The sequence below is a fragment of the Streptomyces ruber genome, assembly GCF_014648075.1.
GTDB classification, from domain to species: Bacteria; Actinomycetota; Actinomycetes; order Streptomycetales; family Streptomycetaceae; genus Streptomyces; species Streptomyces ruber.
This window is the reverse complement of the sequence record NZ_BMQK01000009.1, coordinates 171,548-229,218: the sequence shown is the minus strand read 5'-3', so window position 1 is coordinate 229,218 and position 57,671 is coordinate 171,548. Positions and strand designations below refer to the sequence as shown.

At 71.7% G+C, this 57,671-nt stretch carries 44 protein-coding genes and 1 tRNA gene (2 of these 45 running past the window's edge); 21 read left to right on the top strand and 24 right to left on the bottom strand.

Features of this window, described 5'->3' with window-relative positions; genetic code table 11:
* On the top strand, nucleotides 1–109 hold the 3' end of the coding sequence (locus tag IEZ04_RS20750; protein WP_189218419.1) for an RNA-binding S4 domain-containing protein. 350 nt of this gene lie to the left of the window's left edge; only the last 109 of its 459 coding nucleotides appear in the window; its start codon lies off the left edge, out of view; its stop codon occupies nucleotides 107–109.
* Nucleotides 110–228: 119 nt separating this feature from the next.
* Here IEZ04_RS20750 and IEZ04_RS20745 read toward each other — a convergent pair whose 3' ends face one another.
* From IEZ04_RS20745 to rpsA, 4 genes are all read right to left on the bottom strand, one after another.
* Nucleotides 229–609, bottom strand: a complete 381-nt coding sequence (locus IEZ04_RS20745; RefSeq protein ID WP_189218418.1) for a tetratricopeptide repeat protein — start codon at nucleotides 607–609, stop codon at nucleotides 229–231.
* Nucleotides 610–659: 50 nt separating this feature from the next.
* On the bottom strand, nucleotides 660–1,268 hold the full coding sequence (coaE, locus tag IEZ04_RS20740; protein WP_189218417.1) for a dephospho-CoA kinase: 609 nt from the start codon (nucleotides 1,266–1,268) through the stop codon (nucleotides 660–662).
* 90 nt (nucleotides 1,269–1,358) lie between these two features.
* Nucleotides 1,359–2,297, bottom strand: a complete 939-nt coding sequence (locus IEZ04_RS20735) for a PAC2 family protein (RefSeq protein ID WP_189218416.1) — start codon at nucleotides 2,295–2,297, stop codon at nucleotides 1,359–1,361.
* 202 nt (nucleotides 2,298–2,499) lie between these two features.
* Nucleotides 2,500–3,993, bottom strand: a complete 1,494-nt coding sequence (gene rpsA, locus IEZ04_RS20730; protein ID WP_189218415.1) for a 30S ribosomal protein S1 — start codon at nucleotides 3,991–3,993, stop codon at nucleotides 2,500–2,502.
* Between the two features lie 398 nt (nucleotides 3,994–4,391).
* Between rpsA and IEZ04_RS20725 the strand changes: the two genes are divergently transcribed.
* Together IEZ04_RS20725 and hrpB are read left to right on the top strand one after the other, a co-directional pair.
* Nucleotides 4,392–5,231 (top strand): class I SAM-dependent methyltransferase, encoded by an 840-nt coding sequence (locus tag IEZ04_RS20725; protein ID WP_189218480.1) that lies wholly within the window; start codon nucleotides 4,392–4,394, stop codon nucleotides 5,229–5,231.
* Nucleotides 5,232–5,265: 34 nt separating this feature from the next.
* Nucleotides 5,266–7,794: an ATP-dependent helicase HrpB gene (gene hrpB / locus IEZ04_RS20720; protein ID WP_189218414.1), complete on the top strand. Its 2,529-nt coding sequence runs from the start codon at nucleotides 5,266–5,268 to the stop codon at nucleotides 7,792–7,794.
* Between the two features lie 39 nt (nucleotides 7,795–7,833).
* Here hrpB and IEZ04_RS20715 read toward each other — a convergent pair whose 3' ends face one another.
* Nucleotides 7,834–9,642, bottom strand: a complete 1,809-nt coding sequence (locus IEZ04_RS20715) for a lytic transglycosylase domain-containing protein (protein WP_189218413.1) — start codon at nucleotides 9,640–9,642, stop codon at nucleotides 7,834–7,836.
* A gap of 230 nt (nucleotides 9,643–9,872) precedes the next feature.
* Here IEZ04_RS20715 and IEZ04_RS20710 point away from each other — a divergent pair, with 230 nt between their 5' ends.
* A complete protein-coding gene (locus IEZ04_RS20710) occupies nucleotides 9,873–10,730 on the top strand; it encodes a DUF4184 family protein (RefSeq protein WP_189218412.1) in 858 nt (285 codons plus the stop codon).
* Between the two features lie 113 nt (nucleotides 10,731–10,843).
* Here the strand turns inward: IEZ04_RS20710 and IEZ04_RS20705 are convergent, their stop codons facing one another.
* Together IEZ04_RS20705 and polA are read right to left on the bottom strand one after the other, a co-directional pair.
* Nucleotides 10,844–11,053: a hypothetical protein gene (locus tag IEZ04_RS20705; protein WP_189218411.1), complete on the bottom strand. Its 210-nt coding sequence runs from the start codon at nucleotides 11,051–11,053 to the stop codon at nucleotides 10,844–10,846.
* 162 nt (nucleotides 11,054–11,215) lie between these two features.
* Nucleotides 11,216–13,945: a DNA polymerase I gene (polA, locus tag IEZ04_RS20700; RefSeq protein ID WP_189218410.1), complete on the bottom strand. Its 2,730-nt coding sequence runs from the start codon at nucleotides 13,943–13,945 to the stop codon at nucleotides 11,216–11,218.
* Between the two features lie 184 nt (nucleotides 13,946–14,129).
* Between polA and IEZ04_RS20695 the strand changes: the two genes are divergently transcribed.
* The 7 genes from IEZ04_RS20695 to IEZ04_RS20665 all read left to right on the top strand — a co-directional run bounded on the left by IEZ04_RS20695 (nucleotide 14,130) and on the right by IEZ04_RS20665 (nucleotide 23,954).
* Entirely contained in the window at nucleotides 14,130–16,409 is a 2,280-nt protein-coding gene (locus tag IEZ04_RS20695) for an FdhF/YdeP family oxidoreductase (protein ID WP_189218409.1), read from the top strand.
* 57 nt (nucleotides 16,410–16,466) lie between these two features.
* Nucleotides 16,467–16,931, top strand: coding sequence for a PaaI family thioesterase (locus IEZ04_RS20690; RefSeq protein ID WP_189218408.1), 465 nt, complete (start codon nucleotides 16,467–16,469; stop codon nucleotides 16,929–16,931).
* Nucleotides 16,932–18,202: 1,271 nt separating this feature from the next.
* The gene (locus IEZ04_RS20685; protein ID WP_189218407.1) at nucleotides 18,203–19,432 is read left to right on the top strand and encodes a branched-chain amino acid ABC transporter substrate-binding protein; all 1,230 of its coding nucleotides are present in this window, start codon (nucleotides 18,203–18,205) and stop codon (nucleotides 19,430–19,432) included.
* Nucleotides 19,433–19,574: 142 nt separating this feature from the next.
* Complete coding sequence (locus IEZ04_RS20680; RefSeq protein WP_189218406.1) at nucleotides 19,575–20,507, top strand: branched-chain amino acid ABC transporter permease; 933 nt, start codon at nucleotides 19,575–19,577, stop codon at nucleotides 20,505–20,507.
* Nucleotides 20,508–20,512: 5 nt separating this feature from the next.
* The gene (locus IEZ04_RS20675; RefSeq protein ID WP_189218405.1) at nucleotides 20,513–22,345 is read left to right on the top strand and encodes a branched-chain amino acid ABC transporter permease; all 1,833 of its coding nucleotides are present in this window, start codon (nucleotides 20,513–20,515) and stop codon (nucleotides 22,343–22,345) included.
* A 5-nt stretch (nucleotides 22,346–22,350) separates the two neighbouring features.
* Nucleotides 22,351–23,241, top strand: a complete 891-nt coding sequence (locus IEZ04_RS20670) for an ABC transporter ATP-binding protein (protein ID WP_189218404.1) — start codon at nucleotides 22,351–22,353, stop codon at nucleotides 23,239–23,241.
* The gene (locus IEZ04_RS20665) at nucleotides 23,238–23,954 is read left to right on the top strand and encodes an ABC transporter ATP-binding protein (protein WP_189218403.1); all 717 of its coding nucleotides are present in this window, start codon (nucleotides 23,238–23,240) and stop codon (nucleotides 23,952–23,954) included. Before IEZ04_RS20670 ends, IEZ04_RS20665 begins: the two co-directional genes overlap by 4 nt.
* A gap of 77 nt (nucleotides 23,955–24,031) precedes the next feature.
* On the opposite strand, the gene IEZ04_RS20660 is transcribed toward IEZ04_RS20665, so the two are convergent.
* A complete protein-coding gene (locus IEZ04_RS20660; protein WP_189218402.1) occupies nucleotides 24,032–24,697 on the bottom strand; it encodes an ANTAR domain-containing response regulator in 666 nt (221 codons plus the stop codon).
* 101 nt (nucleotides 24,698–24,798) lie between these two features.
* On the opposite strand from IEZ04_RS20660, the gene IEZ04_RS20655 reads away from it, so the two are divergent.
* Together IEZ04_RS20655 and IEZ04_RS20650 are read left to right on the top strand one after the other, a co-directional pair.
* Nucleotides 24,799–24,871: transfer RNA gene (locus IEZ04_RS20655), tRNA-Leu, on the top strand.
* A gap of 108 nt (nucleotides 24,872–24,979) precedes the next feature.
* Nucleotides 24,980–25,756, top strand: coding sequence for a helix-turn-helix domain-containing protein (locus tag IEZ04_RS20650; protein WP_189218401.1), 777 nt, complete (start codon nucleotides 24,980–24,982; stop codon nucleotides 25,754–25,756).
* Here the strand turns inward: IEZ04_RS20650 and IEZ04_RS20645 are convergent.
* The 6 genes from IEZ04_RS20645 to IEZ04_RS20620 form a co-directional block, all read right to left on the bottom strand.
* Complete coding sequence (locus IEZ04_RS20645; RefSeq protein ID WP_189218400.1) at nucleotides 25,746–26,336, bottom strand: class F sortase; 591 nt, start codon at nucleotides 26,334–26,336, stop codon at nucleotides 25,746–25,748. The two genes, IEZ04_RS20650 and IEZ04_RS20645, sit on opposite strands and share 11 nt — an antisense overlap.
* Nucleotides 26,337–26,399: 63 nt before the next feature.
* On the bottom strand, nucleotides 26,400–26,840 hold the full coding sequence (locus IEZ04_RS20640) for a hypothetical protein (protein WP_428838047.1): 441 nt from the start codon (nucleotides 26,838–26,840) through the stop codon (nucleotides 26,400–26,402).
* Nucleotides 26,841–26,951: 111 nt separating this feature from the next.
* On the bottom strand, nucleotides 26,952–28,961 hold the full coding sequence (locus tag IEZ04_RS20635) for a sensor histidine kinase (protein ID WP_428838046.1): 2,010 nt from the start codon (nucleotides 28,959–28,961) through the stop codon (nucleotides 26,952–26,954).
* A complete protein-coding gene (locus IEZ04_RS20630) occupies nucleotides 28,948–29,673 on the bottom strand; it encodes a response regulator transcription factor (protein ID WP_189218399.1) in 726 nt (241 codons plus the stop codon). The genes IEZ04_RS20635 and IEZ04_RS20630 overlap by 14 nt, the downstream gene beginning before the upstream one ends.
* A gap of 79 nt (nucleotides 29,674–29,752) precedes the next feature.
* The gene (pyk, locus tag IEZ04_RS20625; protein WP_189218398.1) at nucleotides 29,753–31,189 is read right to left on the bottom strand and encodes a pyruvate kinase; all 1,437 of its coding nucleotides are present in this window, start codon (nucleotides 31,187–31,189) and stop codon (nucleotides 29,753–29,755) included.
* A 143-nt stretch (nucleotides 31,190–31,332) separates the two neighbouring features.
* Nucleotides 31,333–32,073, bottom strand: a complete 741-nt coding sequence (locus IEZ04_RS20620) for an SIMPL domain-containing protein (RefSeq protein ID WP_189218397.1) — start codon at nucleotides 32,071–32,073, stop codon at nucleotides 31,333–31,335.
* 148 nt (nucleotides 32,074–32,221) lie between these two features.
* Between IEZ04_RS20620 and IEZ04_RS20615 the strand changes: the two genes are divergently transcribed.
* Nucleotides 32,222–34,030 (top strand): bifunctional metallophosphatase/5'-nucleotidase, encoded by a 1,809-nt coding sequence (locus tag IEZ04_RS20615; RefSeq protein ID WP_189218396.1) that lies wholly within the window; start codon nucleotides 32,222–32,224, stop codon nucleotides 34,028–34,030.
* Between the two features lie 158 nt (nucleotides 34,031–34,188).
* On the opposite strand, the gene IEZ04_RS20610 is transcribed toward IEZ04_RS20615, so the two are convergent.
* The 5 genes from IEZ04_RS20610 to IEZ04_RS20590 all read right to left on the bottom strand — a co-directional run bounded on the left by IEZ04_RS20610 (nucleotide 34,189) and on the right by IEZ04_RS20590 (nucleotide 40,077).
* Nucleotides 34,189–35,601 carry a lysine N(6)-hydroxylase/L-ornithine N(5)-oxygenase family protein gene (locus tag IEZ04_RS20610; protein ID WP_189218395.1) on the bottom strand — a complete coding sequence of 471 codons (1,413 nt, stop codon included), beginning with the start codon at nucleotides 35,599–35,601 and terminating at the stop codon, nucleotides 34,189–34,191.
* A 257-nt stretch (nucleotides 35,602–35,858) separates the two neighbouring features.
* Nucleotides 35,859–38,378 carry an aminopeptidase N gene (pepN, locus tag IEZ04_RS20605; RefSeq protein ID WP_189218394.1) on the bottom strand — a complete coding sequence of 840 codons (2,520 nt, stop codon included), beginning with the start codon at nucleotides 38,376–38,378 and terminating at the stop codon, nucleotides 35,859–35,861.
* Nucleotides 38,379–38,520: 142 nt separating this feature from the next.
* Nucleotides 38,521–39,075 (bottom strand): response regulator, encoded by a 555-nt coding sequence (locus IEZ04_RS20600; RefSeq protein WP_189218393.1) that lies wholly within the window; start codon nucleotides 39,073–39,075, stop codon nucleotides 38,521–38,523.
* A 108-nt stretch (nucleotides 39,076–39,183) separates the two neighbouring features.
* Nucleotides 39,184–39,540 (bottom strand): chorismate mutase, encoded by a 357-nt coding sequence (locus IEZ04_RS20595; protein ID WP_189218392.1) that lies wholly within the window; start codon nucleotides 39,538–39,540, stop codon nucleotides 39,184–39,186.
* 87 nt (nucleotides 39,541–39,627) lie between these two features.
* A complete protein-coding gene (locus IEZ04_RS20590) occupies nucleotides 39,628–40,077 on the bottom strand; it encodes a GNAT family N-acetyltransferase (RefSeq protein WP_189218391.1) in 450 nt (149 codons plus the stop codon).
* Nucleotides 40,078–40,213: 136 nt separating this feature from the next.
* On the opposite strand from IEZ04_RS20590, the gene IEZ04_RS20585 reads away from it, so the two are divergent.
* Nucleotides 40,214–41,116: a hypothetical protein gene (locus tag IEZ04_RS20585; protein WP_189218390.1), complete on the top strand. Its 903-nt coding sequence runs from the start codon at nucleotides 40,214–40,216 to the stop codon at nucleotides 41,114–41,116.
* Between the two features lie 22 nt (nucleotides 41,117–41,138).
* On the opposite strand, the gene qcrB is transcribed toward IEZ04_RS20585, so the two are convergent.
* Both qcrB and IEZ04_RS20575 read right to left on the bottom strand, forming a co-directional pair.
* Entirely contained in the window at nucleotides 41,139–42,857 is a 1,719-nt protein-coding gene (gene qcrB, locus IEZ04_RS20580) for a cytochrome bc1 complex cytochrome b subunit (protein WP_189218389.1), read from the bottom strand.
* A 74-nt stretch (nucleotides 42,858–42,931) separates the two neighbouring features.
* Nucleotides 42,932–43,651: a vWA domain-containing protein gene (locus tag IEZ04_RS20575; protein ID WP_189218388.1), complete on the bottom strand. Its 720-nt coding sequence runs from the start codon at nucleotides 43,649–43,651 to the stop codon at nucleotides 42,932–42,934.
* 156 nt (nucleotides 43,652–43,807) lie between these two features.
* Between IEZ04_RS20575 and IEZ04_RS20570 the strand changes: the two genes are divergently transcribed.
* Nucleotides 43,808–44,719 (top strand): chitosanase, encoded by a 912-nt coding sequence (locus IEZ04_RS20570; RefSeq protein WP_189218387.1) that lies wholly within the window; start codon nucleotides 43,808–43,810, stop codon nucleotides 44,717–44,719.
* A 115-nt stretch (nucleotides 44,720–44,834) separates the two neighbouring features.
* Here the strand turns inward: IEZ04_RS20570 and IEZ04_RS20565 are convergent, their stop codons facing one another.
* The 3 genes from IEZ04_RS20565 to IEZ04_RS20555 all read right to left on the bottom strand — a co-directional run bounded on the left by IEZ04_RS20565 (nucleotide 44,835) and on the right by IEZ04_RS20555 (nucleotide 52,027).
* On the bottom strand, nucleotides 44,835–46,295 hold the full coding sequence (locus tag IEZ04_RS20565) for a glutamate synthase subunit beta (protein WP_189218386.1): 1,461 nt from the start codon (nucleotides 46,293–46,295) through the stop codon (nucleotides 44,835–44,837).
* Nucleotides 46,288–50,883: a glutamate synthase large subunit gene (gltB, locus tag IEZ04_RS20560; protein WP_189218385.1), complete on the bottom strand. Its 4,596-nt coding sequence runs from the start codon at nucleotides 50,881–50,883 to the stop codon at nucleotides 46,288–46,290. Before gltB ends, IEZ04_RS20565 begins: the two co-directional genes overlap by 8 nt.
* A 415-nt stretch (nucleotides 50,884–51,298) precedes the next feature.
* Nucleotides 51,299–52,027: a VIT1/CCC1 transporter family protein gene (locus tag IEZ04_RS20555; RefSeq protein ID WP_189218384.1), complete on the bottom strand. Its 729-nt coding sequence runs from the start codon at nucleotides 52,025–52,027 to the stop codon at nucleotides 51,299–51,301.
* Nucleotides 52,028–52,400: 373 nt separating this feature from the next.
* Between IEZ04_RS20555 and IEZ04_RS20550 the strand changes: the two genes are divergently transcribed.
* The 5 genes in view from IEZ04_RS20550 to IEZ04_RS20530 are tightly spaced (at most 31 nt apart) and all read left to right on the top strand, a layout consistent with a single transcriptional unit that may run on beyond the window.
* Nucleotides 52,401–53,567 carry an ADP-ribosylglycohydrolase family protein gene (locus IEZ04_RS20550; RefSeq protein WP_229821142.1) on the top strand — a complete coding sequence of 389 codons (1,167 nt, stop codon included), beginning with the start codon at nucleotides 52,401–52,403 and terminating at the stop codon, nucleotides 53,565–53,567.
* Nucleotides 53,564–54,796 (top strand): ADP-ribosylglycohydrolase family protein, encoded by a 1,233-nt coding sequence (locus IEZ04_RS20545; RefSeq protein WP_189218383.1) that lies wholly within the window; start codon nucleotides 53,564–53,566, stop codon nucleotides 54,794–54,796. The genes IEZ04_RS20550 and IEZ04_RS20545 overlap by 4 nt, the downstream gene beginning before the upstream one ends.
* Before the next feature lie 31 nt (nucleotides 54,797–54,827).
* Nucleotides 54,828–56,069 (top strand): ADP-ribosylglycohydrolase family protein, encoded by a 1,242-nt coding sequence (locus IEZ04_RS20540; RefSeq protein WP_189218382.1) that lies wholly within the window; start codon nucleotides 54,828–54,830, stop codon nucleotides 56,067–56,069.
* Entirely contained in the window at nucleotides 56,066–57,445 is a 1,380-nt protein-coding gene (locus IEZ04_RS20535) for an ADP-ribosylglycohydrolase family protein (RefSeq protein ID WP_189218381.1), read from the top strand. Before IEZ04_RS20540 ends, IEZ04_RS20535 begins: the two co-directional genes overlap by 4 nt.
* Nucleotides 57,442–57,671, top strand: partial view of a CaiB/BaiF CoA transferase family protein gene (locus IEZ04_RS20530; RefSeq protein WP_189218380.1) — the beginning only. 976 nt of this gene lie beyond the right edge of the window; only the first 230 of its 1,206 coding nucleotides appear in the window; its start codon is at nucleotides 57,442–57,444; the stop codon falls past the right edge of the window. Before IEZ04_RS20535 ends, IEZ04_RS20530 begins: the two co-directional genes overlap by 4 nt.

The following is a 57,671-nucleotide window of genomic DNA, read 5'->3' as shown; positions in this document are numbered from 1 at the left end:
CCGCGACCGCGGCGCGGGCCGCCCCACCAAGCGCGACCGCCGTGAGATGGAACGCCTGCGGGGCCTCGCCGCCTCCGCGGCCGAGGCCCGGGACGCCCGCGAACGCTGAGGCGACAAGGACGGAGGAGCGCCCGGGCGAGATCCCGTCCGGGTCCATGCGGCCACCAAGACGCCCCGGGTCGACGACCGACCCGGGGCGGACGGCCCCGCGGCACCGTCACACGTCGGTCACCCGTCGAAACGCGCCGCTTCCAGGTACTCCGGGTTCGGATCGAGCGCGGCCGCGAGGCGGAAGTGCCGCTTGGCCTGGTCGGGGCGGTTCTGCCGCTGGTAGGTGCGCGCCAGCGCGAAGTGCGCGTACGCGTTGTCGGGCTCACGCTCCAGGACGATCGTGAACTCCAGTTCGGCGGGCCGCAGTTGCGCCGCCGCGAAAAAGGCCCGGGCGCGCAGCAGCCGGGCGGCCGTGTTCTCGGGGTGCGCGGCGATGACCGGGTCGAGCAGCTTCACCGCGCCACGCGGGTCCTTCGCCGCCAGCAGTTGTTCGGCCGCGCGGTAGTCGATGACGTTCGTCTCCGGCGTACGTCCGCTGGTTCCGCTGTGTTCGGGCACGGCTGAGTCCTTCCCTTGCTGCACCGCTTCAACGCCGCCGCGTCGGAACGCTATTCCTGGGACTGGCGTGCCCTGCGTTCCAGCTCGGTCCACACCTCCCGTACCCGCCGCTCGAGGTCCTCCAGCGGGACGTCGTTGTCGATCACGATGTCGGCGATCTCCCGCCGCTGCTCGCGGGTGGCCTGGGCGGCCATCCGCGCACGGGCGTCCTCCGGGGTCATACCGCGCAGCCGTACCAGGCGGTCGAGCTGGGTCTCGGGCGCCACGTCCACGACGACCACGAGGTCGTGGAGGGGGGCGAGCCCGTTCTCCGTCAGAAGGGGGACGTCGTGGACGACGACGGCGTCCGCGGCGGCCGCGCTCTCCAGTTCCTGGGAGCGGGAGCGCACCAGGGGGTGCACGATCGCGTTCAGCGTGGCGAGCTTCTCGGGGTCGGCGAACACCACCGCGCCCAGCTTCGGCCGGTCGAGGCTGCCGTCCTCGGCGAGGATCTCCTCGCCGAAGGCGTCGACGACCGCCGCGAGTCCGGGGGTGCCGGGCTCGACGACCTCCCGCGCGATGCGGTCCGCGTCCACCAGTACGGCCCCGCACTCGACGAGCAGCCGCGACACCTCGCTCTTGCCGGCTCCGATACCCCCGGTCAGGCCCACTCTCAGCATGGCCGGAAGCTTAGGGCCTGCCACTGACGTCGCCGGGAAGGGGGCGGGGGGATTCCCCCCGGGCCCCACCGCGGGCCTGGACGCCCCGGTTCAGCCCTCGCCCTCCCGCTCCGCCAGGAACTTCTCGAACTCGCGCCCGATCTCGTCCGCGGACGGGATGTCGACGGGCTCGGCCAGCATGTTGCCGCGCGTCTCGGCGCCGGCCGCGGCGTCGTACTGGTGCTCCAGGCCCTGGACGAGGGCGACGAGCTCCTCGTCGCCCTCCTGGATCTGCCGGTCGATCTCGGTCTGGGTGCGGTACGCCTGCGTGCGGAGCGCGTGGGCGACGCCGGGGAGCACCAGTCCGGTCGCGCCCGTGATCGCCTCCAGCACGGTCAGGGCGGCGTCCGGGTACGCGGAGCGGGCGATGTAGTGCGGCACGTGCGCGGCGACGCCGAGGACGTCGTGGCCGGCCTCCATCAGGCGGTACTCGACGAGGCCCTCCGCGCTGCCGGGCACCTGCGCCTCCTCGAAGGGGCCGCGGTGGCCCGGCACCAGCTCGGTGCGGTTGCCGTGCGGGGTCAGTCCCACCGGGCGGGTGTGCGGGACGCCCATGGGGATGCCGTGGAAGTTCACGGACAGGCGCACCCCGAGCCGCTCCACGATCTGCAGCACGGCGGCGGCGAAGCGTTCCCACTCGACGTCCGGCTCGGGGCCGGACAGCAGCAGGAAGGGCGCCCCGGTGGCGTCCTGGACGAGCCGCACGTCCAGGGTGGGCTCCTCGTAGCCGGTCCAGCGGTCGCGCTTGAACGTCAGCAGCGGGCGGCGGGCGCGGTAGTCGACGAGCCGGTCGTGGTCGAAACGGGCGACGACCTGGTGGGGCAGCGAGTCGAGGAGCTGGTCGACGATCTGGTCGCCGGTCTCGCCCGCGTCGATGTATCCGTCGAAGTGGTAGAGCATGACCAGTCCGGCCGACTCCTGGGCCAGCGCCATGTCGACGACGCTCAGGCCTTTCGGCTCCCATGCGTACAAACCCTGCGGATCAAGCACTGTGACCGCTCCTCCTCATGTCCGTCACGCACAACGCCGCATGGGGCGTGAGCATTCCCCACCGTCGCGGCCGGAACCCGTCCGCTCCCCGCGGATACGCCGAAGGCCCGCATCCGGGTGGATGCGGGCCTTCGGTCGAGCTACTGCCGGCCGGTGGTCGGGCGACTACCGGTCAGCGGTGGAGCGTTCCTCCGTGCGGAGTTCAGCTCTGGCCGCCGGCGAGCTTCTCGCGGAGCGCGGCCAGGGCCTCGTCCGAGGCGAGGGCGCCGGAGTTGTCGCCACCCTCGGAGGAGTACGAACCGCCGCCGGACGCGGCCGGAGCGGCGGCCTCGCCACCCTCGGCAGCGGCCTGCTCGTCCGCCTCGCGGGACTTGATGACCTGCGCCTGGTGCTGCTCGAAGCGCGTCTGCGCCTCGGCGTACTGGCGCTCCCACTCCTCGCGCTGCTTCTCGTAACCCTCGAGCCAGTCGTTGGTCTCGGGGTCGAAGCCCTCGGGGTAGATGTAGTTGCCCTGGTCGTCGTAGGACGCGGCCATGCCGTACAGGGTCGGGTCGAACTCGACCGCCGTCGGGTCGGCTCCGAAGGACTCGTTGGCCTGCTTGAGGGACAGCGAGATCCGGCGACGCTCCAGGTCGATGTCGATGACCTTGACGAAGATCTCGTCGTTGACCTGGACGACCTGCTCCGGGATCTCCACGTGGCGCTCGGCCAGCTCGGAGATGTGGACCAGACCCTCGATGCCCTCGTCCACGCGGACGAACGCACCGAACGGAACCAGCTTCGTGACCTTGCCGGGCACGACCTGGCCGATCTGGTGGGTGCGGGCGAACTGCTGCCACGGGTCTTCCTGGGTCGCCTTCAGCGACAGGGAGACGCGCTCGCGGTCCATGTCGACGTCGAGGACCTCGACGGTGACCTCCTGGCCGACCTCGACGACCTCGGAGGGGTGGTCGATGTGCTTCCAGGACAGCTCGGAGACGTGGACCAGACCGTCGACGCCACCCAGGTCCACGAAGGCACCGAAGTTGACGATCGAGGAGACCACACCGGAGCGGACCTGACCCTTCTGGAGGGTCGTGAGGAACGTCTGGCGGACCTCGGACTGGGTCTGCTCCAGCCAGGCACGGCGGGACAGGACCACGTTGTTGCGGTTCTTGTCCAGCTCGATGATCTTGGCCTCGAGCTCCTTGCCGACGTACGGCTGCAGGTCGCGGACGCGGCGCATCTCGACCAGGGAGGCGGGGAGGAAGCCACGGAGGCCGATGTCGAGGATGAGACCACCCTTGACGACCTCGATGACGGTACCGGTGACGATGCCGTCCTCTTCCTTGATCTTCTCGATGGTGCCCCAGGCACGCTCGTACTGGGCGCGCTTCTTCGAGAGGATCAGGCGGCCTTCCTTGTCCTCCTTCTGGAGGACCAGGGCCTCGATCTCGTCGCCGACGGCCACGACCTCGTTCGGGTCGACGTCGTGCTTGATCGAGAGCTCGCGGCTCGGGATGACACCTTCGGTCTTGTAACCGATGTCGAGCAGGACCTCGTCCCGGTCGACCTTCACGATGACGCCGTCGACGATGTCGCCGTCGTTGAAGTACTTGATCGTCTCGTCGATCGCGGCGAGGAAGGCTTCCTCGTTACCGATGTCGTTGACCGCTACCTGCGGCGTGGTGGCGGTGGTCTCGGTGCTGCTCGTCATGTGGGAAAGGGCTCCGGTACGGACATTGAAGTCGTAGGTACTGCTTACGCCGGGAGCCCGTTTCGCTCTGCAGAAGCCGGACAGCCTAGGAAGCGCCTCACCTGGACTTCCGGTGGCGGCGCCTCGACAACCGAGGGGACATACAACAGATGCGAGCGCAGCCTGCTACGTCTGAGGTGCGCAGGCCCGCAGCGCAACTTGTAGCATACGGGGGCAGCCGGACAGGGTCAATGCGCGAAGGCGCACACCCGGGGCGGATCGCCTCATAACCGGCACAAGAACACACGCGACGCCGCCCGCCTGCCGTGCCCGGACGGCGTTCCGCCGCCCCACGGGCCCGGGACGCCCCCTCCGCGACACTACCGGCACGGGATCGGAAGAGTACGACGAGGGAGCCGATCATCCAAGAGCCCGAGGTCTTCCACGCATCCGGGGCGCCCGGGGCCGCCGAGCCCGAGGCGACACGCCGCGAGGCGGGGGTCACGGAGAGTTCCCGCGCCAACCGCGGCTGGTGGGACCGGAACGCCGACGAGTACCAGGTCGAACACGGCACCTTCCTCGGGGACGACCGCTTCGTGTGGGGTCCCGAGGGACTGGACGAGGTGGAGGCGGAGCTGCTCGGGCCGCCGGAGGACCTCGGCGGCAAGGACGTGCTGGAGATCGGCGCCGGAGCGGCCCAGTGCTCGCGCTGGCTGGCCGCCCAGGGCGCCCGCCCGGTCGCCCTGGACCTGTCCCACCGGCAGCTCCAGCACGCGCTGCGGATCGGCGGGACGTTCCCCCTCGTCCAGGCCGACGCGGCGGCGCTGCCCTTCGCGGACGCCTCCTTCGACCTGGCGTGCTCGGCGTACGGGGCGCTGCCCTTCGTGGCCGACCCGGTGCTGGTGCTGCGGGAGGTGCGCCGGGTGCTGCGTCCCGGCGGCCGTCTCGTCTTCTCGGTGACCCACCCGATCCGCTGGGCGTTCCCCGACGAACCCGGCCCCGAGGGACTGAGCGTCTCGGGGTCGTACTTCGACCGCACGCCCTACGTCGAGCAGGACGAGAGCGGCCGCGCGGTGTACGTCGAGCACCACAGGACGCTCGGAGACCGCGTCCGGGACGTCGTGGCGGCGGGCTTCCGCCTGGCGGACCTGGTCGAGCCGGAGTGGCCCGCCTGGAACAGCTCCGAGTGGGGCGGCTGGTCCCCGCTGCGCGGCGCCCTGATCCCGGGAACGGCGATCTTCGTGTGCGAGCGGGACTGACGGCGGCGAGGGCGGTGGCGGGGAGACTGGGGGCGTGATCCGTTACGACGCCCTGGACCAGTTGCCGGTACGCGGTGCCCTGCCCGCCCTGAACGACGCGCTGGACGCGCACGGTGCCGCCGTGCTGGTGGCGCCGCCGGGCACCGGCAAGACCACGCTGGTGCCGCTGGTGCTGGCGGGACTCGTCGGTGACGGCCCGGCGCGGCGTGTCGTCGTCGCCGAGCCCCGGCGCATCGCCGCGCGGGCGGCGGCGCGGCGGATGGCGTGGCTGCTCGGGGAGCGGGTCGGGGAGAGCGTCGGGTTCAGTGTGCGCGGTGAGCGCGTGGTGGGACCACGCGTGCGCGTGGAGGTCGTGACGACCGGTGTGCTGCTGCAGCGGCTGCAGCGGGACCAGGAGCTGGCCGGCGTCGACGTCGTCGTGCTGGACGAGTGCCACGAGCGGCACCTGGACGCGGACATGGTGGCGGCGTTCGTCCTGGACGTACGGGCCGCGCTCCGCCCGGAGCTGCGTCTGGTCGCCGCGTCCGCCACGACCGACGCGGAAGGGTGGGCCCGGCTGCTGGGGGACGTGCCGGTGGTCGCGGCGGAGGGCGTCTCGCACCCGGTGGAGGTGGTGTGGGCGCCGCCCGCGCGCGGGGTCCGTCCCCCGCACGGCATGCGGGTGGACCCGGCGCTGCTCGCGCACGTGGCGTCGGTGGTGCGGCGGGCGCTGGCCGAGCGGGAGGGCGACGTGCTGTGCTTCCTGCCCGGCGTCGGCGAGATCGCGCGCGTGGCCGGGCAGCTGGGCGACCTGGGCGACGTCGAGGTGCTCCAGGTGCACGGGCGGGCGCCGGCGGCCGTGCAGGACGCGGTGCTGTCCCCGGGGACCCGCCGCCGGGTGGTGCTGGCCACGTCGGTGGCCGAGTCGTCGCTGACGGTCCCCGGCGTGCGGACCGTCGTGGACAGCGGGCTCGCGCGCGAGCCGCGGGTGGACCACGCGCGCGGGCTGAGCGCGCTGACGACCGTACGGGCCTCGCAGGCGGCCGGACGGCAGCGGGCGGGGCGGGCCGGGCGGGAGGCCCCGGGCACCGTGTACCGCTGCTGGGCGGAGGCCGAGGACGCCCGTCTGCCGCGCTTTCCGGCGCCGGAGGTGCAACTGGCCGACCTGACCGCGTTCGCCCTCCAGGCGGCCTGCTGGGGCGACCCGGACGCCTCCGGGCTGGCGCTCCTCGACCCGCCGCCGGGCGGGGCGATGGCGGCGGCGCGGAAGGTGCTGGAGGCCGTCGGCGCGGTGGACCCCGCGGGCCGGCCGACGCGGCGCGGCGCACGGATGGCGCGGCTGGGCCTGCACCCCCGGCTGGCCCGTGCCCTGCTCGACGCGGCCGAACGGGTCGGCGCGGAGCGGGCGGCGGAGGTCGTGGCGCTGCTGAGCGAGGAGCCGCCCCGGGAGTACGGCGACGATCTCGCCGCGGCGTGGCGGGCCGCCCGGCGCGGCGGCGACGCCTACGCGCAGCGCTGGCGCACGGAGGCGCGGCGGCTGCGGTCCGCGGTCGGCGAGGCGGGGCCCGCCGCGGGCCCCCGGGACGGCGGCGGGAGCGACCGGGACGACCGGGACGACCGGGCCGTCGGGCTGGTGGCCGCGCTCGCGTTCCCCGAGCGGGTGGCGCGGGCACGGGGCGGGTCGTACCTGATGGTCTCCGGGACGCGGGCCGAGCTCGCCGAGGGGTCCGGGCTGCGCGGGTCCCCGTGGCTGGCCGTCGCCGTCGCCGACCGGCCCGTCGGCGCGGGGCACGCGCGCGTGCGGCTCGCCGCGGCGGTCGACGAGGAGGTGGCCCGGCAGGCGGCGGCGCCCCTGGCGGCGGCGGGCGAGGAGGTGCGGTGGGCCGGCGGGGACGTGGTCGCGCGGCGCGTCGAACGGCTCGGCGCCGTGGAGCTCACGGTGCGGCCGCTGGACGACGCCGATCCCCGGCTCGTACGGGAGGCGCTGCTGGCGGGGCTGCGGGAGGAGGGGTTCGGGCTGCTGCGGTGGTCGGGGGACGCGGAGCGGCTGCGGCAGCGGCTCGCGTTCCTGCGGGCGCACCTCGGCGACCCCTGGCCCGACGTCCGTGACGACGCCCTGCACGCGCGCGTGGACGACTGGCTGGAGCCGGAGCTGGGCCGGGCCCGGCGCCGGGCCGACCTGGCGCGCGTCGACGCCGGGGAGGCGCTGAGGCGGCTGCTGCCGTGGGCCGGGGGCGAGGCGGCACGGCTGGACGAGCTCGCGCCCGAGCGGATCGTGGTACCGAGCGGGTCCGCGGTCCGGGTCGACTACTCCGACCCCGGACGGCCGGTGCTGGCGGTGAAGCTGCAGGAGATGTTCGGGCTTCAGGAGTCACCCGTGCTCGCCGGGATTCCCGTGCTCGTGCACCTGCTCTCCCCCGCCGGCCGGCCGGCCGCCGTCACCGCCGATCTCGCCTCCTTCTGGCGGGACGGCTACCGGGCGGTGCGGGCCGAGCTGCGCGGGCGGTACCCGAAGCACCCGTGGCCGGAGGACCCGGCGGCCGCGGCACCGACCCGGCACACGAACGCGCGCCTCAGGCGTTGACCCGCCCGGTCCACCGGGCGGGCCCGCCGCTCCGTTCGCTCACTCCGTGGAGCTCGCCGACGGACCGGGGGACGCCTCCGGCGTCTCCGGTCCGGGCGAGGTCTCCGGGTCGGCCGACGCCTCGGCCTTCGTCACGGTCAGGGCGACCGTGCGCGTCGCGCCGCCCGCGGTGGTGACGCGGAGCCAGAACGTGCCCGTGGTGTCGCCCGCGTACAGCTTCGGCAGCTTCAGCTTGCCGTCCCCGTCGGTTCTCAGGCCCTTCAGGGTGCGCACGGGGTTGCCGTCGGCGTCCTCGAAGTAGGGGCCCTCGTCGTTCTCGGAGGAGTCGAGCAGTCCCTTGACCAGAGTCGCGGAGGCAGCCACCTTGTCCGCGGCGGCGCCCCGGTAGGTGGCCTTCAGCTCGACCTGCTCCGCGAACTCGCCGCCGGCCACGCAGGTCAGCGGGGTCGAGTCGGTGCGGACGAGGAAGTCGGCGGTGCGCTCGGTGACGGTCGCCCCGAAGTCGAGGGCGGGCACCGAGCGGCCCACGACGGTCGCCCGCACCGTGAACTCGCCGGTCTCCGCACCCGCCCGGAGCCGGGGCGCGGTCGCGACGCCCGAGGCGCCCGTGACGACGGTGGCGACGGTCTCGCCGCCCTCGAAGGCGGCGTCGGTGTCCCCGACGACGGTGAAGCGGATGCGCACCTTCCCTACGGCCTCGCCGTCCTTCGTCTCGGCACGGACACCGATCCTCCCGGTGAACGCGTCGCCCGCCCGCGCGGTGAGCTCCGCGGTGCCCGCGTCCTTGAGGTGGTGCACCGTGTCGGTCGGGGTTCCGGGAGGCGTCGTCGGGGGCGTGGTGGGAGGTGTCGTCGGCGGCTGGGTGGCGGGCGGCGGGGTCGTCGGGGGCGGGGTCGTGGCGGGCGGCTTCCCGGTTCCCGGGCCCTGCTCCGGCGGCGGCGTCCCCTGCGACGGGGGGCCCGCCGCGGGGGGCGTCGTGCCGGTGCCGGGCGTGCCGGAGCCGCGCCCGGGGGCGTCGTCGCTCTCCCGCCGGGGCAGCGTGCCCGTGCCGTCGGGGATCTCGTGGGTGCCCTTGCGGTAGTACTCCAGCCACGACAGGACCGTGTTGAGGTAGTCGGTCGAGTTGTTGTAGCTGAGGATCGCCTTCCTGAGGTCCGCCCGGTCGGACAGGTCCCAGCTGAACCGGCACAGGTAGTGGCCGGCGGCGAGGGCCGCGTCGTAGATGTTGTTCGGGTCCGAGACGCCGTCGCCGTTGCCGTCGCGGCCGGCCCACGCCCAGGTGGACGGGATGAACTGCATCGGACCGACGGCACGGTCGTACGTGCTGTCGCCGTCGTACGCGCCGCCGTCGGTGTCGCTGATGTTCGCGAAGCCGTTGCCGTTGAGCTGCGGGCCGAGGATCTTGCCGATCGTCGTGCCGTCGGCGGCGACGCGGCCGCCCCGGGCCTGCCCGGACTCGACCTTGCCGATGGCGGCGAGGAGCTGCCAGGGCAGGTTGCAGCCCGGCTTGGCGTCGCGCAGGGCCGCCTCGGCCTTCTTGTAGGCGTCGAGGACGGTCGCGGGGATGCCGCGCTCACCGCCCGCGACGCTCGACGTCTCGCCGTCGGCCCCCGTGCTGGGAGTGGCGGTGGGACTGTCGAGGGGCGGGAGGTCCGTGTAGTAGCGCGAGTTGCCGGTCGCGGTGTCGTCCGCGTTCCCGTCGGGCGAGGGCGCGTCGGCGGCCTGTCCGCCGGAGCCGTCTATGGTCACTGCGGGGGCCTGGGATGCGGCCAGTGCCGCGACCGCGACCGCGACCACGGCGGTGTTCGCCGCTCCCTTGCGCAGCCTTTTCCCGAATTGCGCCGCCATTGAGTGAGCCCTCCCCGAGGACGATCGCCCGCGCGTTCTACCGGTGACCCACGAGACCCTACGACAACTTGCTGTGCGCGGGCACCCGTTCGCGCCCGGTATTCACCGATTGGCCATATACGAAACGCCCGCCCCATGCGCCCCCGGAGCACCGGCCGACGCGTCGCGCATACTGGCGGCACCGATCAGCGGCCTGCTCGACCGGCCAACGCCTGCCGCAGGAGGAGAACTTGCCTTTCACGCTCAGCCACGCGGCCGCCGTGCTGCCCGCCCTCCGGGGCGACGGCAGCGGACGCGGCCGACTGGTGCCGTCGCTGCTCGTGGCCGGTTCGATGGCGCCCGACATGACCTACTACGCCGCGAGCGCGGTGCCCGGGGCGATGGAGTTCGGCACCTTCACGCACTCCCTCGCGGGCGTCCTCACCTTCGACGTCCTCGTGGCCCTGGCCCTGGCGGGCGGGTGGCTGTTCCTGCGCGAGCCGCTGGTGGCGCTGCTGCCCCGGGCACGGCAGGGGCGGGTGGCGTCGCTGGTGCGCTGCGGGGCGCCGCGGCCGCCGCGGCGCCCCTCCACGGTGGTGTGGTGGTACGTCTCCGCCGCGCTCGGCGGGCTCACGCACGTCTTCCTGGACGCGTTCACCCACCTCCACGGGTGGGGGGCGCGGGTGTTCCCCGTCCTGCTGCAGGACTTCGCGGGGCAGCCGCTGTTCTGGTACCTGCAGTACGGCGGCTCCGCCGTGGCGGCGGTCGTGCTCGCCGTATACGTGGTGCTCGCCCTGCGCCGGCAGCCGCCCGTGCCACCCGTGGGGTCCGCGGGACCCGTCGGGGTGCCCGTGCTCTCCGCGGCCGACCGGTGGGTGGCCGTGGCCGTGATCGGGGGGTGCGCCCTGGTGGCCGCCGCGCACCGGGTGAACCGGTGGTGGGCGTACTGGGGTTCGATCGCCAAGCCCTACGAGATCATCCCGACCCTCTGCTTCGGAGCGGGCGCGGGACTCGCGGTCGGGGTGGTGCTGTACGGGGCGGGCGTGCGGATGTGGCGTCCCGCTCCGGCATCGGTACCGCGGCGGGACGACGCGCCCGTTCCCCGGTAGCGCACGCGTCCCGGTGGCGCACGCGTCCCGGTAGCGCACGCGTCCCGGTGGCGCACGCGTCCCGGTAGCGCACGCGTCCCGGTGGCGCACGCGTCCCAGTGGCGCACGTGCCCTCAGGGACGCGCGGCCGCCCGTGAGTCCGCGGCCTCGCGGGTCGCGGCCGCGGCGCGGGCCTGGTCCCGGGCGGACCGGAGCGGGGCGGACTCGGCCGGCACACGGGCCGTGCTGGCATCGGGCGCGTACGCGGACATCGGTCCGTGTCCGGCCGGCAACAGGAAGCCGAGGGTCGTCGCGGTACGGCAGCGAAGCGTGCGTATACCCATGCCCGCATCCTCACGCCACGCCCCCGCCGGAGGCGCCCCCGCGGGGGCCGTACGGGTGAGGCACCCGCCCGGGACCTCCGGCGGGGGACGCCCCGCCCCCGTGGGCGGGGGCGCCGCCCACCCCGGAGGCCGCCGTACGCCCGGCGACGACCGGTACGGCGCTCAGTGCGCGGCCGACTCCCAGTCCCGGCCGTGGCCCACCGAGACGTCCAGCGGGGCCCTCAGCCGGACGGCGCCGGCCATCTCGCGGCGGACCAGCTCCTCGGCCCGCTCCCGCTCGCCGGGCGCCACCTCCAGCACGATCTCGTCATGGACCTGGAGCAGTATGCGAGAGGCCAGACCGGCCTCGCGCAGGGCCCGCTCGACGTTCAGCATGGCGATCTTGACGATGTCGGCCGCCGTGCCCTGGATCGGCGCGTTCAGCGCCATGCGCTCGGCCATCTCACGGCGCTGCCGGTTGTCGCTGTTCAGGTCGGGCAGGTAACGGCGCCGGCCGAACAGCGTCTCGGTGTACCCCGTCGCCCGCGCCTCGTCGACCACGCGCCGCAGATAGTCCCGTACCCCGCCGAAACGCTCGAAGTAGTTCTCCATCAGCGCCCGGGCCTCACCCGCGTCGATGTTCAGCTGCTGGGACAGACCGAACGCCGACAGACCGTACGCCAGGCCGTACGACATCGCCTTGGTCTTGCGGCGCATCTCGGCGTCCACCGCGTCGCGCCCGACCGCGAACACGTGCGAGGCGACCGTGGTGTGCAGGTCCTCGCCCGAGGTGAACGCCTCGATCAGACCCTCGTCCTCGGAGAGGTGCGCCATCACCCGCAGCTCGATCTGGCTGTAGTCCGCGGTCAGCAGCGACTCGTACCCCTCGCCGACCACGAAACCGCGGCGGATCGCCCTGCCCTCGTCCGTGCGGACCGGGATGTTCTGGAGGTTCGGGTCCTGGGAGGAGAGACGGCCCGTCGCGGCGACCGTCTGGTTGAAGGTGGTGTGGATCCGGCCGTCCGCCGCGATCGTCTTGATCAGGCCCTCGACGGTGACCCGCAGCTTCGCCTGCTCGCGGTGGCGGAGCATGATGACCGGCAGCTCGTTGTCCGTCTGGCCCGCGAGCCAGGCGAGGGCGTCCGCGTCCGTGGTGTAGCCGGTCTTGGTGCGCTTGGTCTTCGGAAGGCCCAGCTCACCGAAGAGGACCTCCTGGAGCTGCTTGGGCGAGCCCAGGTTGAACTCGTGCCCCGCCGCCGCGTGCGCCTCCTTCACGGCCTGCTGCACGGCGCCCGCGAACAGCTGCTCCATGCCCTCCAGGTGCGCCCGGTCCGCCGCGATGCCGTCACGCTCCATCCGGGCCAGCAGCGCGGAGGTGGGCAGCTCCACGTCGCGCAGCAGGTCCGCCGCGCCGACCTCCTTGAGCCGCTCCTCGAACGCCTCCCCCAGGTCGAGGATCGCGCGGGCCTGCACCATCAGCGCCTCGGCCTCGGCGCCGTCGTCCGCGCCGAAGGCGAGCTGCCCGTCGGCCGCGGCGGCGGGAGCCAGCTCCCGGCCCAGGTACTCCAGGGACAGCGCGTCCAGGTCGAAGGAGCGGCGGCCCGGCTTGACCAGGTAGGCCGCGAGCGCGGTGTCCATCACCACGCCCTCGACGGCGCTCCAGCCGTGCTCGGGGAAGACCCGCATCGCGGCCTTCGCGTCGTGCAGCACCTTCGGACGACGCGGATCGGCGAGCCAGGCCGCCCACGCGCGGTCGTCGGCCTCGTCCAGCTCCGCCGGGTCGAACCAGGCCGCCGTCCCGTCCGCCGCGGCCAGCGCCACCTCGGTCACCGAGCCGGTGCCGAGCGCCCAGGCACCGACCATGGCCACACCCAGGACCGCCGCGCCGTGCCCCTCCAGCCACGGCGCCAGCTCCCCGGAACCGAGCACCGTGCCGTCGATCTCGACGCCCGCGACGGCCACCGGGTCGGCCTCCGCCTCCACCGCGCCCGGGTCGACGGCCAGCAGCCGCTCCCGCAGCGACGGGTTGCGGATCTCCAGCGTGTCAAGGACCATCGCGACGGCCTTGCGGTCGTACGGCGCCCGCTCCAGGTCGGCGACCCCCTTGGGCAGCTCGACCGAGCGCACCATCTCCGTCAGCCGGCGGTTGAGCTTCACCGACTCCAGGTGGTCACGCAGGTTCTGGCCGGCCTTGCCCTTGACCTCCTCCACCCGCTCCACCAGCTCCGCGAACGAACCGAACTGGTTGATCCACTTCGCGGCGGTCTTCTCACCGACCCCCGGGATGCCCGGCAGGTTGTCCGACGGGTCACCGCGCAGCGCCGCGAAGTCCGGGTACTGCGCCGGCGTCAGCCCGTACTTCTCGACGACCTTCTCCGGGGTGTACCGCGTGAGCTCCGAGACGCCCTTCGTCGGGTACAGCACCGTCGTGTTCTCGGTGACCAGCTGGAAGGAGTCCCGGTCACCGGTGACGATCAGCACTTCGAAGCCCTCGGCCTCGGCCTGCGTGGCGAGCGTGGCGATGACGTCGTCCGCCTCGAACCCCTCGACCGCGAAACGGGCCGCGCCCATCGCGTCGAGCAGCTCCCCGATCAGCTCGACCTGCCCCTTGAACTCGTCCGGGGTCTTGGAGCGGTTCGCCTTGTACTCGGTGAACTCCTCCGAGCGCCACGTCTTGCGGGACACGTCGAACGCCACCGCGAAGTGCGTCGGCGCCTCGTCACGCAGCGTGTTCGCCAGCATCGACGCGAAACCGTAGATCGCGTTCGTCGTCTGGCCCGTCGCGGTGGTGAAGTTCTCCGCGGGCAGCGCGAAGAACGCGCGGTACGCCAGCGAGTGCCCGTCCATGAGCATCAGCCGGGGACGGCCGCCGCCGGGGGTCTTCTCGGTCTGCTTCGATGCTTTCTCTGCCACGTCCCCGATCCTGCCACGAGCCACTGACAGTCCGCGTCCGCCGGACCGCACGGCCCCCGCGGCCCCCGCCCCCACCGGCCGCCGCAGCGGGCACCCGGGGGTTGCCCCGGCCCCCGGGATGATCGAACACTGTCGGCACCCCGTGCGAGTATGCGGGGCAACGAACGGAGCAAGGGGAACAACGATGGCCAGCAAACCGCCCATGGGAGACCCGGTCCAGGACGCGCCGGAGGTCGCCGGTCCGAAGCACGCCGCGGCGGGCCTGCCGGCCATCGGACACACGCTGCGGATAGCCCAGCAGCAGATGGGCGTGAAACGCACCGCGCTCACCCTGCTGCGCGTCAACCAGAAGAACGGCTTCGACTGCCCCGGCTGCGCCTGGCCCGAGGGCGACAAGCGGCACACCGCCGAGTTCTGCGAGAACGGCGCCAAGGCGGTCGCCGAGGAGGCCACCCTGCGCCGGGTCACCCCCGACTTCTTCGCCGCGCACTCCGTCACCGACCTCGCGACCCGCAGCGGCTACTGGCTGGGCCAGCAGGGCCGGCTCACCCACCCCATGTACCTGCCGGAGGGCGCCGACCACTACGAGCCGGTGACCTGGGACCGCGCCTTCGACATCATCGCCGAGGAGCTGAACGCCCTCGCCAGCCCCGACGAGGCCCTCTTCTACACCTCCGGCCGCACCAGCAACGAAGCGGCGTTCCTGTACCAGCTCTTCGCCCGCGAGTTCGGCACCAACAACCTGCCGGACTGCTCCAACATGTGCCACGAGTCCTCCGGCTCCGCCCTCACCGAGACGATCGGCATCGGCAAGGGCAGCGTCCTGCTGGAGGACCTGTACAAGGCCGACCTGATCGTGGTGGCCGGACAGAACCCCGGCACCAACCACCCGCGCATGCTCTCCGCCCTGGAGAAGGCCAAGGCGGGCGGCGCGAAGATCATCAGCGTCAACCCGCTGCCCGAGGCCGGCCTGGAACGGTTCAAGAACCCGCAGACCCCCCACGGCATGCTGAGGGGCACCGCGCTCACCGACCTGTTCCTGCAGATCCGCATCGGCGGCGACCAAGCCCTCTTCCGCCTGCTCAACAAGCTGATCCTGGAGACCGAGGGCGCCGTCGACGAGGAGTTCGTGCGCGAACACACCCACGGCTACGAGGAGTTCGCCGCCGCCGCGCGGGACGCCGACTGGGACGAGACCCTCGCCGCCACCGGCCTCACCCGGGAGCAGATCGAGGAGACCCTGCGCATGGTGCTCGCCTCGAAGCGCACCATCGTCTGCTGGGCCATGGGCCTCACCCAGCACAAGCACTCCGTGCCCACCATCCGCGAGGTCGTCAACTTCCTGCTGCTGCGCGGCAACATCGGCCGCCCCGGCGCGGGCGTCTGCCCCGTCCGCGGCCACTCCAACGTGCAGGGCGACCGCACCATGGGCATCTTCGAACGGCCCGCGCCCGCCTTCCTCGACGCCCTGGAGAAGGAGTTCGGCTTCGCCCCGCCGCGCGGGCACGGCTACGACGTCGTACGGGCCATCGAGGCCATGCGCGACGACAAGGCGAAGGTGTTCTTCGCGATGGGCGGCAACTTCGTCTCCGCCTCCCCCGACACCGACGCCACCGAGGCGGCCATGCGCCGCGCCCGGCTGACGGTGCACGTGTCGACGAAGCTCAACCGCTCCCACGCGGTCACGGGCGCGCGTGCGCTGATCCTGCCCACCCTCGGCCGCACCGAGCGCGACCTCCAGGTCAGCGGCGAACAGGTCGTGACCGTCGAGGACTCCATGGGCATGGTGCACGCCTCGCGCGGACGCCTGAAGCCCGCGAGCGAGCACCTGCTGTCCGAACCCGCCATCGTGGCCCGGCTGGCCCGCCGCGTCCTCGGCGAGGACAGCCGCACGCCCTGGGAGGAGTTCGAGAAGGACTACGCGACGATCCGCGACCGCATCGCGCGCGTGGTGCCCGGCTTCGAGGACTTCAACGCGCGCGTCGCCCGCCCCGGCGGCTTCGCGCTCCCCCACGCCCCGCGCGACGAGCGCCGCTTCCCCACGGCCACCGGCAAGGCCAACTTCACGGCCGCACCGGTGGAGTACCCGGAGCTCCCCGCGGGCCGCCTGCTGCTGCAGACGCTGCGCTCCCACGACCAGTACAACACCACCATCTACGGCCTGGACGACCGCTACCGGGGCATCAGGAACGGGCGCCGTGTCGTGCTCGTCAACCCCGAGGACGCGGCGGAGCTGGACCTCGCGGACGGCAGTTACGTCGACCTGGTCGGCGAGTGGAAGGACGGCGTCGAACGGCGGGCGCCCGGCTTCCGCGTCGTGCACTACCCGACGGCCCGCGGCTGCGCGGCCTCGTACTACCCGGAGACCAACGTCCTGGTGCCGCTGGACTCGACGGCCGACATCAGCAACACCCCGGCCAGCAAGTCCGTCGTGGTACGTCTGGAACAATCGGCGACCGACTGAGCGTTTGCTCAGCCGACTGGAAGCCGATCTGCTGGACGACGAACGGAGCCGGGCCTTATGGGCGAGCAGCACACCGCGAAGTTCCCGCAAGAGGTCATCGACGAGTACGCCGCGCTCGGCGTCGACCTGGTGGCCCTGTTCTCCGCCGGACATCTCGGCACCCGCATGGGCGTGGAGATCAAGGAGGCGTCCGCGGACCGCGTCGTCGGCACCATGCCGGTGGAGGGCAACACCCAGCCGTACGGGCTCCTGCACGGCGGCGCGTCCGCCGTGCTCGCCGAGACCCTCGGCTCGGTCGGCGCCATGCTGCACGGCGGCAGCTCCAAGCTCGCCGTCGGCGTCGACCTCAACTGCACCCACCACCGCGCCGCACGGTCCGGCCTGGTCACCGGCGTGGCCACCCCCCTGCACCGGGGGCGCTCCACGGCCACGTACGAGATCGTGATCAGCGACGAGCAGGACCGGCGGGTGTGCACCGCCCGGCTCACCTGCATGCTGCGGGACGCCCGCGCGGAGGGCTGACGCCTCCTCGCCCGCTCCGCCCTGTGCCCCCGGACTTCCGTCCGGGGGCACAGCTGTCTCCCGGGCCGCTGCCTCCGGCATCCGGCACGCACTGAGCGCTCCGTGCCCCGGCACCCCGTCCGCAGGCCCGCCGTGGCTGGGCAGGCGGTTCCCCGCGCCCTGCGGGGCGCCGCCCGGCCGCACCGCATCCGGCCGGGGGCGCCTGGCGTGGGGACACGGCAACGGCAGGAGCCTCACTGCCCGGAGCGGCGTTCCCGGGCCGTCGGCGGAGCCACGGTGCGCCGTCGTCACCGCCCGTCACGGCCGGCGGAGAAGCGTGTGCGCGGGTCGTGGGTCCGCCGGGCGTCCCTGGCGAGAGGGCCGGGCAGTGAGCGGGGCCGGTCCCGTCGAGCCGGGTGAGGGCACGCGCGCGTGGGACGCCGGCCGGGGGGTACCGCCCGGGCGGGGGCCGTCCCGCGAGCGCCTCGCGGGACTGTATGCACATCATCGTCGCGCGGTGCTCGCCGGCGCCGCGGCTGCCGTCTCCCTCGCCGCCGACGGTTCCCTCCACACCACGCGCGAGGAAGCGCCCGAGCCGCTCGCGATCGCCCCGTCACAGGTCGTCCGGGTGACATACCTGGGAGCGGAATATCTTCCTCCGCCCACTCCGACCAGGGAATTCAGTTTCGCAGTGAAGATCACCGCTCACCCCGGCCCGCCCGTCACCGTCACGGATATTCCACAGCCGTACTCCGCCATTTCCCTGACCACGGCACCCCGACCGCCTTTCTCGGCCGAGGCCGGTTCCGGCCACAGGACAGTGATCACCATGCATGTCACGGATTGCACTCACGTGCCACGGAATGCCGGACTCCCTTTCCTGGACGTAACTCTGCGTAATGCGCACGTAATACAGAACCACAGCTTCATCCTCGGCGAGCGGTACGCACGGGACGTCTCAAGGTCCATCGGAGCCCTCTGCGCCAACGACACAGAGTCATCAGCGAAACCCCAGGACACTGCTGAATTCACCCCCGCACACCCTGCGGGTTCTCACTATTCGGACCGGGCGAATCAACCGGAATTCCATCGTTCCCCCCACCGAGTACCGCTCTGCATTACGTCGTGTCATAACAAGAGAGTCACAGCCTCTGTCAGACTCTCCTCCACGTTCCCTGCACACGCTTAGAGTCACGGCCAGTCACCGCGCCGTCGGATTCGAATCATTTTCGGCCCAGCGCATGACTCGGACCCTTCCGCCAGGACGGGCCGTGCCAGGGAAAGGACTGATCGTGCGTCAACGTTCACTCATCGCCATCACCGCCGCGCTGGCGGCGGGAGCGCTCACCCTCACCGCCTGCGGCTCACGCGACGAGAACGGCGGCGGCTCGGACACCAGCGGTGGCACCACCGTCGTCATCGGCGTCGACGCCCCGCTGACCGGCGACCTGTCCGCCATGGGCCTCGGCATCAAGAACTCCGCGGACCTCGCCGCCAAGACCGCCAACGAGGAGAAGTACGTCGAAGGCATCTCCTTCGAGATCGAGGCCCTCGACGACCAGGGACAGCCCTCCGCCGGCCAGCAGAACGCCACCAAGTTCGTCGCCGACGACGACGTCCTCGGCGTCGTCGGCCCCCTGAACTCCTCCGTCGGCGAGTCCATGCAGAAGGTCTTCGACGACGCGAAGCTCGTCCAGGTCTCCCCCGCAAACACCGGCCCCGGTCTCACCCAGGGCCCCAAGTGGCAGACCGAGAAGGTCCGCACCTACAAGTCCTACTTCCGCACGGCCACCACGGACGCCATCCAGGGCCCGTTCGCCGCCCAGTACATCTACAACAAGGCGAAGAAGACCAAGGTTTTCGTCATCGACGACAAGAAGACCTACGGCGCCGGTCTCGCCGCCACCTTCACCGACGAGTTCAAGAAGCTCGGCGGCGACGTCGTCGGCACCGAGCACATCGACCCCGACACCAAGGACTTCTCCGCCGTCGCCACCAAGGTCAAGAACTCCGGCGCCGACGTCGTCTACTACGGCGGCGAGTACCCGCAGGCCGGCCCGCTCAGCAAGCAGATCAAGGCCTCCGGCGCCAAGATCCCGCTCATCGGCGGCGACGGCATCTACGACCCGACCTTCATCGAACTCGCCGGCAACGACGGCACCGGCGACCTCGCCACCTCCGTCGGCGCCCCCGTCGAGGACCTCCCCTCCGCCAAGGACTTCGTCGCCGACTACAAGGCGGCGGGCTACAAGGAGGAGTACAGCGCCTACGGCGGCTACTCCTACGACTCCGCCTGGGCCATCATCGAAGCCGTCAAGAAGGTCGTCGAGGACAACGACGGCAAGCTCCCCGACGACGCCCGCGAACAGGTCACCGCGGCCATGCAGAACGTCTCCTTCGACGGCGTGACCGGCAAGGTCTCCTTCGACGAGTTCGGCGACACCACCAACAAGCAGCTCACCGTCTACTCCGTCAAGAACGGCGAGTGGGCCCCGGTCGAGTCCGGTACCTACACCGGCTGACCCACACCGCACCACGCACACCGAGCCGCGCGGGGCGCCGCACCATCAGCGCCCCGCGCGCTCGCGTGAGCACCGCTCCACCGCCCACACGCCCCCCTTCCGGTCACATCCCTCGACTATCCGAAATCTCGGAGGACATGCGGTGAACGAACTGCCGCAGCAGCTGGTCAACGGCCTGCTACTGGGATCCATGTACGGGCTGGTCGCCATCGGCTACACGATGGTCTATGGCATCGTCCAGCTCATCAACTTCGCCCACGGTGAGATCTTCATGGTGGGCGGCTTCGGCGCCCTCACCATCTACCTCTACGTGCTCCCCGACGGCACGTCCATGGTGATAGCGCTCCCCCTGATGATCCTCGGCGGCATCATCGCCGCCGTCCTCGTCGCCATCGGAGCGGAACGGTTCGCCTACCGCCCCCTGCGCGGAGCACCACGCCTCGCCCCCCTCATCACCGCCATCGGCCTCTCCCTCGCCCTCCAGCAGGCCGTCTGGGCCTGGTACCCCGACGCCCGCTCCGCCGTCACCTTCCCCCACATCGACGGCGGCCCCTTCGAGATCGGCAGCGTCACCATCCAGACCGGCGACCTCTTCCTCATCGTCGCCGCCCCCGTCAGCATGGCGATCCTGGCCTACTTCGTCATGAAGACCCGCACCGGCCGCGGCATGCAGGCCACCGCCCAGGACCCCGACACCGCCAAACTCATGGGCATCAACACCGACCGCATCATCGTGGTCGCCTTCGCCCTCGGCGCCGCCTTCGCCGCCGTCGGAGCCGTCGCCTACGGCCTCAAGTACGGCGAGGTCCAGTTCCGCATGGGCTTCATCCTCGGCCTCAAGGCCTTCACCGCCGCCGTCCTCGGCGGCATCGGCAACATCTACGGCGCCATGCTCGGCGGCCTCGTCCTCGGCGTCGCCGAAGCCCTGTCCACCGCCTACATCAGCGACATCCCCGGCATGGACCAGTTCGGCAGCCAGTCCTGGGCCAACGTCTGGGCCTTCGTACTCCTCATCCTCGTGCTCCTCTTCAGGCCCCAGGGCCTGCTCGGCGAGCGCGTCGCGGACAGGGCGTGACACCGATGACCACCACACACACCACCGCACCCGAAGCCCCGCGCGCCAACACCACGGACCAGCCCTACAGCCTCATCGGCATCCCCCCGCACATCGGCCGCGCCCTCGCCACCGCCGGCGGCGCCCTCGCCGTCGTCTCCACCTTCCTCGCCTGGACCTGGACCGCCGAATTCCCCGGCGACCTCACCGTCTACGGCTACCCCGGCGGCCTCCAGGTCCTCGTCCTCGTCGGCGGCGCCCTCACCACCCTCTTCGGCCTCGCCTCCTACGGCGTCAAGGGCCTGCGCTGGCTCACCCCCGCAGGCGCCGACAGCGCCCTCAAACTCGCCGCCCTCGGCACCTTCGCCACCGCCTGGTACACGATCATCGCGATCAGCGTCACCCTCGGCGGCCTCGTCAACCTCGAACCCGGCGGCTACGTCGTCGCCGCCGCCGGACTCGCCGCCGCACTCGGCGCCCTCTCCCTGCCCTACCAGCGGCCCGCACCCGACCCCGCCGACCCCGACGACACCGGCTGGGAGAAGTTCCGCCACGACACCCGCACCGCCCTCGGCGTCTTCAAGGCCGGCTTCGCCACAGGTACCCCCACCCCGGCACGCAAGCTCCCCGCCTACGCCGAAATCCTGGTCATCGTCGCCGCCCTCGCCATCGGCCTCATCGTCTTCACCTACGGCATCGGCACCGAGTACGACGAACTCTTCATCGGCTTCCTCATCACCACCGGCTTCGGCTTCGGCGCACTCGCCAAGGCCGGACTCGTCCAGCGACTCACCGCGATCACCGCCGAACACCGCAACGTCACCCTCGTCGGAGCCTTCGTCGCGGCCGCCGCCTTCCCCTTCACCCAGTCCGACGACCAGTACGCCAGCATCGGCGTCTACATCCTGATCTTCGCCACCGTCGCCCTCGGCCTCAACATCGTCGTCGGCCTCGCCGGACTCCTCGACCTCGGCTACGTCGCCTTCCTCGGCGTCGGCGCCTACGCCGCCGCCATGGTCTCCGGCTCCCCCCTCTCCCCCTTCGACATCCACCTGCCGTTCTGGGCCTCCGCCCTCGTCGGCGCCGCCGTCGCCATGGTCTTCGGCGTCATCATCGGCGCCCCCACCCTCCGCCTGCGCGGCGACTACCTCGCCATCGTCACCCTCGGCTTCGGCGAGATCTTCCGCATCGCCGTCCTCAACATGGACGGAACCTCCGGACCCGACCTCACCAACGGCTCCCAGGGCATCCCCTCCATCCCCAACCTCAGCATCCTCGGCTTCGACTTCGGCGAGGAACACAGCATCGCCGGCTTCACCATCGGCCGATTCGCCAACTACTTCCTGCTGATGCTCCTCATCACGCTCGTCGTGGTGATCGTCTTCCGGCGCAGCAGCGACTCCCGCATCGGCCGCGCCTGGATCGCCATCCGAGAGGACGAGACAGCCGCCCTCGCCATGGGCATCAACGGCTTCCGCGTCAAACTCATCGCCTTCGCCCTCGGCGCCACCCTCGCCGGCCTCGCCGGCACCGTCCAGGCACACGTCACCTACACCGTGACCCCCGAGCAGTACCAGTTCGCCCACGCCGTCCCACCCAACTCGGCCTTCCTGCTCGCCGCGGTCGTCCTCGGCGGCATGGGGACCATCAGCGGACCCCTCGTCGGCGCCGCCCTGCTCTACCTCATCCCCGAGAAACTCCAGTTCCTCGGCGAGTTCCAGCTCTTCGCCTTCGGCGTGGCCCTCGTCCTCCTCATGCGCTTCCGCCCCGAAGGCCTCATCCCGAACCGGCGCCGCCAACTCGAATTCCACGAGGAAAAGGCGGAAGCACCCACAGTCCTCAGCAAGGCAGGGGCCTGACCACCATGACCACCGACACCACCACCCAGGGCACCGCCCCCGCCACCGCCCCCGGCGACACCGTCCTCGACGCACGCGGCGTCACCATGCGCTTCGGCGGCCTCACCGCCGTACGGAACGTCGACCTGCACGTCAACAGCGGCGAGATCGTCGGCCTCATCGGCCCCAACGGCGCCGGCAAGACCACCTTCTTCAACTGCCTCACCGGCCTCTACATCCCCACCGAGGGCGAGGTCCGCTACAAGGGCCAGGTCCTGCCACCGAAGTCCTTCAAGGTGACGGCAGCCGGCATCGCCCGCACCTTCCAGAACATCCGCCTCTTCGCCAACATGACCGTCCTGGAGAACGTACTGGTCGGCCGCCACACCAGGACGAAAGAAGGCCTGTGGTCGGCGCTCCTGCGCGGCCCCGGCTTCCACAAGGCCGAAGCCGCGTCGCGCGCCCGCGCCATGGAACTCCTGGAATTCGTCGGCCTCGCGGAGAAGGCTGAGCATCTCGCCCGCAATCTGCCGTACGGCGAGCAGCGCAAACTGGAGATCGCCCGAGCACTGGCCAGCGAACCCGGCCTGCTCCTCCTCGACGAGCCCACCGCGGGCATGAACCCCCAGGAGACGCGAGCGACGGAAGAACTCGTCTTCGCCATCCGCGACCAGGGCATCGCCGTCCTCGTCATCGAGCACGACATGCGCTTCATCTTCAACCTCTGCGACCGCGTCGCCGTCCTCGTCCAGGGCGAGAAGCTGGTCGAGGGCGACAGCGCCACCGTCCAGGGCGACGAACGCGTCGTCGCCGCGTACCTCGGCGAACCCTTCGAGGACGCACCCGGCGACGAAGAGGTCGCGGAGGTCGAGGCCGCCGAAGCACAGGCCACGCCCGGCAAGGAGAACGACCGATGACCGCACTGCTCGAAGTCGAGGACCTCCGGGTCGCCTACGGCAAGATCGAAGCCGTCAAGGGCATCTCCTTCAAGGTCGACGCCGGCGAGGTCGTCACCCTCATCGGCACCAACGGCGCCGGCAAGACCACCACACTGCGCACCCTCTCGGGCCTGCTGAAGCCCGTCGGCGGCCAGATCAGGTTCGACGGCAGGTCACTGAAGAAGACCCCCGCCCACAAGATCGTCTCCCTGGGGCTCGCCCACTCCCCCGAGGGCCGGCACATCTTCCCCCGCATGACCATCGAGGACAACCTCCGCCTCGGCGCCTTCCTGCGCAGCGACAGGACCGGCATCGAGAAGGACATCCAGCGCGCCTACGACCTGTTCCCGATCCTCGGAGAGCGCAGGAAGCAGGCCGCCGGTACGTTGTCGGGTGGTGAGCAGCAGATGCTCGCCATGGGCCGCGCGCTGATGTCCCAGCCGAAGCTGCTCATGCTCGACGAACCCTCCATGGGCCTCTCGCCGATCATGATGCAGAAGATCATGGCCACCATCGCCGAGCTGAAGTCCCAGGGCACCACCATCCTGCTCGTCGAGCAGAACGCCCAGGCCGCCCTGTCGCTCGCCGACCACGGGCACGTCATGGAGATCGGCAAGATCGTACTCACGGGCACGGGGCAGGACCTGCTGCACGACGAGTCGGTACGGAAGGCGTACCTCGGCGAGGACTGAGCCCGCGCCGCGCCGCGCGTACGACGAGGCCCGCACCCCGGGAAGGGGTGCGGGCCTCGGTGCGTACCGGAAGGCGCTCAGCCCTTGTCCGACTTGGCCGCCTTCTTCTCCTTGGCGTCCTCGATGACCGCCTCCGCGACCTGCTGCATCGACATCCGCCGGTCCATCGACGTCTTCTGGATCCACCGGAACGCCGCCGGCTCCGTCAGCCCGTACTCCGTCTGCAGCACCGACTTCGCCCGGTCCACCAGCTTCCGCGTCTCCAGGCGCTGCGAGAGGTCCGCGACCTCCTTCTCCAGCTCCTTCAGCTCCGTGAACCGCGACACCGCCATCTCGATCGCCGGCACCACGTCGCTCTTGCTGAACGGCTTCACGAGGTACGCCATCGCCCCCGCGTCCCGGGCCCGCTCCACCAGGTCGCGCTGCGAGAAGGCGGTCAGCATCAGCACCGGGGCGATACGCTCCTCGGCGATCTTCTCCGCCGCCGAGATGCCGTCCAGCTTCGGCATCTTCACATCGAGGATGACCAGGTCCGGCTTGTGCTCCCGGGCGAGCTCGACGGCCTGCTCACCGTCGCCGGCCTCACCCACGACCGTGTAGCCCTCCTCCTCGAGCATCTCCTTGAGGTCGAGACGGATCAGCGCCTCGTCCTCGGCGATGACGACGCGGGTGGTGAGGGGAGGCACGTGCGACTTGTCGTCGTCGGGCGCGTCGACGGGCTGGGGCGTCTCGGGGGTGGTCACGTGGGCTCCTTGTTCAGGGCAGGGTGCTGCTCCCAAGAGCCTACCTAGCTGGGGTAAGGTGGTGACACGGCGGGTGACCGTCAACCTTCGTTTTGAAGGATGCCCCGGTAGCCCAGTGGTAGAGGCCCGGTGCTCAAACCACCGCCAGCGTGGGTTCGAATCCCACCCGGGGCACTTTTCCTTCGATTCCATGGTTACGACGGGAAAAGCGGACGGCCACGTTCTCGCGAACTTCGCGGATCTCCCGCGCGTGTCGGCGATCGCTGACCCCAGAGTGTCCACATGTACGACGTGCGCACGCGCAAGCGAGCATTGGCGCTGGTGGCTCAAGGCCGCAGTCTCAACTCCGTCAGCAAGGAAACGGGCATCTCCCGGGCGGCGATCCGTTCGTGGCAGATACGCGTCGAACCCTCGCAACCAGGCCGGGCGAATCCCTGCGAGCGATGCGACGACCTGCCCCGGTCCCCCGCCGAGCCGTCCACCTACGCCTACGTTCTGGGCCTGTACCTCGGCGACGGGTGCATCAGCACCCTCAAGCGAGGCGTGTACTTCCTCCGCATCGCCTGCGCCGACGCCTGGCCGGGCCTGATCGCGGCCTGCGAAGACGCCGTGCAGCTACTGCGCCCGGACAACAAGGTGTTCCGCGTACAGCGCCAGGGTTGTCAGTACGTCACCTGTTACAGCAAGCACTGGCCCTGCTTGTTCCCGCAACACGGACCTGGCAAGAAGCACAAGCGCCGCATCGCCCTCGAGCCCTGGCAGCAAGGAATTGTCGATGCCCATCCCTGGGAGTTCATCCGCGGACTGATCCACTCCGACGGTTGCCGCATCACCAACTGGACCACGCGACTCATCGGCGGTGAGCGCAAGCGCTACGAGTACCCGCGGTACTTCTTCACCAACAAGTCGGACGACATCCGGATGTTGTTCACCGACGCCCTCGACAGGGTCGGCGTCGAGTGGACGACCCTCACCCGGAACAGCAGCCCGATCAACATCTCCATCGCCCGCAAAGCCTCAGTAGCCCTCATGGACGTCCACGTGGGCCCTAAGCACTGAGCGTGGCGTACACGATCAGGTTGTCCACCGTGTGTCCCTCGGCGTCGAAGGCGCCGTCGCACGTGATCAGCCGCAGGGCCCGGTCGCCGGTCGGGCCGTAGACCTTCTGGGAGGGGAAGGCGTCCTTCCGCACCGTCTCGGTGGCCGTGACGGTGAAGTGGGCCTTCGTACCGTCGCCGCCCTCGACCGCGATGTCCGCACCCTTGCGGATCTTCTTCAGGTCCCAGAAGACGGCCTCGCCGAAGCGCGTCTCGTTGTGGCCGATGAGGACCGCCGCTCCGGGCTCGCCGGGGACGCTGCTGCCGGTGTACCAGCCGGTCGTCATCCCTTGGTCGGCGGGCGGGACCTCGACGGTGCGGTCCTCGTTGAGACCGAGTTCCATGATCGGGCTGGAGATGCCGAGGGAGGGGATGGTCACGTGGGTGGGGGCCGTCGGGCCGGCGGGCTCGGTCCGTTGCCGGTTCGGGGTGTGCTGCGGGGCAGCGGTGCTGTCCGCCGTAGGGCTGGACGAGCAGCCTGCCAGCGCTACGAGGGCGGCGCAGACGAGGGCCACCGACGTGGTGCGGGTGGTGCGGAACACGAGAACTCCAGACAGGGCGGGGCGCCCGGCCCGTCGTGGTGGGCCGGGCGCCGCTGAGACAGGTCAGCCGTTGCGCTGCGCGCCCGCGCGGCGGCGCAGTACGTACGTGCCCGCGCCCGCGAGCAGGACGGTGCCGGCGGCCGTGCCGTAGAGGGCGGTGTTGCCGTTCGGCTCCGAGGCCGGGCGCTCGCCGGCGGCGACGCCGCCGCGCGGGATCTCGCCCTCTTCCGGTGCCCGGGTGGGTTCGGGCTTGGCCGGGGTGCGGTCGGCGCCGTCCTCGGCGTTCTCCTCGGGGGCCACGGTGGGCTCGGGCTTGGCCTCGGTGGCCTGCTCGGGGGCCGCGGTGGGCGCCCGCTCGGCCTCGGCGGCCTCGGACGGCGCCTCGGTCGCCGCGCGCGTCGGCTCGTCGGTGGCGAGGGCGGCGGTGGCGGGGGCGAGCACCGCGCCGGTCACGCCGAGGGCGACCACAGCGGCGCGGAGGGACAGTCGGTGGGACAGGGACATGGGGGACGACTCCAGTTCCGGCCCGTTCCTCGATGATGCGTCGTGCGTGCTGCGGGCCATGTCCCACACCCTGGCCGGGAGTTGTGAGGAATCTGTCAGACCGCCGTCAGATCACCGTGTTCCTTCGTCGGCGTCGTCGGCGTCGTCCGCGTCGGCGGGCGGTTCGGCGGTCGGCAGGCGGAGGGTGAAGACAGAGCCCTTCCCCTCGGTGCTGGTGGCGCTCACCGTTCCGCCGTGTGCCTCGGCCAGCTTCCTGACGATGGCGAGGCCGAGTCCGCTGCCTCCGGTGCGGCGGTTGCGGGACTTCTCGGCGCGCCAGAAGCGGTCGAAGACGTACGGGAGGTCGGTGGCCGCGATGCCGGTGCCGGTGTCGGTGACGTCGATGACGGTGTGCTGTCCGTCCGGGGTGGTGTGGGCGTGGAGGGTGACCCTGCCTCCCGTCGGGGTGTGGCGGACGGCGTTGGAGACGAGGTTGCCGATGGCCTGGCGGAGTCGTACCGGGTCGGCCGTCAGGGTGGCCGGTGCGGCCGGTGCACGCGCGATCACCTCCAATGCGACCCCTGCCGTGTCCGCCCCCGCCTGGTGGGCCGCGGCGACCTGGGTGAGGAGGTCGTCGACCACGACCGGCTCGCGGTGGAGCCGTAGCGCGCCCGCATCGGCGGCGGCGAGGTCCTGGAGGTCGTCGATGATGTGCTGGAGCTGGACCGCTTCGTCGTGGAGCGAGGAGACGAAGGCGGGGTCGGGGGTGGCCAGGCCGTCCTGGGCCGCTTCGAGCCAGCCGCGGATGTTGCTCAAAGGCGTACGCAGCTCGTGGGCGACGTCGCTGACCATGGCCTTGCGTTGTTCTTCGAGGCGGGCGCGGTGGGCGGTCATGTCGTTGAAGGCGGCGGCGAGGCGGCCGATCTCGTTGTCCTCGGCGACGGGTACGGTCTCGGGTTCTTCGCCGTCGCGCATGCGCTGGGCGGCGCCGGTGAGGGCGTGGAGGGGGCGCACGAGGCGGGCTCCGGCGAGGAGTGAGGCGCCGACGGTGAGGGCGAGGACGATGGCGGCGACTCCGGCGATGCGTGCGGTGTTGGCCGGGGTGAGGTCGTAGGCGGGGGTGGCGGTGGTGCCGCCGGGGTCGGTGATGAAGAGCAGGGCGGGTGAGGCGACGTAGGAGCCGAGTTGTTCGCGGCGGGCGCTGTCGACGCAGGAGGCGGCGGCGCGGTCGGCTTCGCTGTCGGGCACGGCGGCTTCGGGAGGCAGGGAGGGGGCGGGGACGGGGACGGGGACGGTGGTCGGGATGCGTTCGGCTGCGGTGGGGGCCTCGGTCGGCGAGGTGTCGTAGCCGTCCGTGCCGGCCCGGGGCCAGGAGAAGTCCAGGTTGAGCCGGATGCCGGGGCGGTCCTGACGGTCGAGGCAGGCGTCGACCAGGTGGTTCAGGTCGTCGAGGGCTTGTTGTTCGGTGGTCGTGGGCCGGTCCAGTGCGCCTGTGTGGCAGCGGGTGTCCTGGGAGGTGGTGGTCTGGGTGCCCACGAGCTGGACACGGGGGCGTCCGCTGGGTGTCCGGACGACGTCGGCGGCGATGCCGATGCGGTTGAGGCAGGCGACGTTCTCGTCGGCGGCCTTGCGCAGTGCTTTCTGTTCGGTGGTGGGGAGCAGGAAGGGGCCGACGGCGCGGGGGTCGATGCGGTTGGCCGTGCCGGACGAGGCTTCGGTGAGGGCGGTGTCGACCGACAGGGGGTCCACGACCGCCGATGCCTGTGGGGGGAGGGTCGGTGGGGTGCTGTGGTCCCCGGAGTCGGCGAGGGGCTGTCGGTTCTGGGTGGTGAGGACGATGCGGCGTTCGGACTGTTGTGCCAGGTTCCGTACGGTCTGCTGGACGTCGTCCCAGCGGGGGTGGGTGGCGGCGTAGCCGAGCAGGGTGTTGTAGATGCGGGCGTCGGCGGTGAGGTCGCGTCCTTGTTGTTGCTTGATGGCGCCGGAGGTGGTCTGGGAGGCGAGCCATGCGGTGGCGGTGACCGAGCAGGCGGCGACCGCCGCGGACATGAAGAGGAGGCGGCCGAGGAGGCTCTTGCGGAGGGGCAGCCGGGTGCGTCGTCCGCGGGTGCGCTGTCCGCGGGTGCGGTCACGGCTTCGCACGGCGCGTGCCCTTTCCCGGGTCCGCCATCTTGTAGCCGACGCCGAACACGGTGAGCAGCCGGACGGGTTTGCGTGGATCGGGTTCGATCTTCTTGCGCAGGTTGGAGATGTGCATGTCGACGGTGCGGTTGCCGATGTAGCGGTCGAAGCCGTGGAGTTCTTCGAGGAGGCGTTGTCTGGTGAAGACGCGTCCGGGTTCGGTGGCGAGGGCGGTGAGGAGGCGGAACTCGCCGGGGGTGCAGTCGATGTTCCTGCCGTCGGCGGTCACTTCGTGGCGGGCGGTGTCGATGAGGAGGGTGCCGACCGAGAGGGTGGTGTCCGGGTCGGGGGCGGGGTGTGTGTGGTGCCGGGTGCGGCGCAGCAGGGTCCGTACGCGGGCCATGAGTTCGCGGGGGCTGTACGGCTTGGTCATGTAGTCGTCGGCGCCGAGGTCGAGGCCGAGCAGCAGGTCGTCCTCGGTGCTGCGGGCGGTGAGCATGAGGACGGGGAGGTCGCGGTGTTCGGCGCGGAGGACGCGGATGACGTCGAGGCCGTCGGCCCTGGGCATCATGACGTCGAGGACGAGGAGGTCGGGGGTGCGGTGCCGGACGTGTTCGAGGGCGGTGAGGCCGTCTCCGACGACGGTGACCGTGTGGCCCTCGTGTTCGAGGTAGCGGCGTATGAGTTCGGCCTGTTTTTCGTCGTCTTCGGCGACGATGACGTGTGCGCACACGCGATTGATCGTATGGGAGTGCGAGAAGGGGCCCCTCGGTGGTGAGGGGCCCCTGGTCGTGCTGGTCGGTCGGCTGGGGCTAGCGGAGGCTTTCGCCCTCGCCGATGTGGTGCACGCGCACCATGTTGGTGCCGCCGGGGACTCCGGGTGGGGAGCCGGCGGTGATGACGACCATGTCGCCCTTGACGCAGCGGCCGTAGCGCAGGAGCAGTTCGTCCACCTGGCTGACCATGGCGTCCGTGGAGTTCACGGGCGGGCCGAGGAAGGTCTCCACGCCCCAGGTGAGGCTGAGCTGGGAGCGGGTGGCCGGTTCGGGGGTGAAGGCCAGCAGGGGGATGGGTGAGCGGTAGCGGGAGAGGCGGCGGACGGTGTCGCCGGACTGGGTGAAGGCGACGAGGTACTTGGCGTCGAGGAAGTCGCCGATCTCGGCGGCGGCGCGGGCGACGGCGCCGCCCTGGGTGCGGGGTTTGTTGGTGTCGGTGAGGGGCGGCAGTCCCTTGGCGAGGATGTCCTCTTCCGCGGCCTCGACGATGCGGGCCATGGTGCGGACGGTCTCGATGGGGTGTTTGCCGACGCTGGTCTCGCCGGAGAGCATGACGGCGTCGGTGCCGTCGATGACCGCGTTGGCGACGTCGGAGGCTTCGGCTCGGGTGGGGCGGGAGTTCTCGATCATCGAGTCGAGCATCTGGGTGGCGACGATGACCGGTTTGGCGTTGCGTTTGGCCAGTGTGACGGCGCGCTTCTGGACGATCGGGACTTGTTCGAGGGGCATTTCGACGCCGAGGTCGCCGCGGGCGACCATGATGCCGTCGAAGGCGGCGACGATGTCGTCGATGTTGTCGACTGCCTGGGGCTTCTCGACCTTGGCGATGACGGGGAGGCGGCGACCCTCCTCGTCCATGATCCGGTGGACGTCCTCGATGTCGCGTCCGCTGCGGACGAAGGACAGCGCTATGACGTCGAAGCCGGTGCGGACGGCCCAGCGTAGGTCGGCCTCGTCCTTGTCGGAGAGGGCGGGGACGGAGACGGCGACGCCGGGGAGGTTGAGTCCCTTGTGGTCGGAGACGAAGCCTCCCTCGACGACCCTGGTGTGGACGCGGGGGCCGTCGACGCCGGTGACCTCGAGGGTGACCTTGCCGTCGTCGACGAGGATGCGCTCACCGGTGGTGACGTCGTCGGCGAGGCCGGAGTAGGTGGTTCCGCAGGTGTGGCGGTCGCCCTCGCGGTCCGGCTCGACCGTGATGGTGAAGGAGTCGCCGCGTTCGAGGAGTACGGGGCCCTCCAGGAAGCGGCCGAGTCGGATCTTCGGGCCCTGGAGGTCGGCGAGGAGGCCGACGCTGCGGCCGGTCTCGTCGGCGGCCTTGCGCACACGCTGGTAGCGGTCCTCGTGCTCGGCGTGCTCGCCGTGGCTGAGGTTGAAGCGGGCGACATCCATTCCGGCGTCGACCAGTGCCTTGATCTGGTCGTACGAGTCGGTGGCCGGCCCGAGAGTACAGACGATCTTTGCTCGGCGCATGGTTCGACCCTAGGGCTTACCGTCGGGTAGAACCTTGGTCGGGAATGACTACTCAACGGCCTTTGGATGAGCGGTTGTTGACAAGGTTTTGAGTGTGCGGACGGGCGCTCCGATGAGCGCACGAGGGGTCGGGCATCCGTCGCTCACAGCCGTGGGGGGGCCATGGTGAACCGGGCGTTGATCTGTGCCTGGACGTGCTGTCGCTGCGGTTCGAGGTCGAGGGGGGCCGCGGTGTCCTCGACCGGCGCTCCGTAGGCCATGGAGCGCATGGCGCCGACGACCACGGGCGCTTCGGGGGGCGCGTCGGCTCCGACGTCGGCGAGTTCCACGAGGGCGGTGAGGGTGGTGTCGAGGGCCTCGGCGTACTCGCGGGCGCGCTGGACGGCTTCGCGGACCGCTTGGGTGCGGGCGCGGCGGTGGGCGGGTGAGTCGGGGCGCAGGGCCCACCAGGGGCCGTCGACGCGGGTGAGGTCGAGGTCGGCGAGGCGGGTGGTGAGTTCGCCGAGGGCGGTGAAGTCGGTGAGTTCGGCGGTGAGGTGGACGCGGCCGTGGTAGGCGGTGACGCGTTCGCCGCGGCTGTGCTTGGCGTGTTCGGGGGCGATGGTGAAGGCGCCGGTCTCCAGTCGTTCCACGGCTTCCCCGTAGGACTTGACGAGGTCCAGGACGGTGGCGTTGCGGCGGGTGAGGTCGTCGAGGGCGGTGCGGCGGTCCTTGCCGCGGGCGCTGACGGTGATGGCGATGCGGGCGATCTCGGGATCGACTTCGAGGTGGGCCTCGCCGCGGACGGCTATGCGGGGGGCGTCGGGGGTGCCGTAGGGGGCGGGGTGGCGGGTGTCCGCGGTGGGTGCCGGGTGTGCTTGCGGTTCCTGGGGCAGCGAGGTCATACGCCCCACTGTGTCACCGGCGGCCCGGTCCGTGATCCCCCTGGTCACCAGATCGCAACCTGGGAGGTCTGTTGCCGCCGGTGCCGCGCGGGTCAGAATCTACGCGCGTAATCGAAAGTACCCACTGGTCGTCCGAGGAGTACCCGTCATGCCGTTGAACCGCCGCAGGTTTCTGGAGAGGTCCGCCGCGACCGGTGCGGGCGTCGCGCTGGCCGGCGGGGTAGCGGCGCCGGCCGCCGAGGCGCACGGCAGGGGCGGCGGCCACGGTCACCGGCCGAAGCGGTACGCGCTGACCGTGATGGGCACGACGGACCTGCACGGCAATGTCTTCAACTGGGACTACTTCAAGGACGCGGAGTACGCGGACGACGCGGGCAACGCCAAGGGCCTGGCCCGGGTGGCGACGCTGATCGAGCAGGTCCGCAAGGAGAAGGGCCGCCGCAACACCCTCCTCCTGGACGCGGGCGACACGATCCAGGGCACGCCGCTGACGTACTACTTCGCGAAGGTGGAGCCGATCACCGCGAAGGGCGGCCCGAAGCACCCGATGGCGCAGGCGATGAACGCCATCGGGTACGACGCGGTGGCGCTCGGGAACCACGAGTTCAACTACGGCATCGAGACGCTGCGGAAGTTCGAGGACCAGTGCGACTTCCCGCTGCTGGGCGCGAACGCGGTGGACGCGAAGACGCTGAAGCCGGCCTTCCCGCCGTACTTCATGAAGAAGTTCCACGTGCCGGGCGCGCCGCCGGTGAAGGTCGCCGTGCTCGGCCTGACCAACCCGGGCATCGCGATCTGGGACAAGGCGTATGTGCAGGGCAGGCTGAAGTTCCCCGGTCTGGAGGAGCAGGCGGCGAAGTGGGTGCCGAAGCTCCGTTCCATGGGCGCGGACGTGGTCGTGGTGTCGGCGCACTCGGGTTCGTCGGGCACGTCGTCGTACGGTGACCAGCTCCCGTACGTGGAGAACGCGGCGGCGAACGTGGCGAAGCAGGTCCCCGGCATCGACGCGATCCTGGTCGGTCACGCGCACACGGAGATCGAGGAACTGCTGGTCACCAATGACAGGACGGGGAAGACCGTCGTGCTGTCGGAGCCGCTGTGCTACGCGGAGCGGCTGACCCTGTTCGACTTCGAGCTGGTCCTGGAGAAGGGCCGCTGGCGGGTCGAGTCGGTGAAGGCGTCGCTGCGGAACTCGAACTCGGTCCCCGACGACGAGCGCATCACCCGGCTGCTGGAGGACGAGCACGCGAAGGTCGTCGCTTACGTCAACCAGGTCGTCGGTACGGCGACGGAGAAGCTGACGACGGTCGACGCGCGGTACAAGGACGCGCCGATCATCGACCTGATCAACAAGGTGCAGGAGGACGTGGTCCGGGCGGCGCTCGCGGGCACGGAGTACGCGGCGCTGCCGGTGCTGTCGCAGGCGTCGCCGTTCTCGCGGACGTCCGAGATCCCGGCGGGCGAGGTGACGATCCGGGACCTGTCGAGCCTGTACGTGTACGACAACACGCTGGTCGCGAAGGTGATGACGGGTGCGCAGGTGCGGGCGTACCTGGAGTTCTCGGCGGAGTACTACGTGCGGACGGCGGCGGGTGCGGCCGTGGACGTGGACGCGCTGACGAACGCGGGCGGCCGTCCGGACTACAACTACGACTATGTGTCGGGTGTGCAGTACGACATCGACATCGCGCAGCCGGCGGGGTCGCGGATCAAGAACCTGTCCTACGGCGGTGCGCCGCTGGACGACGCGCAGCGGTTCGTGTTCGCGGTGAACAACTACCGGGCGAACGGTGGTGGCGCGTTCCCGCACGTGGCGTCGGCGACGGAGGTGTGGTCGGAGTCCACGGAGATCCGGACGCGGATCGCGGAGTGGGTGACGGAGAAGGGTGTGCTGGACCCGAAGGACTTCGCGTCGGTGGACTGGCGGCTGACGCGGGACGGGACGCCGGTGTTCTAGAAGTCCTGCCGCACCGTTCTCCCGGAACCGCACCGTTCTCCCGGAACCACACTGTTCCCTGGGGACCGCGCCGTTCTCCGTGCTGTTCTCGTCGGGCCCGTACGTCGCTGGGGCCCCGGTTCTCCGGGGCCCCGGTTTCTTGCGCCGTCCGTCCCGTGTCACCTCTCCACGAGCGGGAGCAGTGTGCGTGGCCGGCGGGCCGACGGCACCTGGAGGGCCTGGTGCTGGGCGAGGCCGAAGGTGGTGAAGGCGGTGCGGTCGGGCAGCGGGTAGGGGTTCTTCCCGGTGAGGTGGTTGAGGATGGTGGCGCTGCGCCAGGCGGCGAGGCCGAGGTCGGGGGTGCCGACACCGTGGGCGTGGAGGCCCGCGTTCTGGACGTGGACGGAGCCGGTCACGGCGGGGTCGAGGACGAGGCGGAAGCGGTCGTCGACGCAGGGACGCTCGGAGTTGTCGCGCCGGATGTAGGGCTCGAGTCCGGCGATCATGCGGTCGAGGGGGCGTTCGCGGTAGCCGGTGGCGAGGACGACGGCATCGGTGCTGAGGCGGGAGCGGGTGCCCTGCTGGATGTGTTCGAGGTGGAGTTCGATGCGGGTGCTGGCGATGCGTCCCGCGGTGCGGACGAGGACACCAGGGGTGAGGACGGCGTCGGGCCAGCCGCCGTGCAGGGTGCGGCGGTAGAGCTCGTCGTGAATGGCGGCGAGGGTGTCGGCGCCGATGCCTTTGTGGAGTTGCCACTGCGCGGCGACGAGCCGGTCGCGAGTCGATTCGGCGAGGGCGTGGAAGTAGCGGGTGTAGTCGGGGGTGAAGTGTTCCAGGCCGAGCTTGGAGTACTCCATGGGAGCGAAGGCGTCGGTGCGGGCGAGCCAGTGGATGCGTTCGTGTCCGACGGGGCGTGCCTGGAGCAGGTCGAGGAAGATCTCGGCGCCGGACTGGCCCGCGCCGACCACGGTGATGTGGTGGGCGGCGAGGAGGCGGTCGCGTTCGCGGAGGTAGTCGGCGGCGTGGATGACGGGGACGCCGCGTGCTTCGACGAGTGGTTTGAGGGGGTCGGGCACGTGGGGGGCGGTGCCGACGCCGAGGGCGACGTTCCGGGCGTAGGTACGGCCGAGGGCGGCGGCCTCGCCGGAGCTGTCGAGCCGGGTGTGGTCGATCTCGAACAGGTCGTGGTCGGGGTTCCAGCGCACGGCGTCGACCTGGTGGGCGAAGCGCAGTCCGGGGATGTTCTCGCTGACCCAGCGGCAGTAGGCGTCGTACTCGGCGCGCTGGATGTGGAAGCGCTCGGCGAAGTAGAAGGGGAAGAGCCGGTCGCGGGTCTTGAGGTAGTTGAGGAACGACCAGGGGTTCGCGGGGTCGGCGAGGGTGACGAGGTCGGCCATGAACGGCACTTGCAGGGTGGTGCCGTCGATGAGCAGGCCGGGGTGCCAGTCGAAGGCGGGGCGCTGTTCGTAGAAGACGGCGTCGAAGTCGGTGAGGGGATGGGCGAGGGCGGCGAGGGAGAGGTTGAACGGGCCGATGCCGATGCCCACCAGATCGCGGGGGTTCTCGGGCTCCTGGGGTGGGGGTGTGTTCACGGGGCCTCCGGGCGCACGGCGGTCGGGGTGTTCCAGGGGTCGCGCGCCGTGGTGCGGCGCGCCCTGAGAGCACAACGATCGGACCCGAAAGCGGGTACTGCCGTGCGGAGGAAATGTGTAGGCAGGGCTGAAGTTCTGCTCGGGGTACGGGAGTTGCCTCCGGGGGTGTCCTGGGCGCCGGTGGCCCACGGGGCCGGTGAGTGCTCGGGCCGGTCCGTGCGTGCCCGTGTCCCGGGGGCGCACGGACCGGCCGTCCCTCAGGCGTGGGTGTCGCGTACCCGGGCCGCGCGTCGCAGGTCGTCGAGCTGGTCGGTGAGCTTGCGGCGCAGGGCGGGGATCGGGTCGGCCTCGCGCAGGCAGGTGTCGCCGAGGCGGAAGGTGTCGGCGTCGACGGCGTACGCGGGGAAGGCCCAGCGGCCGGCCGCCTCGGCGATGGCGGGGCCGCGGCGGGCGGCGACGGCGACCGCGTCGGTCCAGTACCGCTCGACGTAGTCGTGGAGCAGGTCGCTCTGCTCGGGCTGCCAGAAGCCCTGGGCGGTGGCCGTGAACAGGTAGTTGGACAGGTCGTCGGAGGTGAACATGGCCTCCCAGGCGCGGCGTTTGGCGTCCGGGTCGGGCAGGGCGGCCCGGCAGCGTGCGGCGCCCTCCTGGCCGGTGGCGCTGGGGTCGCGGGCGAGTTCGGCGTCGATGGCGGCCTCGTCGGTGGCGCCGAGGACGGCGAGCCGGGTGAGGATGCGCCAGCGCAGCTCGGGGTCGAGTTCGGGGCCGCCGGGGACGGTGCCGTCGGTGAGCCAGGAGGCGATGGTGTCGGGGTGGGCGGCGACGTCGATGGCGTGGCGTACGGCGGTCAGGCGCAGTCCGGGGTGGGAGCCGTCCTCGGTGCGGCGGATGAGGTCGCGGCACAGGTCGGTGAGGGTGGCGAGGGCGGCGGGCCGGGCTGTGGGGGTGAGGAGGCGGTCGGCGATCTGGGCGGAGGCGAAGGACAGGACGCCTTGGACGAGGGCCAGGTCGGTCTCGTGCGGGAGGTGGGTGCGGGCGGTCTCCAGGTAGTCGGTGGGCGGGAGGTCGCCGTCGCGTACGGCGTCCCTGAGGGCGTTCCAGACGACGGCGCGGGTGAGGGGTTCGGGGAGTCCGGAGAGGCGGTCGCGGACGGTGGTGAGGGAGTCCGGGTCGAAGCGGATCTTGGCGTAGGTGAGGTCGCCGTCGTTGAGGAGGACGAGGGCGGGGCGGGGGCCGGCGGAGCCGAGGACCATGTCACCGGTGGCAGGGATGTCCACGTCCATGCGATCGCGCAGGGTCAGGCGGCTCGGGTGGTTCGGGTCGTGGTCGTAGAGGCCGATGGTGATGTGGTGGGGGCGGCTGCCGTCCGCGTGGCGGAGGTTCACGTTCCAGTTCCCGTCGTCCCTCGTGCCGGTCTCGGGGACGAGGGTGTCGACGCCCGTGGTGCGCAGCCAGGAGTCCGCCCAGGCGTGGACGTCGCGGTCGGTGGTGGCGGCGAGGGAGTCGATGAAGTCGGCGAGGGTGGCATTGCCGAAGCGGTGGCGGGCGAAGTGGGTGTTGATGCCGGCGAGGAAGTCCTTCTCGCCGAGCCAGGCGACGAGCTGGCGCAGTGCGGAGGCGCCCTTGGCGTAGGAGATGCCGTCGAAGTTGAGGAGGGCGGAGGCGGTGTCGTCGACGGCTTCGGGTGCGACGGGGTGGGTGGAGGGGCGCTGGTCGGCGTCGTAGCCCCAGGCCTTGCGGGCGACGCCGAAGTCGACCCAGGTGTCGGTGAAGCGGGTGGCTTCGGTGAGGGTCTGGTAGCCCATGTACTCGGCGAAGGACTCGTTCAGCCAGATGTCGTCCCACCACTGGAGGGTGACGAGGTCGCCGAACCACATGTGGGCCATCTCGTGGGCGATGACCATGGCGCGGGTCTGGCGTTCGGTGTCGGTGACGGCGGAGCGGAAGACGAACTCGTCGCGGAAGGTGACGAGGCCGGGGTTCTCCATGGCGCCGGCGTTGAACTCGGGGACGAATGCCTGGTCGTAGGAGTCGAAGGGGTACGGCTCCTCGAACTTCTCGTGGTAGCGGTCGTAGCAGGCGCGGGTGATGTCGAGGATCTCGTCGGCGTCGGCGTCGAGGTGGGGGGCGAGGGAGCGGCGGCAGTGGATGCCGAAGGGGAGGCCGCGGTGTTCGGTGGTGACGGAGTGCCAGGGGCCGGCGGCGACGGCGACGAGGTAGGTGGAGATGAGGGGGGTGGTGGCGGCGCGCCAGGTGCCGTCGCCGAGGTGTTCGGTGATGCCGTTGGCGAGGACGGTCCAGCCGTCGGGGGCGGTGACGGTGAGGTCGAAGACGGCCTTGAGGTCGGGCTGGTCGAAGGCCGGGAAGACGCGCTGGACGTCGTCGAGGAAGAGCTGGGTGTAGACGTAGGTCTCGCCGTCGGTGGGGTCGGTGAAGCGGTGCATGCCCTCGCCGGTGCGGGAGTAGCGCATGGCGGCGTCGACGCGGAGTTCGTGCTCGCCCTCGGTGAGGCCGGTGAGCGGCAGCCTGTTCCCGTCGAGGGCGGTGGGGTCGATGGGGTCGCCGTCGAGCGTGGCGGAGCGCAGTTCGGCGGGCTTCAGCTCGACGAAGGTGTCCGTGGTGTCCTGACCGTCGCGCACGGTGAAGCGGATGAGGGTGCGGGAGTCGAAGGTGTCGTCGCCGCGGGTGAGGTCGAGATCGATCTCGTAGCGGTGGACGTCGAGGAGCCGGGCACGGGTCTGCGCTTCGTCGCGCGTCAGTACGGACATGAGGGACATGCTGCCCGATGCCGCTGACGAGGCCCAGGGGTGGGCCGCTCCGGGGGCGCGCCGGTGGCCTGCTCCTTGCCGGTGCTCGGGGGTCTTCGCGGTCCCGCGCACGTGCGTTCCGGTGCCGGGTTCGGGTGCTCGGGTGCCGCGGTCAGGTGCGGTCGGGGGCCGCGATCTGTTTCGCGCGGTCGGGTTCCGGGCCGGTCGTGCGGCCCTTGTGCTGGGCGGGCACCCGGTTCTCGGGGGGTGGGAGGCCGGGGTCCGGTGGGTGTTCGTGCACGCGGGCGCGGAGTTCGCGCACCTCGCGCTCCAGGGCGTCGGTGCGCCGGTAGGCGTCGTACAGGTAGCGGACCTTGGTCCGCAGCGACCAGGGGTCGGTGGGTTTCATGACCAGGTCGGCGACGCCCAGCTGGAAGGCGGTGGAGGCGAGTTCGGCGTCCATTCCGAACCCGGTGAGCAGGACGATGGGGATGTGCTGGGTCTGCTCCAGGCGGCGCATGTAGCGGACGACGTCGAGACCGCTGACGCCGGGCATGCGCACGTCGAGGAGGAGCAGTCCGACCTGGCCGCGCAGGACTTCCTTGAGCGCCGCGTCGCCGCTGGTCGCGCGGGTGAGGCGGTAGCCCAGTGGGGCCAGGGCGCTTTCCAGGGCGTACAGGGTGTCCTCATGGTCGTCGACGATGAGGATCTTCGCGTTCGATGGCATGGCCCGACGTCCCCTCGCTCGGACACCATCGGCACGGGCCCGCGCTCGGCGCGCGTGCCCACGACTCGACTGGGAGTCCTCGAAGGATCCCTCTTGGCGGGCCCGGTGTCACTCCCCCTTGCCGGACGCGCCGTTGACAGTGTCGTCCGCGATGCGCTCGTGGTGGCGGATCACCTCGGCGATGATGAAGTTGAGCAGTTTCTCGGCGAACGCCGGGTCGAGCTTGGCGCTCTCGGCGAGCCGGCGCAGGCGGGCGATCTGCTGGGTCTCGCGGGCGGGGTCGGCGGGTGGCAGCCGGTGTTCGGCCTTGAGGTGGCCGACGCGCTGGGTGCACTTGAAGCGTTCGGCGAGCATGTGGACGACGGCGGCGTCGATGTTGTCGATGCTGTCCCGCAGCCGGGTGAGCTCGGCGCGGACGGCCGGGTCGACGTCACTGGTTGCGGCACCGGAATTGCTGGTGGTCATGGTGGTCACCCTACGTGGGGCGGGGTGATCGGCTCATGGGTGTCCGAGGTGCGGAACGGTGGCCCGCGGCGGGCCCGGCGTCGCGGGTCAGGGGGCGGTCAGCGACTTGTGGAAGTACACGTCGCAGTGCCGGCCGGGGACGCCTTCGCTGCGGCCGGTCTCGCGGTAGCCGTGCTTGCGGTAGAAGTCCGGGGCCTGGAAGGTGTACGAGGAGAGGGTCATGTCGGTGCAGCCGCGCCGTACGGCCTCCTGCTCGGCCGCCTTCAGGACGCGGCTGCCCCAGCCGGCGCCGCGGAGGTCCTCCCGTATCCACAGCATCTCGACGGTGCACAGGGTGCCCCAGACGGAACCGGTGAGTCCGCCGGCCAGGCGGCCGTGCGCGTCGGTCAGCCGTACGGAGAAGTCCTCCCAGTTTCCGGCGCCGGTGACACGGGAGTTGAAGGCGTCGAGTTCGTCGCCGAGCCGCCGTTCCAGCTCGTCGTCCTCGCCGCCGATGCGCAGGGTCGCGGTGCGGGCTCGGTGCTGCTCGGTGGCCATGGGGCGGAGTATCGCAGGCGGCGGGTGTCCGGCCGAGCGTTTTTTGCGCGGACCGGGGGCGGATCGCCGCCCGGTGGCGGGCCTGGCCGTCCTAGAGTGGTTCCGGGTCGAGTCGAGGCGTCGTGGGGGTGCGGACGTGACCAACGGCGGACCGGTTCAGCACGGCTACCCGCATCTGGACAGGGTGCGGGCGTCGATCACCGCGCTGTACAAGCGGCTGTCGTACGACACGGTGCAGACCTTCGCGACCAGTGTGGCGCCCGTCGACGTGGCCTTCGCCGACACCGACGACCTGCATCTGGGCGCCCAGCGGGTGGCGCGCGAGATGGTGCGGCACTACCGGCTGCCGGACGCCCGGATGATCATCGGTTTCCGGGAGATGACGCACGCGGCCAACGTGGAGCTGGCCGCGGGTCCCGAGTACTTCATCGAGCTCAACGACCGTTTCCGCGTCCACCGGCGGGACATCGGCGCGGCTCTGGCCCATGAGGTCATGCACGTGTACCTGCACCGTCTCGGTCTGTCCTTCCCCGGCACCCGGGACAACGAGATCCTCACGGACACGGCGGCGACGTACCTGGGGGCGGGCTGGCTGCTGCTGGACGCGTACCGGGAGGACGGGGCCTCCTCGCAGAAGCTGGGGTACCTCACTCCGGAGGAGTTCGGCTACGTCCTCGCCAAGCGGGCGCTCCTCTTCGGGGAGGACCCGTCGGTGTGGTTCACCAGCCCGCAGGCGTACACGGCGTACACCAAGGGCGCGGCCCGGGCCCGCCGTGACGCGGAGCAGCCGCCGCTGACGGCGGCGGGCTGGGCGGGCCGCCGCCGCTACGCGAGGGACCGCCGTCATGCCCAGGACCTCGGCCCGGGTCACCGTGCGCCGGGGCCGGAGGTTCCGTACACGTTCACGCCCGACGGCCGGGGACCGTTGCGCGTGTCTTTCCCCTGTCCCACGTGCCACCAGCGCATCAGGGTTCCGGTCCGTGGCCGGGTCCGCGCCCGTTGCGGGTTGTGCCGGACGGTGCTGGAGTGCGACACGTGACACGGATGCGGGGCACCGGGGATCAGTGCGGGTGGTCGCCGCCCGTGAGCTCCTGGTGTTGCTGGAGCTCCCGGTATTCCTGAGGGGTCGGTTTCGCCACTCGGGCGGCCGTGCCGTACATGGCGCGGGCGAGGCGGGCGCGCAGCCGTTCGGTGGTGGTGACGCGGCGGGTGACGCCGTTCCCGTCGACGCGCGGGCCGGGGTCGTACGGTTCGGGCTGCTCGTGCTGGGTGAGGACGAACATGCGGGCCTGTGAGAGGGGCTCGTGGATCTCGACGTACTCGCCGTGCGGGAGCCGTTTGATCGTGCCGCTCTCCAGGCCGTGCAGCACCTTGTCGCGGTCCCGGCGCTGCAGGCCGAGGCAGATCCGCTTGGTGACGATGAAGGCGATCACCGGCACCACGAAGAAGCCGATGCGCACGAACCAGGTGACGGCGTTGATCGACAGGCGGAAGCGCAGCGCGATGATGTCGTTGCCGCCGCCGATCAGCGCGACCACGTACATGCTCAGCCAGGCGACGCCCAGCCCGGTGCGGACGGGGTGGTTGCGGGGCCGGTCCAGGATGTGGTGCTCGCGCCGGTCGCCGGTGATCCACGCCTCGACGAACGGGTAGACGGCGATGGCGAGCATCACGAGCGGGAAGAGCGTGAAGGGGATGAGGACGCCCAGGGCGAGGGTGTGGCCGAAGAGGTTGATCTCCCATCCCGGCATCGCCCGGATCAGTCCCTCGGAGAAGCCCAGGTACCAGTCGGGCTGGGCGCCGGTCGTCACCTGGTCGGGCCGGTAGGGGCCGTACGCCCAGACGGGGTTGACGGTGGCGACCGCCGCCATCAGGGTCAGCACGCCGAAGACGAGGAAGAAGAAGCCGCCGGCCTTGGCCATGTAGACGGGCAGGAGGGGCATGCCGACGACGTTCCGCCCGGTCCGTCCGGGGCCGGGGTACTGGGTGTGCTTGTGGTAGACGACCAGGATCAGGTGGGCGACGATCAGGGCCAGCATGATGCCGGGCAGCAGGAGGATGTGGATCGGGTAGAGCCGCGCGATGATCTCGCCCCCGGGGAACTCGCCGCCGAAGAGGCCGAACGCCAGGTAGGTGCCCACGACGGGGATCGACAGGATGGCGCCCTGCGCGAAACGGAGGCCGGTGCCGGAGAGCAGGTCGTCGGGGAGCGAGTAGCCGGTCAGGCCGGTGATCATGCCGAGCATCAGCAGGGTCCAGCCGAACAGCCAGTTGATCTCGCGGGGTTTGCGGAAGGCGCCGGTGAAGAACACCCGCATCATGTGGACGATCATTCCGGCGACGAAGACGAGCGCGGCCCAGTGGTGGAGCTGCCGGATCAGCAGGCCGCCGCGCAGGTCGAAGCTGATGTCGAGCGCGGACTCGTACGCGCGGGTCATGACGATGCCGTTGAGCGGCTGGTAGGAGCCGTCGTAGACGACCTCGGCGCTGCTCGGCTCGAAGAAGAGGGTGAGGTAGACGCCGGTCAGGATCAGGACGAGGAAGCTGTAGAGGCAGATCTCGCCGAGCATGAAGGACCAGTGGTCGGGGAAGACCTTGCGCATCTGGGCCTTGGCGAGGGTGTAGGCGCCGAGCCGGCCGTCGGCCCAGTCCGCGATCCGTTCGCCCCTGGCCTCGCGGACCGCGGGAACCGCCCTGCCGCCGCTGCTCCCGCCGCTGCCCTCGGTGCCGCCGCCGACCCTGCCCCTGCCCTTGCCCTTGCCCGAACGTGCGCCGACCATCGCGTCGCCCTCCCCGGTGGCTCACCTCAGAGTGGCACGCGCGCTCCCGCTCGCCAACGGGTCCGGTTCGGCCTTCACCGTACGATGCCCTTCTCCCGCGCCGCCGCCAGCCACTCGGGGAAGCCGTCCAGCAGCCGGTCGTACAGTTCGCGGTCGGGGACGCGGCGCGGGTCCTCGCCCGCGTGGAAGAAGCCGGCGTTGTCCACGGCGCGCCGCTCGGGCACGGGGAGTTCGTCGAGGCGGCGCAGGAAGTCGAACTGCCTGCTGTCCGGGTCGCCGAACCCGACGAACTGCCAGAACAGCGGCAGCCTGGCCGCCTTGCACAGGTACCGTTCGGCGGCGGGCCTGCTGACCGGTCCGCCGTCCGTCTGGAAGACGACCAGGGCGGGGTCCTCGGCGCCGCTGTCGAGGTAGTGGTCGATGACGGCGTCCATGGCCAGGTGGTAGCTGGTCTTCCCCATGTGCCCGAGGCCCGCCACGATCCGCTCGATGCGGCCCTGGTGACCGGCGAGCTCGATGTCCGTGACCGCGTCTATGTCCGTGGAGAAGAAGACCACGGGGACACTCCCGTCGTCGTCGAGGTGCGCGGACAGCCCGAGGACGCGGTCGGCGAGGGCCTGCACGCTGCCGTCCTTGTAGTACGGACGCATCGAGCCGCTGTGGTCGACGACGAGGTACACGGCGGCCCGCTGTCCGTCCAGCCCGTTGCGCGCGAGGGAGTCCCCGGCGGTCTTGTAGAGGCTGACGAGCGCGGGCGCGGTCTCCTGGACCTTGCTGAGGCTGATCGCGGGCATGCGGGAGTTCCCCTTCGGGCGCGGCGGGCGGTGAGGGAGTGCCGAGGGTAGCCGCTCCGCGATCATGGACCGGCCGCAGGGGGCGTCACAGGGGGCTCATAGCTCACGTAAGGTTGCACTCGCTCCTTCACGTGCCCTGCACTTAACCTGTGCGCCATGAAACGCGCCGGTTGTCTCCTGCTCGCGGCCGCCCCTGTTGCCATCACGGCGGTGGTCTACCTGTTCACTCCCGGATCTTCCGACGCGGACGCCCCGGGGAACCGGGCGTCCGCGTCCGCCCCGTCCCCGGGGGCCGAGAACGCGAAGGTACGGGCCGAGGACGAGGGCACCGCCGACGACGAGGCGATAGCCGACGCGCCGCCCGGTCTCGCCGCCCCGGACAAGAAGGAGCTGGCGCACAAGCTGGTCGCGACGGCCCGCGACTCGACACTGGACTGGCGCACCACGTACGGGCTGATCGAGGACGTGGGCGACGGACGCGGCTACACCGCGGGCATCGTCGGCTTCTGCACCGGCACGCACGATCTGCTCGCCCTGGTCGAGCGCTACACGAAGGCCCACCCGGACAACGGGCTCGCCGCGTACCTCCCCGCGCTCCGCGAGGTGGACGGCACCGACTCCCACGAGGGGCTGGATCCCGGTTTCACCGCGGCGTGGCGGGCGGAGTCGCAGGTGCCGGCGTTCCGCGAGGCCCAGGAGACCGAGCGTGACGACGTGTACTTCGACCCCGCGGTGCGGCTCGCGAAGCTCGACGGCCTCGGCACCCTCGGCCAGTTCATCTACTACGACGCGATGGTCCTGCACGGCCCCGGCACCGACGCCGACAGCTTCTACGGCCTGCGCGAGCACGCTCTGGACGAGGCGAAGCCCCCCGCGCAGGGCGGCGACGAGAAGGCCTACCTGAACGCCTTCCTCGACGTCCGCCGCGAGGCCATGCGGACCGAGGCGACCAGCCGCGACACCTCCCGCATCGACACCGCCCAGCGGCGGTTCCTCGACGCCGGGAACATGGAGCTGAGCACGCCGCTCGTGTGGGCCGTGTACGGGGAGACGTACCGGGTGCCGTGACGCCCGGCCGCCCGGGAGAACGCGCGGCGCCCGCCCTGCGTCCGGTCGGGGACATGAGGGTGGGCGCCGCGGTGTTCCCCGTACGCCTTTGTACGGGACGTATCCGGGCCGTTCGTCAGACCGTCAGCGCGCGGTCCGTCGGGCGGATCGGGGCCGGCAGGTCGCTCGCGCCGTTGAGGAACCGGTCGACCCCGCGGGCGGCCGAGCGGCCCTCCGCGATGGCCCACACGATGAGCGACTGACCGCGGCCCGCGTCACCGGCGACGAACACGCCGGGCACGTTGGTCTGGAAGTCGGCGTCGCGGGCGATGTTGCCGCGCGCGTCGAGCTCCAGGCCGAACTGCTCGACCAGGCCGTTGTCCTGGTCGGTGCCGGTGAAGCCCATGGCGAGGGTGACCAGCTGGGCGGGGATCCTCCGCTCGGTGCCCGGCTTCGGGGTCAGCCTGCCCTCGACGAACTCCACCTCGGTCAGGTGCAGCCACTGGACGTTGCCGTCCTCGTCGCCCTCGAAGTGGGTGGTGGACGCCGAGTAGATGCGCTCGCCGCCCTCCTCGTGCGCGGAGGTGACCTTGTAGAGCATCGGGAACGTCGGCCAGGGCTGGTTCGCGTTCCGCTCCTCGCCCGGGCGCGGCATGATCTCCAGCTGGGTGACGGAGGCGGCGCCCTGGCGGTGGGCGGTGCCCACGCAGTCGGCGCCGGTGTCACCGCCGCCGATCACGACGACGTGCTTGCCCTTCGCCGAGATCGGGGAGGTGACGTAGTCGCCCTCCTGCACCTTGTTCGACAGGGGCAGGTACTCCATCGCCTGGTGGATGCCCTTGAGGTCGCGGCCCGGGACGGGCAGGTCGCGGGCGGTGGTGGCGCCGGCCGCGACGACCACGGCGTCGTAGCGCCGGCGCAGCGCCGCCGCGTCGATGTCCCGGCCGATCTCCACACCGGTGCGGAACTTGGTGCCCTCCGCGCGCATCTGTTCGATACGGCGGTTGATGTGCCGCTTCTCCATCTTGAACTCGGGGATGCCGTACCGGAGGAGGCCTCCGATGCGGTCCGCGCGCTCGTAGACGGCGACGGTGTGGCCGGCCCGGGTGAGCTGCTGGGCGGCGGCGAGGCCCGCCGGGCCGGAACCGATCACCGCGACGGTCTTGCCGGAGAGGCGCTCGGGGATCTGCGGCCGGACGTCACCGCTGTCCCACGCCTTGTCGATGATCGAGACCTCGACGTTCTTGATGGTGACCGGGGGCTGGTTGATGCCGAGCACGCACGCCGACTCGCACGGGGCGGGGCACAGACGGCCCGTGAACTCCGGGAAGTTGTTCGTGGCGTGCAGCCGCTCGGAGGCGGCGCTCCAGTCCTCGCGGTAGGCGTAGTCGTTCCACTCGGGGATCAGGTTGCCGAGCGGACAGCCGTTGTGGCAGAACGGGATGCCGCAGTCCATGCAGCGGCTGGCCTGCTTGCTGATGATCGGCAGCAGGGAGCCGGGGACGTAGACCTCGTTCCAGTCCTTGACGCGCTCCTCAACGGGACGGGTCCTGGCGACCTCGCGCCCGTGGTTGAGAAAGCCCTTGGGATCAGCCATTGGTCGCCGCCTCCATCATCTTCTCGGTGATCTCGTGCTCGGGGAGACCGGCTCGCTCGGCGGCGTCCTTGGCGGCGAGCACTGCCTTGTACGTGCTGGGGATGATCTTGCTGAAGCGGTTCACGGCGGTGTCCCACTCGGCCAGGAGCTTCTCGGCCACGGTCGAGCCGGTCTCCTCCTGGTGGCGGCGCACCACGTCGTGCAGCCACTGCTTGTCCGCGTCGTCGAGGGCCTCGATCGCGCCCACGTTGCCGGCGTTGACGTTGTCGCGGTTCAGGTCGATCACGTAGGCGATGCCGCCCGACATGCCCGCCGCGAAGTTGCGGCCCGTCTCGCCGAGCACGACCGCGTGACCGCCGGTCATGTACTCGCAGCCGTGGTCGCCCACGCCCTCGGAGACGACCGTCGCACCGGAGTTGCGGACGCAGAACCGCTCGCCGGTACGGCCGCGCAGGAACAGCTCGCCGCCGGTCGCGCCGTACGCGATGGTGTTGCCCGCGATGGTCGAGTACTCGGCGAGGTGGTCGGCGCCCCGGTCCGGGCGGACGACGACGCGGCCGCCGGACAGGCCCTTGCCGACGTAGTCGTTGGCGTCGCCCTCCAGGCGGAGGGTCACACCGCGCGGCAGGAACGCGCCGAACGACTGGCCCGCCGAGCCGGTGAAGGTGATGTCGATGGTGTCGTCGGGCAGGCCCGCGCCGCCGAACTTCTTCGTCACCTCGTGGCCGAGCATGGTGCCGACCGTGCGGTTGATGTTGCGGATCGGAACCTGGGCGCGGACCGGCTGGGCGTCCTCCGCGGCGGTCGCGGCGAGGGCGTCGGCGGCGAGCTTGATCAGCTCGTTGTCGAGCGCCTTCTCCAGACCGTGGTCCTGCGCGACGAGCTGGTGGCGCACGGCGCCCTCGGGCAGGGCGGGCACGTGGAACAGCGGCTCCAGGTCCAGGCCCTGCGCCTTCCAGTGGTCGACCGCGCGGGTCACGTCGAGGGCCTCGGCGTGGCCGACGGCCTCCTCGATGGAGCGGAAGCCCAGCTCGGCGAGGAGCTCGCGGACCTCCTCGGCGATGAACCGGAAGAAGTTGACGATGTACTCGGCCTTGCCGGAGAACCGCTCGCGCAGCACCGGGTTCTGGGTGGCGATGCCGACCGGGCAGGTGTCCAGGTGGCACACGCGCATCATCACGCAGCCGGAGACGACGAGCGGCGCGGTCGCGAAACCGAACTCCTCGGCGCCGAGCAGCGCGGCGACGACGACGTCGCGGCCGGTCTTCAGCTGGCCGTCGGTCTGCACGACGATGCGGTCGCGCAGGCCGTTGAGCAGCAGCGTCTGCTGGGTCTCGGCGAGACCGAGCTCCCAGGGACCGCCCGCGTGCTTCAGCGACGTCAGCGGGGACGCGCCCGTACCGCCGTCGTGACCCGAGATCAGGACCACGTCCGCGTGGGCCTTGGACACACCCGCGGCCACGGTCCCGACGCCGACCTCGGAGACCAGCTTCACGTGGATGCGGGCCTTCGGGTTGGCGTTCTTCAGGTCGTGGATCAGCTGCGCCAGGTCCTCGATGGAGTAGATGTCGTGGTGCGGCGGCGGCGAGATGAGGCCGACGCCCGGCGTCGAGTGCCGGGTCTTCGCCACCCACGGGTACACCTTGTGCCCGGGCAGCTGGCCGCCCTCGCCGGGCTTGGCGCCCTGGGCCATCTTGATCTGGATGTCGTCGGCGTTGACCAGGTACTCGCTCGTGACGCCGAAGCGGCCGGAGGCGACCTGCTTGATGCTGGAGCGGCGCGCCGGGTCGTACAGGCGCTCCGGGTCCTCGCCGCCCTCACCGGTGTTGGACTTGCCGCCCAACTCGTTCATCGCGATGGCGAGGGTCTCGTGCGCCTCGCGGGAGATGGAGCCGTACGACATGGCGCCGGTGGAGAACCGCTTGACGATCTCCGAGACCGGCTCGACCTCCTCGATGGGGATCGAGGGGCGGTCCGACTTGAAGCCGAACAGGCCGCGCAGCGTCATCAGCCGCTTGGACTGCTCGTTCACGCGGTCCGTGTACTGCTTGAAGATGTCGTAGCGGCCGGAGCGCGTGGAGTGCTGGAGGCGGAAGACCGTCTCCGGGTCGAACAGGTGCGGTTCGCCCTCGCGGCGCCACTGGTACTCGCCGCCGATCTCCAGCGCGCGGTGCGCCGGGGCGATGCCGGTGACCGGGTAGGCCTTGGCGTGGCGGGCGGCGACCTCCTGGGCGATGACGTCGATGCCGACGCCGCCGATCTTGGTGGCGGTGCCGTTGAAGTACTTCTCCACGAAGGCCTCGTCCAGGCCGACGGCCTCGAAGACCTGGGCGCCGCGATAGGAGGCGACGGTGGAGATGCCCATCTTGGACATGACCTTCAGGACGCCCTTGCCGAGGGCGTGGATCAGGTTGCGGATGGCCTGCTCGGCCTCGATGCCGGGGAGGAAGGTGCCCGCGCGCACCAGGTCCTCGACGGTCTCCATCGCCAGGTACGGGTTGACCGCGGCGGCGCCGAAGCCGATGAGGAGCGCCACGTGGTGCACCTCGCGGACGTCGCCCGCCTCGACCAGCAGACCCACCTGGGTGCGCTGCTTGGTGCGGATGAGGTGGTGGTGGACGGCCGCGGTGAGCAGCAGCGACGGGATCGGCGCGTGCTCGGCGTCGGAGTGGCGGTCGGAGAGGACGATCAGCCGGGCGCCGTTGTCGATGGCGGCGTCGGCCTCGGCGCAGATCTCGTCGATGCGCGCGGCGAGGGCGTCGCCGCCGCCGGAGACCCGGTAGAGGCCGGAGAGAGTCGCGGCCTTCATGCCGGGCATGTCGCCGTCGGCGTTGATGTGGATGAGCTTGGCCAGCTCGTCGTTGTCGATCACCGGGAAGGGCAGGGTGACGCTGCGACAGGACGCGGCGGTCGGCTCCAGGAGGTTGCCCTGCGGGCCCAGCGAGGAGCGCAGCGAGGTGACGAGCTCTTCGCGGATGGCGTCCAGCGGCGGGTTGGTGACCTGCGCGAACAGCTGGGTGAAGTAGTCGAAGAGCAGGCGGGGGCGCGAGGACAGCGCGGCGATGGGCGAGTCGGTGCCCATGGAGCCGATGGGTTCGGCGCCGGCCTTGGCCATCGGCGCGAGGATGACGCGCAGCTCCTCCTCGGTGTAACCGAAGGTCTGCTGGCGGCGGGTGACCGAGGCGTGCGTGTGCACGATGTGCTCGCGCTCGGGCAGGTGGGACAGCTCGATCTCGCCGGCTTCCAGCCACTCCTGGTAGGGGTGCTCGGCGGCGAGGGCGGCCTTGATCTCGTCGTCCTCGATGATGCGGTGCTCGGCGGTGTCGACGAGGAACATGCGGCCGGGCTGGAGGCGGCCCTTGCGGACGACCTTGGCGGGGTCGATGTCGAGGACGCCGACCTCGGAGCCGAGGACGACGAGGCCGTCGTCGGTGACCCAGTAGCGGCCGGGGCGCAGGCCGTTGCGGTCGAGGACGGCGCCGACCTGGGTGCCGTCGGTGAAGGTGACGCAGGCGGGACCGTCCCAGGGCTCCATCATCGTGGCGTGGTACTGGTAGAAGGCGCGCCGGGCCGGGTCCATGGAGTCGTGGTTCTCCCACGCCTCCGGGATCATCATCAGCACGGAGTGCGGCAGGGAGCGGCCGCCGAGGTGGAGCAGTTCCAGGACCTCGTCGAAGGAGGCGGAGTCGGAGGCGCCGGGCGTGCAGATCGGGAAGATCCGCTCCAGGTTCTCCGCCGGACCGAACAGGTCCGACATCAGCTGGGACTCGCGGGCGCGCATCCAGTTGCGGTTGCCCATGACCGTGTTGATCTCGCCATTGTGGGCGACGAAACGGTACGGGTGTGCGAGCGGCCAGCTGGGGAACGTGTTGGTCGAGAAGCGGGAGTGGACGAGGGCGATCGCGGAGGCGAAGCGGCGGTCGGACAGGTCCGGGAAGAAGGGCTCCAGCTGACCGGTGGTGAGCATCCCCTTGTAGACGATGGTCCGCGCGGAGAGCGACGGGAAGTACACACCGGCCTCGCGCTCGGCGCGCTTGCGCAGCACGAACGCCTTGCGGTCCAGGTCGAGGCCCTTGCTCGTGTGGTCGGTGACGAAGACCTGGCGGAAGGCGGGCATCGTGGAGCGGGCGGTGGCGCCGAGCAGGTCGGGGGCGACCGGCACCTCGCGCCAGCCGAGGACGGTCAGGCCCTCCTCGGCGGCGACGGCGTCGATGCGGGCGGCGGCGCCGGCGGTGTCGTCCTCGGGCAGGAAGGCGATGCCGGCCGCGTAACCGCCGGCCTCGGGGAGATCGAATCCGGCCACCTCGCGGAAGAAGGCGTCCGGCATCTGCGAGAGAATGCCTGCACCGTCCCCCGAGTCGGGCTCGGATCCGGTGGCGCCCCGGTGCTCGAGGTTGCGGAGAACCGTGAGCGCCTGCTCGACCAGCGCATGGCTCGCCTCCCCGGTGAGGGTGGCGACGAAGCCGACGCCGCAGGCGTCGTGCTCATTACGGGGGTCGTACATACCCTGCGCAGCAGGGCGAGCATCCATGAAGGACCAGTTCCGGTCATTCGCGGAGTGCTGGGACGGCTGGCGCGGCGTACGCATCGGCTCTCCCGTCGTCGTCTGTGTGGCTGGGGATGCCTCCCAGGCTGTGCGCGGCTCTGGGGGCGCAGGTGCCGAGGGACGACGCTGGCCCTCTGCGCGGAGTGCAAAATTTCGTGCAGGTTACATGATGGAACCGTTCTCGGGAACTGGATTCTGCGTTCCGTCATGCGGACGCCTCGGGTGCGGGGTGCGGATGCCTCGCACGGCGGCGGAGTGAAGGCTGCCGACCGGGCAGATCCGTGCCCGTCGGCCCTGGTCGCGGGGGGCTTCGTCGCTCTCCGCGAGGGTGCGCGAGGGCGTCGTTGCCCGAAGCGCTTACGGCTCATGCCCAGCCGTCAATCAGTTGAAACCAGCTGGTAATGAGTGCGACCACGGCTACTTATGCGGTCCCTCGCATAGGTAGCCGGTCGATTCACTATACGGCCGCACCGAACAGGTTGCCCAGGGCATACGTCACAGCAGCGGCCGCACCACCCAGAGCCAACTGCCGCAGCCCGCTGTACCACCAGGACCGTGCCGTCACCTTGGCCACCACCGCACCGCAGCCGAAGAGTCCGGCGAGGGCGAGGAGCACGGCGGGCCACAGCGCGGTGGCACCGAGCAGGTACGGCAGGACGGGCAGCAGGGCACCGAGGGCGAAGGAGCCGAAGGAGGAGACGGCGGCCACGACGGGCGAGGGCAGGTCACCGGGGTCGATGCCCAGCTCCTCCCGCGCGTGGATCTCCAGTGCCTGCTCGGGGTCGCGCGAGAGCTGCCGGGCGACCTCACGGGCGAGGCCGGGCTCGACGCCCCGGGCCTCGTACAGCGCGGCCAGCTCGCGCTCCTCGTCCACCGGATGCTTGCGCAGCTCCGCGCGCTCGACGTCGAGTTCCGCCTCGACGAGTTCGCGCTGGGAGGCCACCGAGGTGTACTCGCCGGCGGCCATGGAGAAGGCACCGGCGGCCAGTCCGGCGAGACCCGCGACGACCACGGCCTCCCGGCTCGCCGAACCGCCCGCGACACCCGTCATCAGGGCCAGGTTGGAGACCAGCCCGTCCATGGCGCCGAAGACGGCGGGGCGCAGCCAGCCGCCGTTGACGTCCCGGTGCGTGTGGTTGTCGCGGTGCGCCTCGTGCAGGGGCGCCTCGGTTTCGATGATGGCCATGGGAGGACCTCCGCCCGCCTCGATCCGGACTTGACTCGGACTCGGTTTGGACTGATTCCAAACTCCGACGCATTCGAAGATACGCCTCGCGGAGATCGCCCGCCAGCAAGGAAGGCCGTGCTTACCTGCGGTTCTGTCCCGCCGAAGGGGCCCGCGGGCGGAGCCCGGCAGGTGCCGCCGCGGCGGCGAGAGCCGTCGCGCGCCCTTTCGCACACAGGTCCGCGGCCGGTGTCGACCGAGTGAATACCGGCGGTTGCAGGGGGCCGACCGGGTGGGTGGTGTGGCAAAGATCCGATGAGCCGATCAACCTCCCCGCGGGAGACCGTCCGTGGGACTCGACCGGCTCGTCGCTCGCAGAGAGGCAAGGCATCGCATGGCTTTCATCGCCGGCACTCCCCCGCTCCCGGCCCCGGTACCGAACCCGGTCCCCGTTCCGGTCACGGCCCCGTGCCCGCTTCCGCTCCCGGCGGCCGAGGGCCCCACCGGGCTCCGTGAGCGGGCGCGCGGCGCGCTGCTCGGACTCGCGGTCGGGGACGCCCTCGGCGCGCCCGCCGAGAACATGAAACCGTCCCGGATCCGGGCGCGCTGGGGCCGGATCACGGGCTTCGTCGCCGAGCACCCGTGCGGCACGGACGACACCGAGTACGCGATCTTCTCGGGGCTGCTGCTGGCCCGGCACGGTTCGGCGCTCACCGTCGCCCATGCCGAGGCGGCCTGGCACGAGTACATCGCCGACCTGGACGAGGGCGCGTTCCGGGGCGCGGGATTCAGCGAGCGCGGCACGCTGGAGAACCTGCGCCGGGGCCTTGCGGCACCGGCCTCGGCGCAGCACCGGCACGCGTGGAGCGACGGCCTGGCCATACGGGCGGCGCCGTTCGGGGTGTTCGCGGCGGGCCGGCCCGCGGAGGCGGCCCGCCTGGTGGCCGTCGACGGCGCGGTCAGCCACGACGGCGAGGGCATCCACGGCGGGCGGGCGGTGGCGGCGGGGGTGGCCACGGCGATGACGGGCGCCCCGACGGCCGCGGTGGTCGCCTCGGCCCTGGCGGTGGTCCCGGACGACTCGTGGACGGCCCGCTCGCTGCGCCGCGCCGTGGCGGTCGCCCACCGAGGGGAACGCGCCGTCCGTTCCGCCGTGGTGATCGGCGGCTATCCGTGGGCGGATCTCGCACCGGAGGCCGTGGCCCTGGCCTTCGGCGCGTACGCGGCGGCCGACGGCGACTTCGTGGACTCCGTGCTCACGGCCGTGAACATGGGGCGCGACGCGGACACGACGGCGGCCGTGGCGGGTGCGCTGGCCGGCGCCTCGCGGGGCGTCTCGTCCGTCCCGCCGAAGTGGGCGTCGGCGATCGGGCCGGCCCGCGGCACCTGCCTGCCCTCGATGGCGGGCCACCACGTACTGGACGTCGCGGACCTGCTCGTACCCGAGGAGACCGTCCGCCACACCCCGGCCTCGCCGCCCCGCCCCCCGACGGACACCGTCCCGGCACCGGATGCCGACGCGTACCTCCCGGCCGCGGACAACGAAGGGGTACGGCCATGAGGGCGGCCCGCGGAAACCGTACGGGGATCGTCGCCGACGGGCAGCCCGCCACGGCCACCGGCGACGGCGCGGCCGGCCGCCGGGTCGAGGGACTCCTCCTCGGTCTCGCCGCCGGGGACGCCGCCGGCTGGCCCGCCGCCCGGCACCGGGCGGCCCGGATGCCCCGGTGGACCCGGCGCCTCACCCGCGAACTGGACACGTTCGCCGAGCGGAACGCGACCACCACCCTCCCCGTGCCCATCGCCCTCAACCAGCCTCCGGAGCCGCTCATGCTCGGCCCCTCCGACGACGCGGAGTGGGCGGCGCTCACGGCACAGGCCGTGCTGCGGGCCGCGGACGGCGGCGCGCCCGGCGGCAGCGGCGGGACCTGCCGCGTGCGGGCCGCGCTCGACCGGTCGTGGCACGCCCTGGCGCGTGAGGTCGCCGTGCCCGCCGAACGGGCGCCCGAGAGCGACCCCGCCGTGCCACCGCTGCGCGCCCGCATCTCCGTACGGGCCGGGCTCGGCAACCTCGCCACCGGGCTGCGCCCGCCCGCCACGGGCCACGACAACCCGCACCACTTCGACGACGCGGCCTGCGTACGGGCCTGCGTGCTCGCCGTCGCGCACCCCGGCGACCCCGGACGCGCCGCCGCGCTCGCCGAGTTCGACGCCCGGTACACGCAGGACGGCGACGGCGTGCACGGCGCCCGCGCCATGGCCGCCGCCCTCGCGCTCGCCCTGACCGGCGCCGACGTGGACGCGTGCACCGCCGCCGCACTCGCCGAACTCCCCGGGGAGACGGAGATCGGCCGCAACGCCCGGCACGCGCTGGCCCTCGCCCGCACCCACGGGGAGGGCGGTACCTCCAGCGCCTTCGCCCTCGTACCCCTGCTGGAGCACCAGATCGTCGACCACGTCTACAGCTACGGCATCGCGGCCGCCGAGACCGTGCCCGTGGCGCTCGCCCTGGCCACCGCCGCGCGCGGCCGGATCGCCGAGGCCGTGCCCGCCGCCGTCTGTCTGTCCCGGGTCGCCGACTCCGCGCCGGCCCTCACCGGCGCCCTGACCGGGGCGCTCGGCGGGGGCGCCGCCGTCCCCGCCCCCTGGCGGGACGCCTGCCGCGTCCTGTCGGGCTGCGCCCTGCCCCGCCTCACCGGCACGGATCTCGTACACCTCGCCGAACTGCTCACTGCGGCGGAACTGCCCCTCCCGGAGTCCCCCCAGGTGAATGATTCCGGACATGACTGACACTCTGGAGACTCCGGAAGATCCGCAAGAAATGGAAGAAGTCGAAGAAGCAGGAGAAGCACGAGAAGCAGAGGGAGCAGGGGAAGCAGAGGGAGCGGGGGAAGCAGGGGAAGTCCGGGGAGAGGCGCCGGAGAACCCCACGCTGGCGGAGCGGATCACCGGTGCCCTGGTCGGCGCCGCGGTCGGCGACGCTCTCGGCGGCCCCGTCGAGGGCTACTCCCCCGAGCAGATCGCCGCACGCCACGGCGGCCGGATCACCGGCGTCGTCGGCCCCTGGCACGGCGACGAGTGGCGCACCGCCCGCCCCCTCGCCCCGTACCACAAGGGCGACGGGCACGTCACCGACGACACCTTGATGACCCACGCGCTGATCCGCGTGTACGCCACGGTCCGCGACCACCTCGACGCGTACGCCGTCGCCGGGCACCTGGTTCCCGACCTGATGACGACGCCGCGCTGGATCCCCGAGCTGGAGGCGGAGGCGCTGCCGTTGCAGCGGATCTTCCTCGCCGAGAAGTGGCTGGTGACACGGCTGCACTACGGTCACGTCGACCCCCGCGAGGCGGGCGTCGGCAATGTCGTGAACTGCGGTGCCGCGATGTACATGGCCCCCGTCGGCCTGGTCAACGCGGCGAACCCGGAGGGCGCGTACGCCGAGGCCCTCGACATCGCCGGCGCCCATCAGTCGTCGTACGGCAGGGAGGCCGCCGGGGTGTTCGCGGCGGCCGTGGCGGCGGCGTGCGCGCCGGGGGCCACCCCGGACTCGGTGGTCGCGACCTGTCTCGCCCTCGCCAAGGACGGGACGCGCGCCGCGATCGAGTCGGTCTGCGAGACGGCCGCCCGCTGCACGGACGTCGAGTCGGCGCTGCGGCCGCTGCGCGAGGCGGTGGCCCCGTACGACACGGTGGGCGCCGACTACCGGGCCCCGTCGCTGGGCGCCCGCCGTCCCTCCCGGGTGCACGCGATCGAGGAGCTGCCCGTCGCGCTCGGCATGCTGGTGGTGGCGGGCGGCGAGTACCGGCACGCCGTGCTCGGCGCGGTGAACTACGGGCGCGACTGCGACTCGATCGCCACCATGGCGGGCGCCCTCGCGGGCGCGCTCGGCTCCGGGGTGCCGTCCGGCTGGGCGGAGCGGGTCGCGGCGGCCAGCCGGCTCGACCTGCGCGCCCCGGCCGCGGTCCTCACCGGGGTCGCCCGCGAGATCCACGCCCGGGACGTGGTCCGCCGCCGCGCCCACGAGACGGCCTTCGCAACGCTGGCGGGCCCGCGGTGACCGGCCTCCGACTGACCTGGGTGCAGCCGGAGGACCTCCTCGGTCACGAGCTGCGGCAGGCGGCCCTGGACGGCCGCGAACCGTCGGCGATCGCCGCGCGGTGGGCCGCGGCGGGCGGCCCGGCGGCCCCCGAACGCGCGGGCGCCTCGCCGCAGACCGTGTCGCCGTACCTGCGGCTGCTCGCCGAGGACCTGCTGGACGAACTGGCGGACCTGCCCAGCGCGCTGAGCGAACGGGAACCGACGGAGCCCGCGGCGATCAGGGCCCTGTGCCCGCAGTGGCCGGCCCGTGACCCGTCCGCGGCGGCTCCGTCGTCCGCTCCTTCTCCGGAGGCGCTGGAGGCCGCCTGGCTCGGGCGCGCCGTCGGCTGCCTCCTCGGCAAGCCCGTCGAGAAGCTGCCCCTGGAGGGCATCCGCCGGCTCGCCCGGGCCACCGGCAACTGGCCCCTGCGGACCTGGTTCACCGGGCGCGGCCTTCCCACGGACCTCGCGGCGGCGTATCCCTGGAACCGGCGCTCGGCCGCCGGCTGCCTCGCCGAGAACATCGACGGCATGCCGGAGGACGACGACCTCAACTACCCCCTGCTGAACCTCCTGTTGCTGCAACGCCACGGCCCCGGCTTCACCACCGACGACGTGGCCCGCGTCTGGCTCGACGAACTGCCCGCGGGCCGCACCTTCACCGCCGAGCGCGTCGCCTACCGCAACCTGCTCTCCGGCATCACGCCGCCGCGCACGGCCCGCCACCGCAACCCGTTCCGTGAGTGGATCGGCGCCCTGATCCGCGCCGACGTGCACGGCTGGACGAACCCCGGTGACCCCGCGGCCGCGGCGGAACAGGCGCACCGGGACGCCGTCCTCACCCACACGGCGAACGGCGTGTACGCGGCGATGTTCATGGCGGCCGTCATCGCCGAGGCCGCCGGCGGCGCCCACGACGTGCACCACTGCCTGGGCACCGGCCTGCGGGTCGTCCCGGCGGGCTCCCGGCTGGCCCGGGCGGTGCGGCACGCCGTCGGACTGGCCGGGGAGCACCGGGACTTCGACACGGTCGTCGACGTGCTGCACGCCGCCCACGCCGGCCACCACTGGGTGCACGCGATCCCCAACACCGCCCTGATCGCCGCCGCCCTCACCCACGCCGACGGCGACTTCACCGGCTCCGTCTGCCGGGCCGTCTCGGGCGGCTGGGACACCGACTCGAACGGGGCGGCGGCGGGCAGTGTCGCCGGTCTGCTCGCCGGTTCCCCCGCCGCCCTCGACGAGCGGTGGACCCAGCCCCTGAAGAACCGGCTCGCCACCTCCGTCGCCGACTTCGACGGCATCGGCTTCGACGCCCTCGCCCAGCTCACCCTCCGGGAGATCCGCCAGCCATGACGAACCCCGTGCCCGCGCCCGCCCCGCTGACCGGTCTGCGCGTCCTCGACCTCGCGACCCTCTTCGCCGGCCCCCTCGCCGCCACCCTGCTCGGCGACTTCGGCGCCGAGGTCGTCAAGATCGAGCATCCCCGCCGGCCCGACCCGTCCCGCTCGCACGGCCCGTCCAAGGACGGGGTGGGCCTGTGGTGGAAGCTCCTCGGCCGCAACAAGCGCACGACGACCCT

What these genes read in the sequence shown, in the direction of transcription:
- coaE (WP_189218417.1), bottom strand. Translation starts at nt 1,268, where the DNA reads ATGCTGAGAGTGGGCCTGACCGGGGGTATCGGAGCCGGCAAGAGCGAG.
- rpsA (WP_189218415.1), bottom strand. Translation starts at nt 3,993, where the DNA reads ATGACGAGCAGCACCGAGACCACCGCCACCACGCCGCAGGTAGCGGTC.
- IEZ04_RS20715 (WP_189218413.1), bottom strand. Translation starts at nt 9,642, where the DNA reads ATGGCGGCGCAATTCGGGAAAAGGCTGCGCAAGGGAGCGGCGAACACC.
- IEZ04_RS20705 (WP_189218411.1), bottom strand. Translation starts at nt 11,053, where the DNA reads ATGGGTATACGCACGCTTCGCTGCCGTACCGCGACGACCCTCGGCTTC.
- IEZ04_RS20695 (WP_189218409.1), top strand. Translation starts at nt 14,130, where the DNA reads ATGGCCAGCAAACCGCCCATGGGAGACCCGGTCCAGGACGCGCCGGAG.
- IEZ04_RS20690 (WP_189218408.1), top strand. Translation starts at nt 16,467, where the DNA reads ATGGGCGAGCAGCACACCGCGAAGTTCCCGCAAGAGGTCATCGACGAG.
- IEZ04_RS20675 (WP_189218405.1), top strand. Translation starts at nt 20,513, where the DNA reads ATGACCACCACACACACCACCGCACCCGAAGCCCCGCGCGCCAACACC.
- IEZ04_RS20670 (WP_189218404.1), top strand. Translation starts at nt 22,351, where the DNA reads ATGACCACCGACACCACCACCCAGGGCACCGCCCCCGCCACCGCCCCC.
- IEZ04_RS20665 (WP_189218403.1), top strand. Translation starts at nt 23,238, where the DNA reads ATGACCGCACTGCTCGAAGTCGAGGACCTCCGGGTCGCCTACGGCAAG.
- IEZ04_RS20650 (WP_189218401.1), top strand. Translation starts at nt 24,980, where the DNA reads ATGTACGACGTGCGCACGCGCAAGCGAGCATTGGCGCTGGTGGCTCAA.
- IEZ04_RS20640 (WP_428838047.1), bottom strand. Translation starts at nt 26,840, where the DNA reads ATGTCCCTGTCCCACCGACTGTCCCTCCGCGCCGCTGTGGTCGCCCTC.
- pyk (WP_189218398.1), bottom strand. Translation starts at nt 31,189, where the DNA reads ATGCGCCGAGCAAAGATCGTCTGTACTCTCGGGCCGGCCACCGACTCG.
- IEZ04_RS20620 (WP_189218397.1), bottom strand. Translation starts at nt 32,073, where the DNA reads ATGACCTCGCTGCCCCAGGAACCGCAAGCACACCCGGCACCCACCGCG.
- IEZ04_RS20615 (WP_189218396.1), top strand. Translation starts at nt 32,222, where the DNA reads ATGCCGTTGAACCGCCGCAGGTTTCTGGAGAGGTCCGCCGCGACCGGT.
- pepN (WP_189218394.1), bottom strand. Translation starts at nt 38,378, where the DNA reads ATGTCCCTCATGTCCGTACTGACGCGCGACGAAGCGCAGACCCGTGCC.
- IEZ04_RS20600 (WP_189218393.1), bottom strand. Translation starts at nt 39,075, where the DNA reads ATGCCATCGAACGCGAAGATCCTCATCGTCGACGACCATGAGGACACC.
- IEZ04_RS20595 (WP_189218392.1), bottom strand. Translation starts at nt 39,540, where the DNA reads ATGACCACCAGCAATTCCGGTGCCGCAACCAGTGACGTCGACCCGGCC.
- IEZ04_RS20590 (WP_189218391.1), bottom strand. Translation starts at nt 40,077, where the DNA reads ATGGCCACCGAGCAGCACCGAGCCCGCACCGCGACCCTGCGCATCGGC.
- qcrB (WP_189218389.1), bottom strand. Translation starts at nt 42,857, where the DNA reads ATGGTCGGCGCACGTTCGGGCAAGGGCAAGGGCAGGGGCAGGGTCGGC.
- IEZ04_RS20575 (WP_189218388.1), bottom strand. Translation starts at nt 43,651, where the DNA reads ATGCCCGCGATCAGCCTCAGCAAGGTCCAGGAGACCGCGCCCGCGCTC.
- IEZ04_RS20570 (WP_189218387.1), top strand. Translation starts at nt 43,808, where the DNA reads ATGAAACGCGCCGGTTGTCTCCTGCTCGCGGCCGCCCCTGTTGCCATC.
- IEZ04_RS20565 (WP_189218386.1), bottom strand. Translation starts at nt 46,295, where the DNA reads ATGGCTGATCCCAAGGGCTTTCTCAACCACGGGCGCGAGGTCGCCAGG.
- gltB (WP_189218385.1), bottom strand. Translation starts at nt 50,883, where the DNA reads ATGCGTACGCCGCGCCAGCCGTCCCAGCACTCCGCGAATGACCGGAAC.
- IEZ04_RS20555 (WP_189218384.1), bottom strand. Translation starts at nt 52,027, where the DNA reads ATGGCCATCATCGAAACCGAGGCGCCCCTGCACGAGGCGCACCGCGAC.
- IEZ04_RS20550 (WP_229821142.1), top strand. Translation starts at nt 52,401, where the DNA reads ATGGCTTTCATCGCCGGCACTCCCCCGCTCCCGGCCCCGGTACCGAAC.
- IEZ04_RS20545 (WP_189218383.1), top strand. Translation starts at nt 53,564, where the DNA reads ATGAGGGCGGCCCGCGGAAACCGTACGGGGATCGTCGCCGACGGGCAG.
- IEZ04_RS20540 (WP_189218382.1), top strand. Translation starts at nt 54,828, where the DNA reads ATGGAAGAAGTCGAAGAAGCAGGAGAAGCACGAGAAGCAGAGGGAGCA.